Origin of the sequence: uncultured Alistipes sp., from assembly GCF_949296715.1 — a bacterium.
Taxonomy (GTDB): domain Bacteria; phylum Bacteroidota; class Bacteroidia; order Bacteroidales; family Rikenellaceae; genus Alistipes.
Map to the genome: position 1 here is coordinate 1 of NZ_CASFQD010000002.1, position 54,748 is coordinate 54,748.

General features: G+C 63.0%; 55 protein-coding genes, 3 tRNA genes and 1 other RNA gene. 34 read left to right on the forward strand and 25 right to left on the reverse strand.

Features of this window, described 5'->3' with window-relative positions; translation table 11 throughout:
- The 3 genes from Q1Y33_RS00035 to Q1Y33_RS00045 form a co-directional block, all read left to right on the forward strand.
- Positions 1-461 (forward strand): TolC family protein (locus tag Q1Y33_RS00035; RefSeq protein ID WP_300797099.1); only part of this gene is annotated, 461 nt, incomplete at its 5' end.
- A 230-nt stretch (positions 462-691) separates the two neighbouring features.
- Positions 692-3,667: a tetratricopeptide repeat protein gene (locus tag Q1Y33_RS00040; protein ID WP_300797100.1), complete on the forward strand. Its 2,976-nt coding sequence runs from the start codon at positions 692-694 to the stop codon at positions 3,665-3,667.
- Positions 3,668-3,669: 2 nt separating this feature from the next.
- Positions 3,670-5,499 (forward strand): hypothetical protein, encoded by a 1,830-nt coding sequence (locus tag Q1Y33_RS00045; protein ID WP_300797101.1) that lies wholly within the window; start codon positions 3,670-3,672, stop codon positions 5,497-5,499.
- Positions 5,500-5,564: 65 nt separating this feature from the next.
- On the opposite strand, the gene ffs is transcribed toward Q1Y33_RS00045, so the two are convergent.
- Positions 5,565-5,662, reverse strand: an RNA gene (gene ffs, locus Q1Y33_RS00050) — signal recognition particle sRNA small type.
- A gap of 50 nt (positions 5,663-5,712) precedes the next feature.
- Between ffs and mltG the strand changes: the two genes are divergently transcribed.
- The 5 genes from mltG (at position 5,713) to Q1Y33_RS00075 (ending at position 9,527) form a co-directional block, all read left to right on the forward strand.
- Positions 5,713-6,726 (forward strand): endolytic transglycosylase MltG, encoded by a 1,014-nt coding sequence (mltG, locus tag Q1Y33_RS00055; protein WP_300797102.1) that lies wholly within the window; start codon positions 5,713-5,715, stop codon positions 6,724-6,726.
- Positions 6,727-6,868: 142 nt separating this feature from the next.
- On the forward strand, positions 6,869-7,471 hold the full coding sequence (locus Q1Y33_RS00060; RefSeq protein ID WP_300797103.1) for an L-threonylcarbamoyladenylate synthase: 603 nt from the start codon (positions 6,869-6,871) through the stop codon (positions 7,469-7,471).
- A 43-nt stretch (positions 7,472-7,514) separates the two neighbouring features.
- On the forward strand, positions 7,515-8,096 hold the full coding sequence (locus tag Q1Y33_RS00065; RefSeq protein ID WP_300797104.1) for a DUF4199 domain-containing protein: 582 nt from the start codon (positions 7,515-7,517) through the stop codon (positions 8,094-8,096).
- Positions 8,097-8,099: 3 nt separating this feature from the next.
- The gene (locus tag Q1Y33_RS00070) at positions 8,100-9,056 is read left to right on the forward strand and encodes a glycosyltransferase family 2 protein (protein WP_300797105.1); all 957 of its coding nucleotides are present in this window, start codon (positions 8,100-8,102) and stop codon (positions 9,054-9,056) included.
- 6 nt (positions 9,057-9,062) lie between these two features.
- Complete coding sequence (locus Q1Y33_RS00075; RefSeq protein WP_300797106.1) at positions 9,063-9,527, forward strand: DUF4293 domain-containing protein; 465 nt, start codon at positions 9,063-9,065, stop codon at positions 9,525-9,527.
- A gap of 237 nt (positions 9,528-9,764) precedes the next feature.
- Here Q1Y33_RS00075 and Q1Y33_RS00080 read toward each other — a convergent pair whose 3' ends face one another.
- From Q1Y33_RS00080 to Q1Y33_RS00105, 6 genes are all read right to left on the reverse strand, one after another.
- On the reverse strand, positions 9,765-12,599 hold the full coding sequence (locus tag Q1Y33_RS00080; protein WP_300797108.1) for a M16 family metallopeptidase: 2,835 nt from the start codon (positions 12,597-12,599) through the stop codon (positions 9,765-9,767).
- Between the two features lie 27 nt (positions 12,600-12,626).
- Positions 12,627-12,848, reverse strand: a complete 222-nt coding sequence (locus tag Q1Y33_RS00085) for a helix-turn-helix transcriptional regulator (protein ID WP_300797109.1) — start codon at positions 12,846-12,848, stop codon at positions 12,627-12,629.
- Positions 12,849-12,897: 49 nt separating this feature from the next.
- Positions 12,898-13,611 carry a DUF2975 domain-containing protein gene (locus Q1Y33_RS00090; protein WP_300797110.1) on the reverse strand — a complete coding sequence of 238 codons (714 nt, stop codon included), beginning with the start codon at positions 13,609-13,611 and terminating at the stop codon, positions 12,898-12,900.
- Between the two features lie 143 nt (positions 13,612-13,754).
- Entirely contained in the window at positions 13,755-14,366 is a 612-nt protein-coding gene (locus tag Q1Y33_RS00095; protein ID WP_300797111.1) for a hypothetical protein, read from the reverse strand.
- 238 nt (positions 14,367-14,604) lie between these two features.
- Positions 14,605-15,840: a 6-phosphofructokinase gene (locus Q1Y33_RS00100; RefSeq protein ID WP_300797112.1), complete on the reverse strand. Its 1,236-nt coding sequence runs from the start codon at positions 15,838-15,840 to the stop codon at positions 14,605-14,607.
- A gap of 316 nt (positions 15,841-16,156) precedes the next feature.
- The gene (locus tag Q1Y33_RS00105) at positions 16,157-16,357 is read right to left on the reverse strand and encodes a cold-shock protein (protein WP_300797113.1); all 201 of its coding nucleotides are present in this window, start codon (positions 16,355-16,357) and stop codon (positions 16,157-16,159) included.
- 139 nt (positions 16,358-16,496) lie between these two features.
- Between Q1Y33_RS00105 and Q1Y33_RS00110 the strand changes: the two genes are divergently transcribed.
- The 4 genes from Q1Y33_RS00110 to Q1Y33_RS00125 all read left to right on the forward strand — a co-directional run bounded on the left by Q1Y33_RS00110 (position 16,497) and on the right by Q1Y33_RS00125 (position 18,344).
- A complete protein-coding gene (locus Q1Y33_RS00110; protein ID WP_300797114.1) occupies positions 16,497-16,790 on the forward strand; it encodes a hypothetical protein in 294 nt (97 codons plus the stop codon).
- Positions 16,791-16,796: 6 nt separating this feature from the next.
- Positions 16,797-17,870, forward strand: coding sequence for a TIGR04133 family radical SAM/SPASM protein (locus Q1Y33_RS00115; RefSeq protein ID WP_300797115.1), 1,074 nt, complete (start codon positions 16,797-16,799; stop codon positions 17,868-17,870).
- A gap of 247 nt (positions 17,871-18,117) precedes the next feature.
- Positions 18,118-18,192 (forward strand) — tRNA-Pro (locus Q1Y33_RS00120).
- Between the two features lie 77 nt (positions 18,193-18,269).
- A tRNA-Pro gene (locus tag Q1Y33_RS00125) sits at positions 18,270-18,344 on the forward strand.
- 74 nt (positions 18,345-18,418) lie between these two features.
- On the opposite strand, the gene Q1Y33_RS00130 is transcribed toward Q1Y33_RS00125, so the two are convergent.
- The 5 genes from Q1Y33_RS00130 to Q1Y33_RS00150 all read right to left on the reverse strand — a co-directional run bounded on the left by Q1Y33_RS00130 (position 18,419) and on the right by Q1Y33_RS00150 (position 23,733).
- Positions 18,419-19,039 (reverse strand): HAD family phosphatase, encoded by a 621-nt coding sequence (locus Q1Y33_RS00130; protein ID WP_300797116.1) that lies wholly within the window; start codon positions 19,037-19,039, stop codon positions 18,419-18,421.
- A gap of 12 nt (positions 19,040-19,051) precedes the next feature.
- Positions 19,052-19,870 (reverse strand): SDR family NAD(P)-dependent oxidoreductase, encoded by an 819-nt coding sequence (locus Q1Y33_RS00135; protein WP_300797194.1) that lies wholly within the window; start codon positions 19,868-19,870, stop codon positions 19,052-19,054.
- A gap of 190 nt (positions 19,871-20,060) precedes the next feature.
- Positions 20,061-21,275, reverse strand: coding sequence for an NADH:flavin oxidoreductase (locus tag Q1Y33_RS00140; protein ID WP_300797117.1), 1,215 nt, complete (start codon positions 21,273-21,275; stop codon positions 20,061-20,063).
- A gap of 19 nt (positions 21,276-21,294) precedes the next feature.
- The gene (locus Q1Y33_RS00145) at positions 21,295-22,056 is read right to left on the reverse strand and encodes a DUF1295 domain-containing protein (RefSeq protein WP_300797118.1); all 762 of its coding nucleotides are present in this window, start codon (positions 22,054-22,056) and stop codon (positions 21,295-21,297) included.
- A gap of 261 nt (positions 22,057-22,317) precedes the next feature.
- On the reverse strand, positions 22,318-23,733 hold the full coding sequence (locus Q1Y33_RS00150; RefSeq protein ID WP_300797119.1) for a glutamate decarboxylase: 1,416 nt from the start codon (positions 23,731-23,733) through the stop codon (positions 22,318-22,320).
- Positions 23,734-24,075: 342 nt separating this feature from the next.
- Between Q1Y33_RS00150 and Q1Y33_RS00155 the strand changes: the two genes are divergently transcribed.
- The 5 genes from Q1Y33_RS00155 to Q1Y33_RS00175 all read left to right on the forward strand — a co-directional run bounded on the left by Q1Y33_RS00155 (position 24,076) and on the right by Q1Y33_RS00175 (position 26,821).
- Complete coding sequence (locus tag Q1Y33_RS00155) at positions 24,076-25,035, forward strand: SPFH domain-containing protein (RefSeq protein ID WP_300797120.1); 960 nt, start codon at positions 24,076-24,078, stop codon at positions 25,033-25,035.
- 6 nt (positions 25,036-25,041) lie between these two features.
- Positions 25,042-25,245 carry a DNA-binding protein gene (locus tag Q1Y33_RS00160; protein WP_300797121.1) on the forward strand — a complete coding sequence of 68 codons (204 nt, stop codon included), beginning with the start codon at positions 25,042-25,044 and terminating at the stop codon, positions 25,243-25,245.
- 128 nt (positions 25,246-25,373) lie between these two features.
- Positions 25,374-25,676 carry a hypothetical protein gene (locus tag Q1Y33_RS00165; RefSeq protein WP_300797123.1) on the forward strand — a complete coding sequence of 101 codons (303 nt, stop codon included), beginning with the start codon at positions 25,374-25,376 and terminating at the stop codon, positions 25,674-25,676.
- 41 nt (positions 25,677-25,717) lie between these two features.
- Entirely contained in the window at positions 25,718-26,317 is a 600-nt protein-coding gene (locus Q1Y33_RS00170) for a hypothetical protein (protein WP_300797125.1), read from the forward strand.
- A gap of 123 nt (positions 26,318-26,440) precedes the next feature.
- A complete protein-coding gene (locus Q1Y33_RS00175) occupies positions 26,441-26,821 on the forward strand; it encodes a thioesterase family protein (protein ID WP_295906488.1) in 381 nt (126 codons plus the stop codon).
- 90 nt (positions 26,822-26,911) lie between these two features.
- Here the strand turns inward: Q1Y33_RS00175 and nhaD are convergent, their stop codons facing one another.
- The gene (gene nhaD / locus Q1Y33_RS00180; RefSeq protein ID WP_300797127.1) at positions 26,912-28,273 is read right to left on the reverse strand and encodes a sodium:proton antiporter NhaD; all 1,362 of its coding nucleotides are present in this window, start codon (positions 28,271-28,273) and stop codon (positions 26,912-26,914) included.
- 187 nt (positions 28,274-28,460) lie between these two features.
- Between nhaD and Q1Y33_RS00185 the strand changes: the two genes are divergently transcribed.
- Positions 28,461-28,531: transfer RNA gene (locus Q1Y33_RS00185), tRNA-Gln, on the forward strand.
- A gap of 62 nt (positions 28,532-28,593) precedes the next feature.
- Here Q1Y33_RS00185 and Q1Y33_RS00190 read toward each other — a convergent pair.
- Entirely contained in the window at positions 28,594-28,845 is a 252-nt protein-coding gene (locus tag Q1Y33_RS00190; protein ID WP_300797128.1) for a GlsB/YeaQ/YmgE family stress response membrane protein, read from the reverse strand.
- Between the two features lie 244 nt (positions 28,846-29,089).
- On the opposite strand from Q1Y33_RS00190, the gene Q1Y33_RS00195 reads away from it, so the two are divergent.
- Positions 29,090-30,517: a hypothetical protein gene (locus Q1Y33_RS00195; protein WP_300797130.1), complete on the forward strand. Its 1,428-nt coding sequence runs from the start codon at positions 29,090-29,092 to the stop codon at positions 30,515-30,517.
- 82 nt (positions 30,518-30,599) lie between these two features.
- Here the strand turns inward: Q1Y33_RS00195 and Q1Y33_RS00200 are convergent, their stop codons facing one another.
- The 4 genes from Q1Y33_RS00200 to Q1Y33_RS00215 all read right to left on the reverse strand — a co-directional run bounded on the left by Q1Y33_RS00200 (position 30,600) and on the right by Q1Y33_RS00215 (position 32,902).
- Positions 30,600-30,848, reverse strand: a complete 249-nt coding sequence (locus Q1Y33_RS00200) for a TIGR03905 family TSCPD domain-containing protein (RefSeq protein WP_300797131.1) — start codon at positions 30,846-30,848, stop codon at positions 30,600-30,602.
- Positions 30,849-31,092: 244 nt separating this feature from the next.
- The gene (yajC, locus tag Q1Y33_RS00205; protein ID WP_300797133.1) at positions 31,093-31,413 is read right to left on the reverse strand and encodes a preprotein translocase subunit YajC; all 321 of its coding nucleotides are present in this window, start codon (positions 31,411-31,413) and stop codon (positions 31,093-31,095) included.
- 76 nt (positions 31,414-31,489) lie between these two features.
- Positions 31,490-31,963 carry a DUF1573 domain-containing protein gene (locus tag Q1Y33_RS00210; protein WP_300797135.1) on the reverse strand — a complete coding sequence of 158 codons (474 nt, stop codon included), beginning with the start codon at positions 31,961-31,963 and terminating at the stop codon, positions 31,490-31,492.
- 3 nt (positions 31,964-31,966) lie between these two features.
- Positions 31,967-32,902, reverse strand: a complete 936-nt coding sequence (locus tag Q1Y33_RS00215) for a transcription antitermination factor NusB (protein ID WP_300797137.1) — start codon at positions 32,900-32,902, stop codon at positions 31,967-31,969.
- Between the two features lie 84 nt (positions 32,903-32,986).
- On the opposite strand from Q1Y33_RS00215, the gene Q1Y33_RS00220 reads away from it, so the two are divergent.
- The 11 genes from Q1Y33_RS00220 to Q1Y33_RS00270 all read left to right on the forward strand — a co-directional run bounded on the left by Q1Y33_RS00220 (position 32,987) and on the right by Q1Y33_RS00270 (position 44,271).
- Positions 32,987-34,258, forward strand: a complete 1,272-nt coding sequence (locus Q1Y33_RS00220) for an NAD(P)/FAD-dependent oxidoreductase (protein ID WP_300797138.1) — start codon at positions 32,987-32,989, stop codon at positions 34,256-34,258.
- Between the two features lie 6 nt (positions 34,259-34,264).
- Positions 34,265-34,777 carry a hypothetical protein gene (locus Q1Y33_RS00225; RefSeq protein WP_300797140.1) on the forward strand — a complete coding sequence of 171 codons (513 nt, stop codon included), beginning with the start codon at positions 34,265-34,267 and terminating at the stop codon, positions 34,775-34,777.
- The gene (locus tag Q1Y33_RS00230; RefSeq protein ID WP_300797141.1) at positions 34,774-35,325 is read left to right on the forward strand and encodes a cob(I)yrinic acid a,c-diamide adenosyltransferase; all 552 of its coding nucleotides are present in this window, start codon (positions 34,774-34,776) and stop codon (positions 35,323-35,325) included. The genes Q1Y33_RS00225 and Q1Y33_RS00230 overlap by 4 nt, the downstream gene beginning before the upstream one ends.
- 162 nt (positions 35,326-35,487) lie before the next feature.
- Positions 35,488-35,709 carry a DUF2795 domain-containing protein gene (locus Q1Y33_RS00235; protein ID WP_295906499.1) on the forward strand — a complete coding sequence of 74 codons (222 nt, stop codon included), beginning with the start codon at positions 35,488-35,490 and terminating at the stop codon, positions 35,707-35,709.
- Positions 35,710-35,991: 282 nt separating this feature from the next.
- Positions 35,992-36,747, forward strand: a complete 756-nt coding sequence (locus Q1Y33_RS00240) for an endonuclease (protein WP_300797143.1) — start codon at positions 35,992-35,994, stop codon at positions 36,745-36,747.
- Positions 36,748-36,949: 202 nt separating this feature from the next.
- Positions 36,950-37,435 (forward strand): sigma-70 family RNA polymerase sigma factor, encoded by a 486-nt coding sequence (locus Q1Y33_RS00245; protein WP_300797195.1) that lies wholly within the window; start codon positions 36,950-36,952, stop codon positions 37,433-37,435.
- Positions 37,436-37,467: 32 nt separating this feature from the next.
- The gene (locus Q1Y33_RS00250) at positions 37,468-38,040 is read left to right on the forward strand and encodes a hypothetical protein (protein WP_300797145.1); all 573 of its coding nucleotides are present in this window, start codon (positions 37,468-37,470) and stop codon (positions 38,038-38,040) included.
- A 247-nt stretch (positions 38,041-38,287) separates the two neighbouring features.
- A complete protein-coding gene (locus Q1Y33_RS00255) occupies positions 38,288-39,736 on the forward strand; it encodes a sodium:solute symporter (RefSeq protein ID WP_300797146.1) in 1,449 nt (482 codons plus the stop codon).
- Positions 39,726-42,713: a xanthan lyase gene (locus tag Q1Y33_RS00260; protein WP_300797148.1), complete on the forward strand. Its 2,988-nt coding sequence runs from the start codon at positions 39,726-39,728 to the stop codon at positions 42,711-42,713. Before Q1Y33_RS00255 ends, Q1Y33_RS00260 begins: the two co-directional genes overlap by 11 nt.
- 30 nt (positions 42,714-42,743) lie before the next feature.
- On the forward strand, positions 42,744-43,193 hold the full coding sequence (locus tag Q1Y33_RS00265; RefSeq protein ID WP_300797149.1) for a GatB/YqeY domain-containing protein: 450 nt from the start codon (positions 42,744-42,746) through the stop codon (positions 43,191-43,193).
- 163 nt (positions 43,194-43,356) lie between these two features.
- Positions 43,357-44,271 (forward strand): transporter, encoded by a 915-nt coding sequence (locus tag Q1Y33_RS00270; RefSeq protein ID WP_300797151.1) that lies wholly within the window; start codon positions 43,357-43,359, stop codon positions 44,269-44,271.
- 41 nt (positions 44,272-44,312) lie between these two features.
- Here Q1Y33_RS00270 and Q1Y33_RS00275 read toward each other — a convergent pair whose 3' ends face one another.
- Entirely contained in the window at positions 44,313-44,927 is a 615-nt protein-coding gene (locus Q1Y33_RS00275) for a methylated-DNA--[protein]-cysteine S-methyltransferase (protein WP_300797152.1), read from the reverse strand.
- A 10-nt stretch (positions 44,928-44,937) separates the two neighbouring features.
- Positions 44,938-45,303 (reverse strand): DMT family protein, encoded by a 366-nt coding sequence (locus Q1Y33_RS00280; protein ID WP_300797153.1) that lies wholly within the window; start codon positions 45,301-45,303, stop codon positions 44,938-44,940.
- Between the two features lie 201 nt (positions 45,304-45,504).
- Here Q1Y33_RS00280 and Q1Y33_RS00285 point away from each other — a divergent pair, with 201 nt between their 5' ends.
- Positions 45,505-46,320 carry an SDR family NAD(P)-dependent oxidoreductase gene (locus Q1Y33_RS00285; protein ID WP_300797155.1) on the forward strand — a complete coding sequence of 272 codons (816 nt, stop codon included), beginning with the start codon at positions 45,505-45,507 and terminating at the stop codon, positions 46,318-46,320.
- Between the two features lie 103 nt (positions 46,321-46,423).
- Here Q1Y33_RS00285 and Q1Y33_RS00290 read toward each other — a convergent pair whose 3' ends face one another.
- Both Q1Y33_RS00290 and Q1Y33_RS00295 read right to left on the reverse strand, forming a co-directional pair.
- Entirely contained in the window at positions 46,424-47,086 is a 663-nt protein-coding gene (locus Q1Y33_RS00290) for an HAD family phosphatase (protein WP_300797157.1), read from the reverse strand.
- Between the two features lie 79 nt (positions 47,087-47,165).
- On the reverse strand, positions 47,166-48,617 hold the full coding sequence (locus tag Q1Y33_RS00295; protein WP_300797158.1) for an aminoacyl-histidine dipeptidase: 1,452 nt from the start codon (positions 48,615-48,617) through the stop codon (positions 47,166-47,168).
- Positions 48,618-48,683: 66 nt separating this feature from the next.
- On the opposite strand from Q1Y33_RS00295, the gene ispF reads away from it, so the two are divergent.
- The 3 genes from ispF (at position 48,684) to Q1Y33_RS00310 (ending at position 50,229) form a co-directional block, all read left to right on the forward strand.
- On the forward strand, positions 48,684-49,163 hold the full coding sequence (ispF, locus tag Q1Y33_RS00300; RefSeq protein WP_295906522.1) for a 2-C-methyl-D-erythritol 2,4-cyclodiphosphate synthase: 480 nt from the start codon (positions 48,684-48,686) through the stop codon (positions 49,161-49,163).
- 184 nt (positions 49,164-49,347) lie between these two features.
- Positions 49,348-49,743, forward strand: coding sequence for a hypothetical protein (locus Q1Y33_RS09660; protein ID WP_363322782.1), 396 nt, complete (start codon positions 49,348-49,350; stop codon positions 49,741-49,743).
- A 96-nt stretch (positions 49,744-49,839) separates the two neighbouring features.
- Positions 49,840-50,229: a hypothetical protein gene (locus Q1Y33_RS00310; RefSeq protein ID WP_300797160.1), complete on the forward strand. Its 390-nt coding sequence runs from the start codon at positions 49,840-49,842 to the stop codon at positions 50,227-50,229.
- A 90-nt stretch (positions 50,230-50,319) separates the two neighbouring features.
- Here Q1Y33_RS00310 and Q1Y33_RS00315 read toward each other — a convergent pair whose 3' ends face one another.
- The 3 genes from Q1Y33_RS00315 to Q1Y33_RS00325 all read right to left on the reverse strand — a co-directional run bounded on the left by Q1Y33_RS00315 (position 50,320) and on the right by Q1Y33_RS00325 (position 54,732).
- Entirely contained in the window at positions 50,320-50,865 is a 546-nt protein-coding gene (locus Q1Y33_RS00315) for a DUF4251 domain-containing protein (RefSeq protein WP_300797162.1), read from the reverse strand.
- A 51-nt stretch (positions 50,866-50,916) separates the two neighbouring features.
- On the reverse strand, positions 50,917-53,739 hold the full coding sequence (uvrA, locus tag Q1Y33_RS00320; protein ID WP_300797164.1) for an excinuclease ABC subunit UvrA: 2,823 nt from the start codon (positions 53,737-53,739) through the stop codon (positions 50,917-50,919).
- A 99-nt stretch (positions 53,740-53,838) separates the two neighbouring features.
- Positions 53,839-54,732: a nitrilase-related carbon-nitrogen hydrolase gene (locus tag Q1Y33_RS00325; RefSeq protein WP_300797166.1), complete on the reverse strand. Its 894-nt coding sequence runs from the start codon at positions 54,730-54,732 to the stop codon at positions 53,839-53,841.
- Between the last annotated feature and the right edge of the window lie 16 nt (positions 54,733-54,748).

The following is a 54,748-nucleotide window of genomic DNA, read 5'->3' on the forward strand; positions in this document are numbered from 1 at the left end:
CCTACAACCCGCAGTTGAGCGTCGGCGCGGGCGGCTCGTGGCAGCCCGACACGCCCAACCGCACGGGCCGCACGTCGCTCGACGCCTCGGCCTTCGTGAAGCTCTCCGTGCCGATCTTCCACTGGGGTGAACGCCGCCGGGCCGTGGGTGCGGCGCAGTCCGGGCAGCGGCAGGCCGAGTGGCGCGCGGCACAGCTCTACGACGAGATCGTCCTCGAGGAGATGAACGGCTGGACGGCCCTCGTGCAGAGCCGCGCCCAGGTCGACGCCACGGAGGAGAGTCTGCGCATCGCGGGCGAGAACCTCTCGATCAGCACCTACTCCTACGGCGAGGGGTTGGCCACGGTGCTCGACGTCCTGCAGGCGCAGTTGAGCTGGATACAGCTCTACACGAACGCCATCCGCGCCCACTACAACTACGCCGTGGCGGTCTCGGACTACGCCCGCATCACGGCGCGGTGAGACGACGGGCGGCAGCGGCTCCTTGCCGCCTTCCTGCTGCCCTGCATGCCGTCTTGCACCGTCTGCCGGAGTCTGGGGCTCCCTGTCGGGGCGGTTTCCGATACTCTCCTTTCGTCCGCCGCATCCGGGTGGGACGCTTCTGCAATATCCGCATGGCAATTTCCGTTCTTTCGTTTGTGAAGGGATGGGTAAAAATTCGTATCTTTGCCCGTCATCAAGAAAATGTCTCTATGCGGAAAACGAAAATCTTGTTGCTGACCCTCGCCCTGGCGCTCTGCACCCTCGCAGCGCAGGCGGCGGAGCGGCCCGCGGCGCTCGACCGGGGGCGCGACCTCTTCGACTGCGGCCGGTGGAGCGATGCCCGGCACGAGTTCCTCCGTGCGCGGCAGGCGCTGGCACCCGAAGAGATGCTGCTTCGGCAGGAAATCGATTTCTATCTGGCGGCCTGCGCCGTGGAGCTGGGCTCGGCCGATGCCGAGGCGTCGCTCCGGGAGTTCGAGGAGCGCTATCCCGACTCGGTCTACGGCAACGACGTGCGCTTCTCGCTGGCGTCGTTCTACTGTACGATCGGCGACATGCGGCGTGCCCGGGAGTATTTTGAAAAGACCGACTACCGGGCGTTGAGCCGCTCGCGCCGCGAGCAGTACGACATCCGCATGGGCTATGTCGAGTTCGCACAGGGGGACTACGACCGGGCCTACAGCCATTTCGACCGCATCGGCGACCGCAGCGAATATGCCGACCATGCGCTCTACTACCGCTCCTATATCGACTACGCGAAGGGCCGCTACGGCCGTGCGCGGCAGGGATTCTCGGCGTTGCAGCAGAGTGACGCCTACCGCTCCGTTGTGCCCTACTACCTGCTCCAGATCGAGTTCCTCGAGGGCAACTACCGCTACGTCGCCGACCACGGCGACGAGCTGGTCCGCCGTGCGGTGCCCGAGCGTCGTGCGGAGCTCGAACGGGTCATCGCCGAGGCGTGGTTCCATCTGGACGACTACAACCGCACGCTCGAACACCTCGATGCCTTTGCCGAGACGGGCGGCGAGACGGACCGCGACGGCTGCTACCTCAAGGGCTTCTCGCTCTACCGCACGGCCCGCTATGCCGAGGCGGCCGAATGGCTGCGCAAGGCGTGCGGTGCGAAGGACGAGGTGACGCAGAACGCCTCCTACCACCTGGCCGACTGCTACCTGCGCGCAGGCGACAAGCAGGGTGCGATGCAGGCCTTCGCCATGGCGGCCGACGAGACGCTCGACGCCGCGATCGCCGAGGATGCCCTCTTCAACTATGCCAAGCTGCAATACGAACTGGGCGGCGGGGCCTTCAACGGGGCGATCAACCTGCTCACGCGCTACCTGGAGCGCTATCCCTCTTCGTCGCGGGCTCCGGAGGCGCGCACGCTGCTCATTGCCGCCTACTACAATTCGCACGACTACGACGCCGCCTACCGCGCCATCAAGGCGATGCCCACGCAGGATGCCGACATCCGGGCGGCGCTGCAGAAAATATCCTATTTCCGCGGACTGGAGGCCTACGGCGAGGGCGACCTGGCCGCCGCACAGCGCTACCTGACCGAGTCGGCCGCCGTGAACGTCAGCCCCAAGTATACGGCGCTCAACACCTTCTGGCAGGGTGAGATCGCCTTTGCGCAGGGTGACCATACGGTCGCCGCGGCCAAATACAACGCCTACCTCAAGCGGGCGCCCCGCACCGAGCGCGAATATGCGCTGGCGTGGTACAACCTCGGCTACTGCTCCTTCGTGCGCGGCGACATGCCGCAGGCCGGGGCGGCCTTCGACAAGTTCCTCGCGGCCTACTCCGCGCGCGACCGCTACCGGGCCGATGCCTGCAACCGCCGCGGCGACGTCTTCTATTCCGACCGTGCGTTCGACCGCGCCGTGAAGGAGTACGACCGTGCGATCGCCCTGGCCACGCCCGAAATGCACTACGCCCGCTACAAGCGGGCTGTGACGCTCGGCATTCTGGGCCGCACGTCGGAGAAGCAGCAGGCGCTGCGCCAGATTCTGGCGGACGGACACGGCGACTACGTCGATGCCGCCTCCTACGAGCTGGGGCGCAGCTACATCGCCGAACAGCGCTATGCCGACGGGGCGAAGCAGCTCGAACGCTTCATCGCCGACTATCCCTCCTCGCCGCGCCGGGCGCAGGCCCTTTCGGACCTGGGCCTTGCCTACCTGAATCTGGGCGACAAGCAGAAGTCGCTGAAATACTACGACATGGTCGTCGCCTCGTCGCCGCAGTCCTCCGAGGCGAAAGCCGCCATGCAGGGCATCCGCGAGATTTACGTCTCGGACGGCAACGTCGACGCCTACTTCGATTATGCCGCCCGGGCCGGCATGGAGAGCGACCTCACGGCGCTTTCGCGCGACTCGCTGACCTTTGCCGCGGCCCGCACGCTCTATCTCGACGGGGCGGAGGAGCCGGCGGTCCGCTCGTTGCGCGGCTACGTGGAGAACTATCCCAAGGGGTACTACGTGACCGATGCGCTCTATTATTTGAGCGACTGCTACCTGCGGCAGAACCGGCGTGACGAGGCCATCGGCACGCTCACGACGCTCGCCGCGCAGGGCACGAACCAGTATACGGTGCAGGTGCTCGAGCAGCTCTCCTCGCTGACCTTCGAGGCGGGCCGCTACGACGAGGCCGCCGCGGCCTACCGCCGCCTCTACGACGTGGCGCCGACGGCTTCGGGCCGCGAGGCCGCCATGACGGGCTACGTCCGTGCGACGGTGGCCGGGGGCGATGCCGCGCGGATTGAGACGATGGCCGCGGATGTCTGCGCGCACGACGATGCCGGCGCGACGGCGCTGCGCGAGGCCAAATACGCCTGGGCCGGGGTGCTGCGCAAGGCCGGCCGGCGCGCCGAGGCCGGGAAGCTCTACCGCGAGCTCTCCGCGGAGGTCCGCACGCCGCAGGGCTCCGAGGCCGCCTACTACGTGATCGAGGAGCTCTTCGAGCGGGGTGATCTGGATGCCACCGAGAAGGCCGTCTTCGACTACTCCGAGCGCGGGCCGCAGGCCTACTGGCTGGCCAGGGCCTACCTGCTGCTGGGTGACGTCTACGTCCGCAAGGGCGACAATTTCCAGGCCCGCGCGACCTACCAGAGCGTGGCGGACGGCTACTCGCCCGCCGACGACGGCATCGTGGACGAGGCCAAAGAGCGTATCCGAAAACTGAACTGACGATGAAGAAGATCATCCTTGCCGCCCTGCTGTTGGCGGCGCTGCCGTGGGGAGCCGCGGCCCAGGTCGAGAAACAGGTCGAGGTCACGAAGGCCTACGTCCCGAGTGTCGGGAGCGCCGAGAAGCTGCGCATCGAACCCGACATGACCGATACGGTGAAGCTGCGTCCCGAGATCGACTATACGATAACGCCGCTGTCGCTGCGCACGACCCTCGCCACGCGGCCCTTCCGCCCGGCGACGGTGACCTACTGGGAGTTCAACCGTCCGCTGCCCTGTTACCTGAAGGTCGGGGCGGGCTATCCGCTCAACTCGGTGCTTGACTTCTACGCCTCGTCGCAGAACCCCTCGACGGGCTATGTCATGGGCTATGTCAACCACGAAGGGCGCTATGCCGACGTGCGCAACGACTTCGGCGTGCGCAACGATTCGTGGTGGATGACCAACCGCGTCGGTGCGGCCGCGGGCAAGTACCTGGGACGGCATACGCTGGAGGGTGACCTCTTCTACGACCACCGGATATACCACCGTTACGGACTTTATGCCGATCCGGCGCTCGTCCCGGCCCTCAAGCCCGGGGCGCGGGTGATGTACGGCGATGCGGCCGTCAACCTCCGCTTCGGCGACGACTTCGAGGATTTGAGCCGCCTGAACTTCGAAATCGCCCTGCACGGCGACCTCTACTCCGGGGCGCCCGACATGTATGAGGTCGGATTCGAGCAGACACCCGACGGCTTCGATGCCTCCTACCGCAGCGTCGGAAAGTCGATGCGGCAGACGGTGTTGGGCGGTTCGGCCCGTCTGGCCCGCGGCTTCGGGCGCCATCGCATCGAGCTGCGCGGCGGATACGACTACTATGCGGGGCAGAAGCTCCTCTCCGGCATCCGGCAGCAGCAGCTGCGCGTCGGGCTCCGCTACGGACTGGGCGGGGACGTGACCCGTTTCGAGATCGGCGCCGACTTCTTCCACGACCGGGTGGCGGCGGCCGATGTCGCGACCGGCGACTACCTGATTCCCTGGCTCCGGCTCGGTTTCAACCTCGGGACCGCGGGGCTGAAACCCTTTCTGGAACTTGACGGCGATGTCCGCTCCAACGATTTCCGCTCGCTCTCGCAGCTGAATCCCTACCTGGCCGACGCCCTGTGGCTCGACCGCAGCGCGGTCGACTACAACGGCCGCTTCGGAATCGGCGGCAGCCTGTGGCGCGACCGCTTCTCCTACCGGATCTATGCCGCGGTGTCGGTGCGCGACAACCATCCCTACTGGTATTCGCTGACCGAGGTGTGGGGCACGGCCGAAGAACCGATGGCCGGCGGCGGCCCCTTCGTGGCCGAACTGGCGCGTCAGACCGTCACGTCGCTCAACCTCGAGGCCGTTTACCGTCCCGTCAGCCAGTTGAGCTTCCTGCTCGGCGTGCACGCCCGCGCCTACAACGACGAATCGAAGGGCCTCCGGTTCTTCTCGCCCGACCCCCGGCTGAAGCTCGAGAACGGCGAACCCCGCTTCGAGGGGAACATCGGCTTCCGCTACGAGGGCCGCAAGGTCTCGTTCGGCATCGAGGCGCTGATGCAGAGCGAGCGCAGCTGGACCAGCGTGGCGATCTGCCGCAATCCCTTCCCCGCAGCGGGCGGGGAGGAGGCCTTCACCTCCTCCGTGACGAGTTTCACGGCCCCCTTCGCCGTCGACCTGCGCGTGACCTTCGATTGGAAAATCTCGCACCGCGTCACCTTCTTTGCCGAGGGGCGCAACCTCATCAACCAGTCGCTCTACCGCTTTGCGTGGTATCCCGAGTACGGGATCAACTGCACGGCGGGCGTGAAGATCAACTTCTGATCCCCGCGGAAATACTCCGACAAAAAACGCCGGGGGACCTTCGGGTCTCCCGGCGTTGTAACAAAAAGGGTGAGCTATTTATATCGCACCGCTACGACCACATACCCTTGCTCGATTCCTCGCCTGGGGGATTCTGTGGGAGCTGGTCGTATAAGACTCACCCGGGATGCAAAAGTAGGAAATTTTTGTATCTTTGCAAAAAAAATTGCCGCAATGCGTAAAAAAACATGGATTTGGCTGCTGCTGACGGCCGTGACGGTTGTGCTTGTGGTGGGTGTGACGGGCTTCGTGCAGTTCAAGGGGCGCGCCGTGACCGAGCAGGCGGAGCTCTTCGTCGGCTCGCACGCCACCTATGAGGAGGTGGTCGATTCGCTCATGCCCCGCATGCGGCACCGTGCCGCCTTCCACCGCTATGCCCGGCGGATCGACCTGCCCGAGACCTTCAAGGCGGGCCATTATGTGCTCAAGCCCGGCATGAGCGTCATCGAGGTGGCCCGCATGCTCAAGCTGGGGTTGCAGACCCCCGTGCGGGTGACGATCAACAACGTGCGCACGCCTGCGCAGCTGGCCGAAAAACTCGCGCGGCAGCTCGATGCCGATTCGGCGGCGCTCCTGCGCGTGGTGACCTCGGACCGCGTGGCCCGCGAGCTGGGCTTCGACAGCGTGACGCTCTTTTCGATGTTCATCCCCGATACCTACGAACTGTGGTGGACGACGACGCCCGAGGAGCTCGTGCGGCGCATGAAGCAGGAGTACGACCGTTTCTGGACCCCCGTGCGGGACGCCAAGCGCAAGCGCAGCGGGTTGAGCCGCCTGGAGGTGATGACTCTGGCGTCGATCGTCTACGAGGAGACGCGCAAGACGGACGAGATGCCCCGCATCGCCGGGGTCTACATCAACCGCCTGCGCCGCGGCATCCCCCTGCAGGCCGATCCCACGGTCAAGTATGCCATGCAGGACTTCACGCTGCGCCGCATCCTGCACCGCCACCTGAAGACGCAGTCGCCCTACAACACCTATATCCACCGCGGACTGCCGCCCTCGCCGATCTGCATGCCCGGCAAGAACGCCATCGACGCGGTGCTCGACTTCGAGCAGCACGACTACATCTTCTTCTGCGCGCGGCCGACATTCGACGGCTACCACAACTTTGCGCGGACGCTGCGCGAGCACAACGCCAACGCCCGGGCCTACGCCGCGGAGCTCAACCGCCGCAAAATCCGGTAGGGGAGCGGCGGGTGTTGCCCGGAGGGACCCGGGGCCTTTGCCGGTGCGCGCCGGAGGGCCGGATGTGCCGAATTGTGTTCCGGACGGCCGAATGGGGGCCGGAGCGTGCCGAAGTCTTGCAATTTTTTGTATCTTTGTCCTCATGCTGACGAAAATCTATGAACAGAACCCCTCGGAGAGGGAGTTGCGGCGCGTGGTCGACGTGCTCGAGCACGATGGAATCATCATCTATCCCACCGACAGCGTCTATGCCTTCGGCTGTTCGATCCGCTCGCCCAAGGCCATCGAGCGCCTGCGCCGCATGCGGGGCAAGCAGCCCGGCGACTTTGCCGTGGCCTTTGCCGACATCGCGCAGGTCGCCGAGTACTGCCGGGTGGACAATGCGGCGTTCCGCATTCTGAAGCGCAACCTCCCCGGGCCGTTCACCTTCGTGCTCACGGCCTCGTCGCGCGTGCCCGACAAGGCGTTGGAGAAGCGGCGGACGATCGGCGTGCGCATCCCGGCCCACGGCGTGGCCCGGGCGATCGTCGGGGCGCTGGGCGCTCCGCTCATCACCACGTCGGTCAAGGACGACGACGAGGTGGTCGAGTACACGACCGACCCGGAGCTGATCCACGAACGCTACGGACAGGAGGTCGATCTGGTGATCGACGGCGGCGCGGGGGACAACGTCCCGACGACGGTCGTGGACCTCACGCAGGGCGAAGCGGAGGTGCTGCGCGAGGGCAAGGGCATGTTGCAGTGATGCCCGCCCGAAACACGGTTTGGAAAAACGAATGAACGACAATATGGAAAAGAACAACTTTTGGAACAATGCGGCCCGGCAGGGGGCGATCCTCGGAGCCGTACTCGCGGTGTCGTCCGTATTAGAGAACATGATGATGCTCTCGGGCCGGCTGACCCTCTATGCGTTGCTGACCGTGGAGACGATCGCCGTCATCGTGCTGCACTACTACCTGCTGCACCGCTACACGCGGCAGCGCGCGGCGCTCTATACGGCCGAGGAGGGCTTCACCTTCGGGCAGGGCTACGGCTATCTGCTCGCCGTGTCGGGCTTTGCGGGCGTGATCGTCGGCATCGTGCAGTACCTCTACCTGCACGTGATCGTGGGTTACGGCAACTATGTCGACCGCATGGTGGAGACGATGACCCAGATGCTTGCGGCGAGCGGCGGTATGACGGCCGCGATGGAGCCGCTGATGAGCCAGACGCTCGCACAGCTGCAGTCGGCGCCCGAACCGACGGTGCTGGCCACGGTCTGGAGCGGGATCTTCTCGAGCCTGCTGTTCGGCGCCTTCTTCGGACTGATTATCGCCGGGGTGCAGACCCGCTCGCCGCGGCCGTTCGACAACGGACAAACCGAAGCCTGACGCATGGCACGGCTGGACATATCGGTCGTCGTACCCCTCTACAACGAGGCGGAGTCGCTGCCCGAGCTGGTGGCGTGGATCGACCGCGTGGCGCGCGGCAATGCGCTCACGTATGAGGTGATTCTGGTCGACGACGGTTCGTCGGACGGTTCGTGGGAGGTGGTCGAACGCCTCAAGGGCGAGTATCCCGCCGTGCGGGGCATCTCGTTCCTGCGCAACTACGGCAAGTCGGCGGCTCTCTACTGCGGCTTTGCGGCCGCCGAGGGCGAGGTGGTCTTCACGATGGATGCCGACCTGCAGGATTCGCCCGACGAGATTCCCGCCCTGCGGCGCATGATCCTCGAGGAGGGCTACGACCTTGTCTCGGGCTGGAAGAAGAAGCGCCACGACCCCGTCGGCAAGCGCTGGCCCAGCAAGTTTTTCAACTGGACGGCCCGGCGCGCTTCGGGCATCCGGCTCCACGACTTCAACTGCGGCCTGAAGGCCTACCGGAAGAAGGTCGTCAAGTCAATCGAGGTCTACGGCGAGATGCACCGCTTCATCCCGATTCTGGCGCGGCAGGCCGGCTTCCACCGCATCGGCGAGAAGGTTGTCGAGCACCATGCCCGCAAGTACGGCCATTCGAAATTCGGCATCGAACGCATGGTCAAGGGGTATCTGGACCTTATTTCGGTGCTCTTCATGTCGCACTTCGGCCGCTCGCCCATGTACTTCTTCGGCAGTCTCGGCACGCTGATGTTCCTCTTCGGCGGCGGCACGACCGTGTGGGTCATCGCCAGCAAGCTGTGGAAGCAGGCCCACGACCTGCCGCTGCGTCCCGTGACCGACCAGCCGCTCTTCTACCTGGCGATTCTGGCCGTCATCCTCGGTGTGCAGCTCTTCCTGGCGGGCTTCCTCGGCGAACTCATCAACCGCGGCTCGTCCGACCGCAACAACTACCGCATCGACAAAACATTGTAACGAGTTATGATACAGCGAATCCAAACCATTTATCTGTTGATCGCCGTCATCCTGATGGCACTGACGCTCTTCCTGCCGCTGGCGTGGTTTGCCTGCGATGCCGGGGAGTTTACCCTGCGGGCATTCGGCCTTGAAACCGCTGCCGGCGAGGTCGTGCAGTCGACGGCCTACCTGGGCATTCTCCTCGTGCTGGCCGGCCTGCTGCCGCTGGTGGTGATCTTCCTCTACAAACGGCGTCTGCTGCAGATCCGGCTCTGCGTGGCCGAAGCCGTCCTGCTGGTAGGCTCCGTCGTCATGGAGGGCATCTACTATTTCCTCGGATGGCGCGTCTTCTCCGACCTTGCGTTCCATACGCAGGGCTTCAAGCCGGCCATCGCCCTGCCGCTGGTCTCCCTGCTCTTCGTCTATCTGGCCGCGCGGGCGATCTTCCACGACGAACTGATGGTCCGTGCCGCGGACCGCATCCGCTGACCGGGCGGCAGGCTCCGCCTGCGCTCCACCGGCAGCGGAAGCCTGACAGCCGAAACAACAGACGGACGCATCCCGGAAACGGGGTGCGTCCGCTTTTTTTGTGCGGCAGCTGTCGGAGTGTGCGGCGGACGGTCGGGCCGTGCCGACCCGTGCCGACCCTTTTCCCGAAACGGCATCCGCACGAAAAAGGGCAGCCGCATGTGCGGCTGCCCTTTTTCATACAGCGGGTATGGCGGGTTACTTCGCCTCCTCGGCGGCGGGACGCATGACGACCTTCACCTCGTTGCCGTCCGCAAGCACCTTCTTGGCCATGGCCTGCACGTCGGCATTGGTCAGCGTCTGGAGCGTCTGCTCGTAGTCCTTCACGTAGTCGAGGCCCGAACCGTACTTCGCACCGATGTAGTTGAGCCAGCCGGCGTTCTGCTCGAGGCTGTTCTTCCACTCCTTGAGCATGTATTCGCGCGTCTTCTCGATATCCTCGCTCTTCGGGCCGTTGGCGGCAATCTCCTCGATCTCCTTCATGATGATTTCGCAAAGCTCGTCGGCCATCTCCTCGTTCGTGTCGAAGGCAATCTCCATCGTGTAGGTCTCCTTCGGGAGGTACTCCGTCGCGCCCCATACCTGCACGCCGTAGGTGCCGCCCTTCTCCTCGCGGATCGAAACGAGGTAGCGCGAGAAGAGCGCCTGCGTCAGGAAGGTCAGCGAAGCCTTGTCCTTCAACGTGTAGGGCATCTCACCCGAGAAGAGGTAGTGTACCGAAACCTTCGGCTGCTGCATCGGCGTGGTAAAGTCCTTCACGACGCCGCCCTTTGCGGGGTAACAGTTGTCCTCGACGACATTCATCTGCTTCTTCGAGACGGGCAGCGAGCCGATGTACTTCTCGACCAGCGGACGCAGCGTCTCGAGGTCCACGTTGCCCACGATCGTGAAGAGGAAGCTGTTGGCATCGGGGTAGAGCTTGCGGTAGATGCCCGGCAGGGCCTCGAAGCTGAACTGGTCGAGGTGCTCGAGCGAGATCATCTGACGGCGCGGGTTGTGGCCGTAGGCCTCGTCGGTGAAGACCTCCATCATCGTGTAGTCGGGGTTCGTCTTGGCATTCTCCAGCTGCGTGCGGAGCATGTTCATCAGCGTGTTGTAGTCGTTCTCGTCGAAGCGCGGCTGCGTGAAGTTGAGCCACAGCAGCTGGAACATCGTCTCGAGGTCCCTGGGCGAGCAGACGCCGTTCATGACGCTGGCGTAGTTCTCGACCGAGGGCTGTACCGAAGCCGACTTGCCCGAGAGCTGCTTCTTGAGCTCCGTGGCGGAGAACTTGCCGACACCCGACATCGAGTTGACGGCCGGCATCATCTCACCCATGTAGAACTCCTCGTCCGGGAGGATCGACAGACCGCCCTTGGCCAGCGCACGCAGGCGCACCTCGTCGGCCTTGTAGGTCGTGGGCTTCACAACCACCTTCACACCGTTCTTGAGCGTCCACTCCGTCGTGCCGAGTGCGGCGTCCTCGACCGTCTTCTTCACGGGCGAGCCCTTCAGTACGGTGCCCTCAGGGATGAGCGGCTCCTTGACCACGTTGTCCTCGTAGGCCTCGATCTCCGACGACATCACCTTCTCGCGGATGGCCAGCAGTTCGGCCTCCGTCGGAACGGCGAGACCCTCCTTCTCGGGCGCCGTGACGACGATCACCTGGTTCGTCGGCGTGAGCTGCTGCTGCACGAAGGCGTTGACCGTCTCGACGTCGAGCGAACGGATCAGCAGGCTGTCGAGCTGCCACTCGGTCTGTGCGTCGGGAATCGGGCTGTTCTTGCGGTAGTTCTCCAGATAGCGCTGCACGTACTCGTTGTTTCGGCGGTCGTTGCGGTTGGCGTACTGACGCTCGACCTGACGCATCAGGTTCTCCTGTGCACGCTCGAACTCGCCCTGCGTGTAGCCGTATCGGCGCACCTTCTCCATCTCGGTGTAGAGGGCCTCGAAGCCACGGTTCAGCTCGCCGTCCTTGGTCATGGCGGCGTAGGAGGTCATCTCCAGCGTCGGGATTACGCCGAAAACGTCGCCCGTGCCCATGCCGGCACCGAGGAACGGCGCGTCGGGCTGCATGGCAATCTCCTGCAGGCGGGCATTCTCCATCGTCATGGCATAGCTCTGGAGGATGTTGATCAGCTCACCGTAGATGAGGTTGTTGTACTGGGCGGGCGTAGCCGGGCGCTTGATGAAGAGCTGCACCTTCGTTCCCTGCATCTCGGGATCGGTGTAGATGCTGACGATCGGCTCCTCGTTGTCGGGCACCGTGTAGGCCTCCTTCTGCGGGGCGTCGGCGGCCGGGGCGGGAATGTCGCTCATCAGCGTCTTGATCTTCGACTCCACGGCATCGACGTCCACGTCACCCACGACGATGACGGCCTGGTAGTCGGGACGATACCAGCGGTGGTAGAAGTCCACCAGCTCCTGGTGCTGAAAACTCTTCAGCCCGTCGAGGTAGCCGATCAGGTTGCGGTGCTCGTACTTCGAGCCCTTGCCGACGGCCTGGAGCATCTTCATCGTCGAACGCCACGAGGCGCCGTCGCGCGTGCGCAGCTCCTCCATGATGACGCCGCGCTCGGAGTCGATCTCATCGGGCTCCAGGGCGATGAAGTGCGACCAGTCGTGCAGGATCAGCAGCGCCGAGTCGATGATGCCTTCGCGCGAGGTCGGCACGTCGCAGATGTTGTAGACCGTCTGGTCCCAGCTCGTGCCGGCGTTGAGGTTGGCGCCGAACTTCACGCCGACCGTCTCCAGATACTCGGTCAGCATCTTGCCCGGGAGGTTCTTCGTGCCGTTGAAGGCCATGTGCTCGAGGAAGTGGGCCAGGCCCTGCTGCGTGTCGTCCTCCTGGATGGCACCGACGTCGTGCAGGATGTAGAAGTCGGCCTGCCCCTTGGGCTTTTCGTTGTGGCGGATGTAGTAGGTCATTCCGTTCTCCAGCTTGCCCGTGCGGACCTGGTCGTCCACCGGGATCGGAGACATCGGATTGAGCTGCGCCATGGCGCTGCTGCCTGCGAACGCAAAGGCCGCGAGCAGCATGAGTGCTTTTTTCATAGGCTTTTTCATATTAAATAGGTTTGTTTACTGTTCGGTCTTCTCCTCCGGGCGGTATTCGATGATGTCGCCCGGCTGGCAGTCGAGCTCGCGGCAGATCGCCTCGAGTGTCGAGAAACGGATCGCCTTGGCCTTGCCGTTCTTGAGGATCGAGAGGTTCGCGGGCGTGATGTCGACGCGCTCGGCCAGCTCGCCCAGCGACATTTTGCGCTTGGCCATCATGACGTCGATGTTGATGATTATTGCCATCTCTTCCCCCCCCCGTTTATCGTTAAGTATCTCATGTCGTGTCGTTTTTTCAGATGGTGAGACGCTGCTCCTCGCTCAGGTTGCGCCCGATGGCGAAGACCTCGGCGGCGAAGAGGATCAGGATGCCCATGATGATGTTCGTGTAGGAGACGTGGAACATCGTGTCGACGGCATAGCCGCTGTCCGCCAGCAGCTCGGCCGCACGGTGCGCCATGCGCCAGTTGACGATATCCTGGAACAGTTCGGCGAGGATCGTCAGGGCGCCGATCGTGCGCAGCAGCCAGACGTTGCGCTGCTCGAGCGTGCGCTCCTCGCGGATCGAGCGCCGCAGCGAGTGGATGATGAGGAACATCAGCACGACGATCGCGATGAACGACAGGCCGCTCAACATGAGCAGCGCATACATCCACGGATGCCCGCCCACCGAACTGAAGGCCAGCCGCATGACCGAATCCGTCGGCGCCTCCTCGACGACGAACAGCTGCAGATGCTCCGCGTGCACCTCGGCCGAGAGCACCTCCGGCAGGGCGGGGGCGACCGTCTGCGAGGGGCGGTCGCGCAGCGGGATGTTGTTCAGCACGTAGAACAGGCGGGGCGTGCCCGATTCCCAGTTGTCGACGATCTCGCTGCCCATCTGCGATCCGGCCGTGAAGCCCCGGAAGAAGTCGGGCAGGATATTGTGCGCGATGCTGATCACGAGCACGATGAAGAACGTGACGTAGAGGACCAGCAGCCGCTGCAGAAGCGATTTTTTGTTTTGCATTGCCGTATCTTTGGTTGTTTCTGCTTGCAAAGATAAAATTAAATTCCCGAAAAACAAATAATATTTATCGTTTTTCGATAAAAAATATTCCTGCGACAAAAAATATCCCCGAAATCACCCTTGAGTGCGGGATGGCGTCGTCGTCAATGCACGTTGTCGCGCAGCTGTTTCCAGACGGCGGCGTCGAGCGCCGTGACGACCGACAGCACGAGGACGACGAAGGCGAAGAGGACGATCGTCGAGACGAGACTTACACCGATGGCCCGGCAGATCGTATGCAGGGCCAGCCCCACGACGACGGCGCAGAAAACGACGGCGAAGAAGATGAAGAAGAGCCGCCACTTGCTGCCGTAGGTGGCGTCGGCCGACGCGCGGATCGCCTCGAGGGGGTTCATGCCGTGTTCGGTGAGGCACCAGTAGGCGAGCTTCCACGAAAAGGCGAGGACGAGGCCCGGCACGACGAGCATCGCCGTGCCCAGCGCGATGGCCGCCTGCTTGAGGGCGGCCGTGAGCAGGAAGTCGCCCATGCGGCGCCGGTATTCGCTGCGGAAGATGCTCAACGGTTCGATGTGCTCGTCGCGGGCGAGCCGCACGGGCAGCAGCGTCAGGGCGATCAGCGTCCCCATATTGATATAGGGTATCCAGACGGTCAGCAGAAAGAGGATGACCGCCGCGATGATCGACGGGGCGTGTTTCGTGCCGATCTCCCAGGCATCGGTCAGCACCGTCGCGAAGTCGAGTCTTTTCGGTTCCATAGGCAGGCTGTTATTGGGGTGTTGCGTGTACAACAAATATACGAAATTGCAGCCACAGCGGCAAGTGTAACCGCCGTTTTTCACTCCCGGGGCCGTCCGGTTCCTTGCAAGGTCCCGGAAAGGCGGCGCTTTGCTCCCGGATGGCCCGCCCGGCGCACCGCACTCCTTCGGCGGATGCAAAAGACAACCCCCGTTCCTTTGGCGGGGACGGGGGCTGCGGATGTTGTCCGGCGAGCGGTTACTCCCAGTTGAGAATCTTGTGGAAGTCGTACTCCTCGGGGTTGGCCACGTAAGCCTTGGCAGCTTCGTAGTCGGCCGGCGTGATGGCGTTGAGGATGTTCTCCACTACCGACGAGAACTTGTCCGAGTGGATGTTCACCAGACGCGGCGGAATCTTGCCCGTCGTGGGGTCCTGCAGGTCCTTGAGGTAGAGCGGCGAGACGTTGCCCTCCGAGTCGACGTAGACCATGCAGCCGGTCTTGCCCTCGGTGAAGAGCTTGTAGACGCCGATACCCAGCTCCGAGCAGTAGGTCAGGTCGTAGGCGATCGGGGTCTGGCAGCGGATCTCGTAGCCCAGCTCGACCGGACGGCTCTTGACCTTCATGCCGATCTCCTTGAGCTTCTTCTCGATCATCTCGTTGAAGATGTGGGCCTTCGATACCTTGCCCAGCTCGGGGTGTCCGTGCTCGTCGTAGGTGAAGTGGATGCCGCTCTTGCGGATCTCCTCGTCCGAGAGCGAGTGGAAGACGCCCTCCGAAATGACGGCGGCGCCGTAGTCCATGCCCATGATCTTGCGCTTGATGATCGACGAGATCACCAGGTTGACGATCTTCTCGACGGTGATTTCGGTCTTGTCGAACATCTCCGGGATGACGATCATCGGGTAGTGGCAGGCCTCGCCGATACCGAATGCGAGGTGGCCGGCCGAACGGCCCATGGCCGCCAGGACGAACCAGTTGCCGCTCGTGCGGGCGTCGACATAGACGGCGCGGCCGATGACGGCACCCTTGTCCTTGGCCGACTCGTAGCCGAACGTCGGCGTGCCGGCGGGCAGGGGCAGGTCGTTGTCGATGGTCTTCGGAACGTGGATGTTCGCGATGGGGTATTTCTTGGCCTCAAGGAACTTGGCGATGCGGTTCGCGGTCGATGCCGTGTCGTCGCCGCCCACCGTGACGAGCAGCTTGATGTTGTTCTCGGTGAAGAGCTTGAGGTTGAAGTTGTTTTCGAAGTCCGAATCCGTGGGCTTGAAACGGCTCATCTGCAGGAACGATCCGCCCTGGTTGAAGATGCCGTCGGCCATGGGGTAGTCGATGTCCACGGTGCGGGGCGAGGGGTTGAAAAGACCCGTGTAACCCTCGTGAAGGCCGATTACGCGATAGCCGTTGCGCAGGAATGCTTTGGCGACGCTGCCCACTACGGTGTTCATGCCGGGAGCCGGTCCGCCGCCGGTCAGAATTGCGATTGCTTCTTTCATGGTTTTGATCGGTTTATTTGTGTTTTGAACCTTGTATTGCCGTTTTTTGACGCCCAAAAGTACGATTTATTTTTCAAACGGGCAAGAAAAAAGGCGTCCCGGCATTGCAGCCTCCGGAACGGAGGTCGGCGACGCGCCCTGCGTTCCGGTTTGCGCCTTTCGCGTTCCGGTCTGCGTCCTCTGCGCTCTCTGCGTTCGGTCTGTGCCGGCGGCGCGGAGGAAGGGTGCGGACGCCCCGTGTCTGCGGCGGGGTGGCGCAGGGACAAAAAAAAGAAGGAACCTTTCTCGGCTCCTTCCGTGAATCGGGTATTTATGTTTACCCAACGACCGTGACGTTCACCGCCTGTTCGCCCTTGGCGCCGTTGGCAACCTCGAACTCGACGGTCTGACCTTCGTTGAGCGACTTAAAACCATTCGCGACGATGCCCGAGAAATGCACGAAAATTTCCTTGCCGTTCTCTGCCGTAATGAATCCGTAGCCTTTCTTGCTGTCGAACCATTTTACCTGACCTTTCATATAGATGCGATTAATGTATTAATGTCCGGCAAAGTAACGTAAAAATCATTGGCTTTCAAAACTTTTTGGGCATTTTTTTTGCGTGCCGCGGATTTTTCCTATCTTTGTCTGTGAGATGAACGATTAAAACGTGAGGTTTATGTTGAGAAAACTGAAATTCGCCGTGGCGGCCCTTCTGGGATTTTCCGCTGCCTGCTCTTCGGTCCGGAGCGTTCCCCGGGAGAATGCGCCGACACCGCAGGATGCTCCCGAGATGAAGTCCGACACGACGCAGGAGCTGCGTGTCAAGGTTATGTACGGCGTGCCGACGCCGCGTCTGACGCCCGAACAGGTCGAGCAGCTGCGCATGGAGCAGGATTCGCCGGCTCCGGTGCTCGAGCAGCCCGCCGACGACATGCCCGCGAGCAGCGCACAGCCCGCAAAAACGGAGTGATGCTCCATGTCCGGGCGTAAACTGGGGCTGCGCAGGCGGCTGGCCCTCGATATCTTTTCGAATCTCTACAAGTCGAAGGTGGCGGCGCACCGGCTCGATACGCTCTTCTGGGAGTGTACGCTGCGCTGCAACCTGGCGTGCCGCCACTGCGGCAGCGACTGCCGGGTCGACCCCGGTGTGCCGGACATGCCGCTGGAGGACTTCCTCCGGGTGCTCGACGAACAGGTCACGCCGCATGTCGATCCGCGCGGCGTGCTCATCATCTTTTCGGGCGGCGAGGTGCTCGTGCGCGAGGACCTCGAGCAGGCGGGCCGCGAGGTCATGCGCCGCGGCTATCCGTGGGGCATGGTGACCAATGGCCTGGCACTGACGCCCGAACGCTTCCGGCGGCTGCGGGCCGCCGGGCTGCGGTCGATGTCCGTGAGCCTCGACGGGTTCGAGGAGCAGCACAACTACATCCGCCGCAACCCGCACAGCTACGAACGGGCACTCGGGGCCGTGCGCATGGCCGTGCGCGACGAGGGGCTGGCCTTCGACGTGGTGACCTGCGTGACGGGGGCGATGGTGCCGCACCTGGCGGAGTTCCGCGACCTGCTCATTGCCGAAGGGGTGAAGTCGTGGCGTCTGTTCTCGATTTTCCCGATGGGGCGGGCCAAACACGACGAGAGCCTGCGCATGACCGATGCGCAGTTCCGCGAGATGCTGGAGTTCATCCGCCGGACACGCCGCGAGGGGCGCATCGACGCCAGCTATGCCTGCGAGGGTTTCCTCGGCGGTTACGAAGCCGAGGTCCGCGACCAGTTCTACCAGTGTGCCGCGGGGGTGTCGGTCGCCTCGATCCGCGTCGACGGCTCGATTTCGGGCTGCACGTCGATTCGCGCCAACTTCCACCAGGGCAACATCTACCGCGACGACTTCTGGGAGGTGTGGCAAAACCGCTTCGAACCCTTCCGCAACCGCGAGTGGGCGCGGCGGGGTGCGTGCGCCGACTGCCGGATGTTCCGCTACTGCCTGGGCGGCGGCATGCACCTGCGCGACGACAACGGTGAACTGCTCTACTGTCACTACAAGCGGCTTTGAAACGCTCATCGGAGCGGGGGCTGCAGGGCGTTTGCTGTCCGGTACGTTCCCGTTGCGGGTAGTGCGGCAGGCCGTGACGGACGCCGGTCGGCATTGCGGACGATATGGCGGCGGGTGGCGCGGAGGTGAGGATGTTGCCGGGAGACGGTCTCGGGGTGGAACGATTTTTTTTGAAAATAATTTTGTCTTTTCGGAAATTCGGCTTATCTTTGTGCGCTCTTAAGATGATAAGGGCACCAAAATAGTTCGGGGTGTAGCGCAGTCCGGTTAGCGCGCCAGCTTCGGGAGTTGGAGGTCGCTGGTTCGAATCCAGTCTCCCCGACAAAACGGCAGACTGCCCGAAAGGTAGTCTGCTTTTCTTTTATTATATTTGTATCGATGCCGGTCCGGCCGGCGATTCGGGGTGTAGCGCAGTCCGGTTAGCGTATCTGCTTTGGGAGCAGAGGGTCGCAGGTTCGAATCCTGTCTCCCCGACGATTCAGTGCGAAGCGCCTGTCACGTATGTGGCAGGCGCTTCGCGCTTCCCGTGTCTTGTTCGGCGGAAGGGGTCACAGCCGGTCGAGCAGCGGCGAGAAGTCCTCGCCCGGGGCGGGCTGGTAGACCTCGAACCCGAGCCGGCGCGCCGTGTCGATGTTCTTCGCGCCGTCGTCAATGAAGAGCGTCTCCGCCGGGAGCAGCCCGCTGTCGTCGATCATCTGCCGGAAGATTGTCTCCGAGGGTTTCAGGTCGTGCATCTCGTGGGAGAGGTATATCCTGTCGAAGTACTCCTCCATCGTGCGGCCGTCGGCGCGGAACATCTCCCGGATGAAGCGCATCGAGGCGGGGTTGTTGTTCGAGAGGACGTAGGTGCGGATGCCGCGGCTGCGCAGCCGCCCGACCGCGCGGAGCTTCGCGACGGGCACGTCGACGAGAAACTGTCCGTAGGCCCACGCGATGCGTTCGTCGGAGATGTCGGGCCGTCCGGCCATGCGGCGCATCTCCTCGCAGGCCTCGTGGAAGGAGATTTCACCCCCTTCGAGCCGTCCGATCACCTCCACGGGGTAGTAGGGCTGGATCACCTCCGCCACGGCGTCCATGCCCAGGTCGCGGAAGGCGCGGCGGCAGCGTTCGATGTCGAGGTCCACGAGGACCCCTCCGAGGTCGAAAACGACGTTTTTGATCGTATTCATCTGTTTTGTCTTCTATTTTTGGAATTGCATCGTAAAGCGGCGCAGCGGCCGGATGAGCCACATCGGCAGCAGCTTGCACAGCGGAATGAACGCGCGGTTCCACCAGTCTGGCACGACCGTGCGGCGGCCCCGCCACAGCGCCCGCAGTCCGCGCCGTGCGCACGAGTCCGCCGAAATGAGCACGCCGAGCCGCAGCCCGATCCGCTGCCAGCGGGGCGTCAGTCCGTAGAGGTCGGTCGCCACGCCCGCCGGGCAGACGGCCGTCACGCGCACGCCCCGTTCGGCCATCTCCTTGGCGAAGGCCACGGAGAAGGTCCTCACGTAGGCCTTCGTTGCCGTGTAGAGAGCCATGCCCGGGAAGGGCATCCAGATCGAGTACGACGACATGTTCAGAATCCAGCCGCGGCCCCGGGCGGCCATGTCGCGGCCGAAGGCGAGGCAGTTTTTCGAGAGGGTCATGTCGTGCAGCAGGATCATCCGCTCGATGCGCTCGGGCGGCGTTTGGAGAATGTCGCGGAACGAGAAGATGCCGGCGTTGTTGACAAGTACGTCGACGTCGATGCCCATTTCGCGCACCGTGGCGTAGAGTTCGTCCGACGCCTCCGTGCGGGCGAGGTCCATTGTCAGGATGCGCACCTGCCGGCGGGCCGAGATGTCAGCCGCGGCAATCTCGTCGCGGACCCGTGCGAGCGTCGCGGCGGTCTGCCCGACCAGCACCAGGTCATACCCGGCGGCGGCCAGGCGCAGGGCGAAGCTGCGTCCGATGCCCGTCCCGGCGCCCGTGACAAGGGCCCATGCCCGGCCCGAGACGACACGTCCCCGGCGGTCGATCGTCGCCGCGGCGGCCTCACCCGGAGTTTCGGCCGCCCGTGCCGGGGTTTCAGCCGGCTCTGCCACTCCTGCCGGTTCTGCCGGGGCTCCGGCTGTCGGCGTCGCGGTCCTTTCCTCCGGCGTCGCGGCCTCTTCTGTCGGCGGGGTCGGTGCCGTCGCGTGGAGCGCAGCGTTTTTCGTGCGGCTCATGCTACGGCAGTTTGGCTAGTTCGTCGACGATCTTGCGCGGCAGGTCGGGGCAGTGCTTGCAGCACTTCATGTCCACGGAGTACATCCGCGCGATGCAGTAGTTGCGGTGGTCGCATGCGCTGCGCGTCTGCCCGTCGCCTTCGCGCAGCTTGTTGACGAAAGCCGGGTCGTTGACCAGCGCGCGGGCCATCTGCACCAGTTCGAAACCCGCGTCGAGCGCCCGGTCGATGCCTTCGCGGCTGACGAGCCCCCCGACGTAGATGAGCGGGCATTTCAGCTCGGCGCGGAACTTTTTGGCATCCTCCAGGAAGTAGCACTCCTCGAAGGGGAACTGCTTGATCATGAAGGGACCGCACCAGCGGATGAAGTAGCGCAGCCACAGCGGCGAGTAGTAGCTCATCGTGTAGATGGGGATCAGTCCCCGCATGACGGCCATCGGGGCCTTCGAGACGAAGCCGCCCGAGAGGACGATGGCGTTGACGCCGAAGCGTTCGATCTCGCGCGCGATTTCGAGGCTCTCGGGAATCTCGATGCCCCCCTTGAAGCCGTCGTACATGTTGTGCTTCACGGTGACGGCCATGCCGGTCTGTGCCGCGGCCTCCATCACCTCGCCGAGGCACATGCGCATGAAGCGCATGCGATTGTCGAGCGAGCCGCCGTATTCGTCGCGGCGGTGGTTCGTGTAGGGCGAGAGGAACTGCGAGATGAGGTAGCCGTGCCCGGCGTGCACCTCCACCGAGTCGAAGCCCGCCTCGCGGGCCGTGTGGACGGCGCGTCCGAAGTCGCGGGCCACCTCCTCGATCTCCTTGCGGCGCATGCCCCGCACGGGGGTGTAGGCGTAGAGGTTGAATCCCCACGAGGCGCCGATGGGTATCTGTCCGGCGGTGGTCAGGTGGGTCATGTTGCCGCAGTGGCCGATCTGGATGGCGGCGGCAGCCCCTTCGCGGTGGATGGCGTCGGTGATGTCGCGCAGCCCCGGCACGATGGCCGGGCGCAGCCACAGCTGCTTGTTGAACGACAGGCCGCTGCGCGAGACGGCGGCGTAGGCCAGCGTCGTCATGCCGATGCCGCCGCGCGCCACGGCGACGTGGTACTGCTTGAGCTGCTCCGTGGGGCCGAAATCCTTGCCCATCGATTCGAAGGCTGCCGAGCGAATCGTGCGGTTGCGCAGCGTCACGGGGCCCAGCTTGTAGGGGGTGAAGAGTTTGGAATCCATCTTCAGGAATGTGTTGGTGTCAGTAGATGAAAGGGATGATGCGCTTGCGCCCGAGGCGTGTGAACTCCTCGCCGAACTCCTCGGCATAGCGGCGGCGCAGCGATGCGGCGCGCGGCGCAAGGTTGGCGAAGGTCCACCAGGCGAAGACCGCCCCGGCCCACGACCACGACGCGATGGCGAAGCCCACCCATTCGAGCAGCTCGCCGAAGTAGTTGGCCGAGGAGACGTAGCGGAACATGCCGCCGCGCGGGATGTAGTGGCGCGTGTCGCCCGGTTTGCGCAGGTGGCGGATGATGTAGTCCGAGTGGAGGTTGATGGCCATGCCCGTGAGGAAGACGATGCCGCCGATCCAGATGTACGGACGCGCGAACCAGCCGTCGTAGTAGCCGGCGGGCGAGACGTAGAAGATCCAGCCGCCCTGCATCAGGGCGTTGAGCGTATTGAAGAGCATGCCCATGAGGACGATGCCGAGGGGCATCTTCGACTTGCCGCGCATGAGCAGCGGAAAGACGAACGAGCGCTGGAAGTAGTGCGCCTGGAAGAGGAGGAAGAGTGCCAGCGGCCCGGCTTCCCACATGCGGTCGGAGGCGGCCCACAGCACGCACATGAGGATGAAGACCGGGGATTCCATCAGTATCCAGCCGACCTTGTTCGGTACGGGGGGGCCGTAGCGGCGGTTGAACAGGTAGCCGTATCCGGCCTCCAGATAGTGCAGGGCGATGAAGACAGCCAGGGCGATGACGGCCATGACGATCAGGAAAATGTCGAAAGTCTCTCGCATGGGCGGTGCATGGTTGAAAAACGGCATAAAGATAGGAAAAACTTTCGGAAGCCTGCGCTGCCCGCCGGGTGAAAAATTGTCTCGGAGGGCGCAACGGTTGTACTGTCGGTCGGAGCGTCGGGCGGTGCCGGCATGAAAACAGCCTCCCGGTGTTGCGGAAGGCTGTCTTGATAAGTCGGTCCGGTGGGCGGCTCCGCTGCTGGGGCAGGGCCGGATGCGGCCGATACCGGGGCGGCTGCTCGCCGGATGCGGGGTGGCGCGTCAGTGGGTGTAGACCTTGCCCTTCTGCCTCTCCTGCCGTTCGTACTTGAGGCGCGAGGTGGTCGGGTAGGCCAGCTGCTCGAACTCGGCCACGGCGTTGCGGATGTCGCCCAGCAGCATGTCGGCCATGTCGCGCGACATGCCCTGCCGCGCCACGATGCGCATGACGACGACCTGCTCGATGTTTCTGGGCATCGTGTAGGCCGGGACCATCCAGCCGCTCTGTTGCAACTTGGCCTGCAGGTCGAAGAGCGTCCACTTGGCCGTCTTGTCGTACTCGGGGTCCATCATCCAGATGAAGAGCGGGTTGACGACCTTCGGAGCGTAGTTTTTGAAGCACTTCATCTTGCCGATTTGTTCGTGGCAGTAGGCCGCCACGTCCATCGAGTTCTGCTGAATCTCCCTGTAGCCCTCGAATCCCAGCCGGATGAAGTTGTAGTACTGGCCCAGAATCTGCGCCGCCGGGCGCGAGAAGTTCAGCCCGACCTGCGTGATGCTGGCGCCGAGGTAGTTGACCGAGAAGGCCATCTCGTCGGGCAGGTACTTGCGCTCCTTCCAGACGACCCACCCCAGACCCGGGTAGACGAGGCCGAACTTGTGGCCCGAGGTCGAAATCGACAGCACCCACTTGAGGCGGAAGTCCCACTTGCAGCTCGGGTCGAGGAACGGCAGGATGAAGCCGCCCGATGCCGCGTCGACATGAATCGGGATTTCGTAGCCCGTCCGGCGGTTGTACTCGTCGAGCTGGCGGTCGAGCTCCTCGATGTCGTCGTTCAGGCCCGTCCACGTCACGCCGGCGATCGGCACGATGCAGATCGTGTTCTCGTCGCAGAGCGCGAGCGCCTGCTTCGCGTCGAGCGTCGTGCTGTCGAGCGTCAGGGGCACGGTGCGCAGCTCGATTTGCCAGAGCTGGCAGAACTTCTCCCACACGACCTGATAGGCGGCGCTCATCACCAGGTTGGGCTTGTCGCAGGGCTTGCCCGCAGCCTTGCGGCGTGCGCGCCAGCGCAGCCATGCGGCCACGCCGCCCAGCATGCAGGCTTCGGACGAGCCGATGGCCGGGGCGCCGGCCTTCCACTCGGCCTTCTCGGGCGTGTTCCACAGGTTGGCCAGGATGTTGAGGCAGCGGCCGCACATCACGGCGACGCGCGGATACTCCGTCTCGTCGATGTAGTTGACGTTGATTGCTTCGTTCATCAGGCGCGTGGCGTAGTCGTCCATGTAGGTCGTCACGAACGTGGCCAGGTTCAGCCGCGGCTGTGTCTGCGGGTAGGTCTCGTCCTTGACGAGCTGGTAGGCCGCCTCGGGCGAGGTCTTGTCGTGGGGAATGAACTGCGTGGGTGCGGGCGAGCGCATCTCTTTCGAGCCGTAGATATCCGTGAGGGTATCCTCGGCGGGGTGTCGTTTCTCGAACATGGTGTTTAGTTTTAATGGTTACCCCCTGCCGACTGCACGAACTGTGCCAGAGCACCTCGCACCCCTTCGTTGCGTCTTCACGTTCTTCCGTAGCCCCGTTCTCTGCGGTTTTCCCTCTCCCTGCTCTCCCGTTCCCTGCGTCGGGCTTCTGCGCGCCGCTCCTCCCCCGAATGGCCCTGTGCTGCCCCGCAGCCCGCTTTTTGGCCCCTGTCGGGTTCAGCCTGCTTTTTGGCCCCTGTCGGGTTCAGCCCGCTTCCCGCCTCATAAAAAAGTGCGGCGAAAATTTGCTTTTTTGAAAAACATGAAATAGCTTTGTGATATCAAAACAATATCACTTTGACTATGGAAAACAAAAACTTTGTCTACAAGGGTTGGAGGACCAGCGGATTCCTCATGCTGGCGGTCGATCTGCTTCTGCTGGCGGGCTCCGTTGCCGGGATCGTATTCGGTGCCATGCGTCTCGATGCCGCGCTGCCGGGCGGCGGGTGGCTGCTCGCGGCCGGAATCGTCGGCGTGCTGTTGTCGCTGCTGCTGATGGGCGGCTTCATGCTGCTCGAACCCAACGAGGCGCGCGTGATGGTCTTCTTCGGCAACTACCGCGGCACCTTCTACGAGACGGGATACTGGTGGGTCAACCCCTTTATGTCGGCCAAGCCGATCTCGATGCGTGCCCGCAACCTGAATGTCGATCCGATCAAGGTCAACGACAAGACCGGCAACCCGATCCTGATCGGTCTGGTGCTCGTGTGGCGCATCAAGCGCGACGATATCTACAAGGCGGTCTTCGAGATCGACGCCGCCTCGGCGACGCCCGAGCAGGGGGTGAACGCCACGGAGCGCATGAACATCCTGCAGAACTTCGTCAACGTGCAGAGCGACGCGGCGCTGCGACAGGTCGCCGGCTGCTATGCCTACGATGACAACGGCACCAGGCAGGAGACGCTGACGCTGCGCTCGAACAGCGAGGAGATCAACCAGCAGCTCGAGACGAAGCTCAACGAACGGCTGGCGATGGCCGGCATCGAGGTGATGGAGGCGCGGATCAACTACCTGGCCTATGCACCCGAAATCGCAGCCGTCATGCTGCGCCGCCAGCAGGCCGATGCCGTGATTGCGGCCCGCGAGAAGATCGTCGAGGGGGCCGTGTCGATGGTCCACATGGCACTCGAACGCCTCACGGACGAAGAGGTCGTCGAGCTGGACGAGGAGCGCAAGGCCGCGATGGTCTCGAACCTGCTCGTGGTGCTCTGTGCCGACGAAGCCGCGCAGCCCGTCGTCAACACCGGAACGCTTCACCACTGATAACGGATGGCCAAAGAGACCAATACCCGCAGTTTCGTCCTGCGCGTGGATGCGGCGACGATGGATGCCCTGGAGGCATGGGCCGAGGACGAGTTCCGCTCGATCAACGGCCAGCTTCAGTGGATCATCGCCGACGCCCTGCGGCGCAGCGGACGGCTCAAGCGCCCGCGTGCGGCGGCCGTGGCCGGAGCTTCCGACCCGGCCGGGTAGACCGCCGCGCCGTCGGAGGCCGATGCTCCCGCGCGTCCCGCGGGCGGAAAGGGAAAGTCGGGCCGTGCCGCCGCTGCGGAGGATGAGTCCGGCACGCGGGCAGCCATCGAACCAAAGAGCGAAGTGCAATGAAACCGGAAAAGCAAATCGGCAAAGGTGGCACCGGCCGCCTCTTCACGGCCGACGCCATGCGGCCGCAGGATGGGCATCCCGCGTGTGAATCCTCCAGGGAGCGGGCGCACGGTCGCCGGCGGTTGTCGGGCCTCGGCGGACGGCGCTGGCTGTGGGTCGCGTCCGCGGTACTCTTCTCGGTGCTGCTCTGCTCCCTGCTCGGATGGATCGATCAGGGTGCCGCGCAGTCGCCCGTTCCGGGTGGCCTCGTTTCGGGGATTGCGGCCCTCGGCTGGACGGTTGGCCGCTGGGGCTGGTGACTCCGCTGTACGGGCAATCGAAAATCGAACAGTAAAACAGGATGAAACTGAAAAAACAGATAGGTAAATGGAGCGTCGGCCAGTTGTTCACGCCCGGCGGCGTGCTGCAGTGGGGCGGGCATCTCATGCAGAAGGCTGCGGAGGAGCGGGAGCGTGACCGCCGGCAGGTTCGGCGCCTGCGCGAGCGGATGCGGCTCTTTGTGCGGAGCCGGCTGTGGCTGGGGGTCGTGCCGGTGGCGGTTCTTTCGTTCGTCATCTTTTTCCTGCTCCGCCTGATCGACCTGCGGGCCATGCAGGCGCTCGGCTGGGGCGGCATCGCGGCCGGTGTTGCGGCCGCCTGCTGGGCGATCGGCATCTGGGCTTCGACGACCTCCGACGAAGAGGTCATGAAGCAGGCCGAGGAGGATGCCGTGTCGCGCTGGATCACCCGCACGGGGCGCCGCAGCCGTGTCGGACACCTGGTCATGAAGGCCCTCGGGATCGTCCTCGCGCTGGGGGCGCTGGCGCTGCTCGTCTCGCCGCAGATCGAGCAGCTCGTCTCGGAGCCGGGACAGGTCGTGCGGGCCCTGACGGGCATCCTGCTGAAGGTGCAGGCGATCGTGCTGGTCTTCGTGCCCCTCTTCCTGACGCGCGGCCGGTAGCGCCGGTGCGGCCGGTGAAAGCATGAAAAAACCGCCCTCGGGCGGTTTTTTCATGCCCGGCGGCTTGCGGCGGGTGCGGATTGGGGAAAAGTGCGTATCTTTGGGCAGCAAAACACGCATGTTATGTTGGAAAAAGGACTTTCAGCCCAGAGCCGCACGCAGGTGACGGCCGAAAATACGGCAGCCCGGATGGGATCGGGCGACATGGAGGTATTCGCCACACCCGCCCTGGTGGCGCTGCTCGAAAATGCGGCGATGAAGGCCGTGGCCCCGGCGTTGGCCGAAGGGCAGACGACCGTCGGCGCCGAGATGAACTGCACGCACATCAAGCCCTCGGGACTCGGTGCCGAGATCACGGCAACGGCCGTGCTGACCGCGGTCGAGGGGCGCAAGCTGACCTTCAACGTCGGGGCCCGCGACGAGGGGGGGCTCATCGGCGAGGGGGTGCACATCCGCTACGTTGTCGACCGCGAGCGCTTTATGGCCAAGGTCGGCGGCCGGTAGGCGCTTCAGAGCGGCTCGCCCGAACCCCAACGAGAAAAGGGACCCCCGCATCGTGCGGAGGTCCTTTTTTTTGCGCGCTGACGGATCGCGTCAGAGACCGATCAGGAGGTGTTCGAGCAGGATGACCAGCATGCCGGCCAGGTATCCGGCCAGAGCCAGCCACGTGATGCGCTTCACATACCACGCGAAGGTGATATTCTCGAGCCCCATGGCCACGACGCCCGCCGCCGAACCGATGATGAGCAGGCTGCCGCCCACGCCGGCGCAGTAGGTCAGCAGGTGCCAGAAGAGTCCGTCGGCCACGAAGTTCTGCAGGTAGGCCGGATCGACCGCTGCGGCCACCGTCGCCGGATCGGCCAGCGGGTACATGCCCATGCAGGCGGCGACGAGCGGCACGTTGTCGATGACCGACGAGAGGATGCCGATCACGCCCGTGATGGTGAAGACCTCGTGCACCTCGCGGTCGAGCCAGTCGGCCACGTCGGTCAGCACACCGGCGCTCTGCAGGGCGGCGACCGACATCAGGATGCCGAGGAAGAAGAGGATCGTCGGCATGTCGATATGCTTGAGAATCTTCGAGACGCGGTTCTGGATCGACTCCTCCATGTTGCGCTTCAGGTCGTAGAGGATCTCCGTGAGGGTCCACATCACGCCCAGCGCCACCATCATGCCCATGTAGGGCGGCAGGTGCGTCACGGACTTGAAGATCGGGACGAAGAGTAGGCTCAGAACGCCCGTTACGAGGATGAAGCGGCTCATGCGCGGCCCCACGCCGGCAGGCAGACCCACGGAGGCACCCTGTGCGGCGACCTGCGCGGCGATGCTTGCGGAGACGGGGGTTGCCGACGTGTCGGCGATGTAGCGCGTGGCGATGGCCGTGGGGATGACAACCGAGACCAGACACGGCAGGATCTGTGTGGCGATGAGTGCTCCGGCCGTGACGTTGCCGCGCATCCAGAGCATGATGGTCGTCACGTCGCCGATGGGCGACCAGGCGCCGCCGCTGTTGGCCGCGATGACGATCACGCTGGCGAAGACCCAGCGCTCCTTGCTGTCGTCGATCAGCCGCCGCATGACCATGATCATGATGATCGTCGTGGTCATGTTGTCGAGCGCCGCCGACATGAAGAAGGTAATCAGGGAGAGCAGCCACAGCAGCTTGCGTTTGCGGCGCGTGGTGATGTGTTCGGTGATGACGTTGAAGCCTCCGTGCATGTCGATGAGCTCGACGATCGTCATGGCACCGATCAGGAAGATCAGAATCTCGCACGTGTCGCCCAGGTGGTCGATCAGTTCGTGCGCAATGTTGGTGTCGTGGCCCCAGATGCTGAAGATCGTCCAGATGGCGCCGCACATCAGCAGGGCGATGGCCGCTTTGTTGATTTTTACCTTGTGCTCCAGTGCGATGAAGACGTAGCCCACCACGAAGAGCAGAATCATTGACAGAATCATCTTGCAGAATTTTGATGTACCTTGTTCATTCCCCGACGGACGGCTCCGTGGAGGCTCTCCCGCCGGAGTGAACGCGCAAAATTACGAAAAAACCCGACACGGTTTTCTCCCCTTTCGGCATTTTTCGGGTGTGGAATTGCTTTTTGGATTTTTTTGCCTATCTTTGTGGCGCTTTCGAGCAACTGTTTGAGCTGTGGTGTAATGGTAACACAGCAGATTTTGGTTCTGTCGTTCTGGGTTCGAATCCCGGCAGCTCAACACGAAAGGAGAGGTCTCGCATGCGGAACTTCTCCTTTTGCGTATGTGCGGATGCCCGGGGGTCACCGCATCTTGCGGTGCGAGAGCAGGGCGGCGATCCACAGCAGCACGATCGACCCGATGACGGCCGTCACGAGGCTGCCCAGCGTGCCCACGGGCACCAGCCCGATGAGCGAGAAGAGCCAGCCGCCCAGCACGCCGCCCACCAGTCCGACGAGCAGGTTGACCAGCAGCCCCGAACTGCCGCCCTTGACGATGAGGTTGGCGATCCATCCGGCCGCCAGCCCCAGAAGCAGATACCACAGAAAGTACATAGTCTACGGATTTTGTTGGTTACGCGGGCATCCGCTGCAAAATCCGTTCCCGAACCGTACCGGCAGGGCTGTCGCCCGCACCCGGCCTTCCGTGCGGACCCCGAGACGGCGGATTGCTCCGCGCGGGCCGGTCCGAAGGGAGGGTGCGGCACGTCCGAAGGGGCTGCGGCGGGAACTTTTTATTTGCGGGAGTTTTGGAAAATGGTTAGTTTTGTGTCCGTATCGAACAATAGCTCCCGACACCATGAAAAAGACACTTTTTGCATCGATTCTTCTGCTCCTTGCCGTCACCTGCGTCCGGGCCCAGCGGCTCGAAACACGCGACGAACGGCTCGACCGGGTCTTCGGCATCGCCGTGCGGACGCTCTGCGGCAACGTCGAGGACGGCATCATCAAGGCCGGCGGCGCCTACGGCGGCGAGTGGACGCGCGACGTGGCCATCAACGTGTGGAATGCGGCGAACCTGCTGCTGCCCGAGGAGGCCGAACGTTCGCTGTGGCACGTGACGACCGACAACCGCACGATGATCGGACACCAGTACTGGGATCAGATCATCTGGGTGACAGGCGCCTACGACCATTATCTGGCCACGCAGGATACGCTCTTCCTGCGGCAGGCGTACATCGCTTCGGCCAATACCATGCGGCGGCTCGAGAAGGAGGCCTTCGATGCGGAGTACGGGCTTTTTACCGGCCCTTCGGTCTTCAACGACGGAATCGCGGGGTATGAGGAGCCGGTCTTCGATCCGGCGGTCGGATCGAGCTATGTGCTCGACTATCCCGAGGCGGCTCATGTCAAGTGCTTGAGCACGAACTGCATCTATTACAATGCCTACCTCCTGCTGGCGCGGATGTCCGACAAACTGGGCTTTGCGGATGAGGCCGCGGCGTACCGGCAGAAGGCCGCGACGCTGAAGCAGGCCATCCGGAAGCATCTGTACGATTCCGAGACGGCGACCTTCGCCTACCTGATCGACGGCCACGGCACGGTCCATCACTTCCAGGAGGGGCTGGGCCTTTCGTTCGCCATCCTCTTCGGCGTGGTCGACCGCGGGGAGGCCGCCCGGATCGTCGACGGGGCCTATGTGGCGCCGTATGGCCTGCCGTCGGTCTATCCTGCCTTCAAGCGCTTCTCGAAGGAGCGGCCCGGCCGCCACAACGTCCTGGTCTGGCCCTTCGTCAATGCGTTCTGGGCCGATGCGGCCCTGCATGCGGGGCGCGAGGAGCGCTTCGCCTTCGAACTGGAGAACCTCTGCCGCCTCGTGACGGCGAGCGACGGCTGTTTCTATGAGATTTACGACCCCTACACGGGCAAGGTCTGCGGCGGCTGGCAGGTCGGGGGCGGGCCCGGTCCCGACGGCGTGTGGGATTCGATCCACGACCAGACCTGGTCGGCCACGGGATTCCTCCGCATGGTGCTGCGCGGCATGCTGGGGCTGGAGTTTACCGAACATGGGCTGCGTATCGCGCCGAATCCCCGGCTGATGGCCCGCTTCGGCTTCGAAAGGCTGACCGACCTGCGCTATCAGCAGGGTACGGTCGATCTTGTGCGGCGGGGCGACGGCGACGTCATCCGCGAAATCCTGCTCGATGGCAAGCCGGCAGGCGGACAGTCGGTCCTGCTGCCGGCGCCGCATACGGGCCGGGCCGTGGTCGAGATCGTGACGGAGTGATGTGTGAAATCGCGCTCGGGCGGCGGGGCCCGGTAATGGATCGGAGGAGCCGACGGCTCCTCCGTTTTTTTTGTTGCGGCCGTCAGAGCGCCTGCCGCAGGGCCCGGGCCAGCTGGTCGGGGCACGAGGTGCCGCGGCCCCGGCAGTCGATGCCTTCGAGGCGGGCGATGGCCTCCCCGACCTTCATGCCGCGTACCAGCGCGGCGACGCCCTGCGTATTGCCGTGGCAGCCGCCCGTGAAGACGACGCTGCGGATGGTGTCGTCATCGACGACGATGTCGATCTGCCGGGAGCAGGTCCCGACGCAGGTGTGGGTTATCTGTCGTGTCATGCCGTTTTCGTTTTTGAACGGCGCAAAGATACGCTTTTTGCCCGGATGCCGCTCCTGCGGGCGCAAAAAGATGCATTGCCGGACGGACCGGGCATCCCAAGAGGCGCTTGGAATGACTCTCCTTTCCGGCAATGCGGGTATTCTTAACAGGGTGGATGAATACTACACAAATGTAGTGATTTTTCCGCTGAAAACAAAAAAACAGCAAAGATTTTTTGCTGTTTTTTCGGACCCCACGGGCGGTTTACTGGCGCTGGAGCTCGGAATTGTCGGCAACGACCATGTTCTTGTCGATGCGCAGCGTGACGTTGCTGTCCACCTCGATGAGCAGCGTCGTCTCCTTGATCTCCTTGACCGTACCGTAGATGCCGCCGGCGGTGATGATCTTGTCACCCTTCTTGAGCCCGTCGCGGAAGGCCTGCATCTGCTTGCGGCGCTTGGCCTCGGGACGCCACATGAAGAGCCACAACACGAGGACCATCAGGGCGATCATGATGATGAAGCTGTACTGCTGCATGAAACCCGGCTGGGGTTCTACGGGCGCAGCCTGAAGAAAATTGATCATATTCTATTCGTTTTAAGTGTTTGTTTTCCGTTGTATTCCGCGCAAAGATACGAATTATTGTCGAAATCGCAAGCCCTTATTCGATTTCCGCTTCGACGAAAATCCGCAGGGGCCGCGCCGCGCCGGCCAGATGCAGGTCGACGGTCTTGAGCTGCCAGCCGTGTTCGCCGCGCGAGTCGAAGCGCAGGCGCAGGCGGCGTGCGGCGCCCGGTGCAACGGGCTCGCGGTCAAACTCGAGCGTCGTGCATCCGCAGCTGCGGCCGTAGGAGGCGACGGCCACGGTCCGCGAGGCGTCGTTGACGAGCCACAGGCGCAGCTCGGCGATCTCGCCCGAGTGCAGGCGTCCGAAACGGACGGTATCGCTCCCGCCCTTTTCGAGAATTGCGTCCGTAAGCGTGATTTTCGGGCCCGTGCGTTGTGCCGGGTCGCTCTCTGCCTCTTTTGGTGCGGCGTTAGGACGTCCCGCGCGGGCTCCGCACGAGACGGCAAGCGCGAGTGCGAGCGCCGCGGCCAGCAGCCGGAGCGGGGCGTATGCGGGGCGGGCGCGCATGGCTCAGATCAGGCCGCGGCCCGACTTGCGGATGCGGCCCTCCTCGGTCAGCGAGGCCACGATCTTGTCCAGCACGCCGTTGATGAAGGTGCTGCTGCCCGGCGTCGAGTAGTATTTCGAGATTTCGATCCACTCGTCGAGCGTCACCTTGACGGGAATCGACGGGAAGGAGATCAGCTCGGTCATGGCCGTGCCGATGATGAGGTTGTCCATGAAGACGATGCGCTCGACGTCCCAGTTGGCCGTGAACTTCTCGATGTACTCCTGGCAGGAGTTGTAGTTGACCAGCGACTTCTCGAAGAGCGTCTTCACGAACTCCGGATCGTCGGGGCTCTTGAACTTCGGGGCGACCTTCAGCTCCGTGTGCGAGGCGCGCAGCGAGGAGAGCGTGCGCAGCACCATGACGAGGATGTAGGGCAGGTCGTCGCTCCAGAGCAGCGACATCTCCTCCAGCGCCTCGTCCAGCGCGTCGCACTGCTGCAATTCGTTGAGGAAGGTCTCGACGAGGCGGCGGTCGTCGTCCAGCGAGCGTTCGTCGCGCTGCATGTACTCCTTGTAGTAGTCGCTCTCGGTGAGCTGCGTGTAGAGCGTGCGGATCAGCTCGGGGTACTGCGCCCAGCCCAGCTTGCGCGCGGCTACGCGGTCGTTGACCGAATCGCTGTTGGCGATGATGCGGATGACGGCGTTGTCGACGAATTTTGTGTTCGGGTGGAGGTCTTCGTATGTCGGCAGTTTCTTCTGCTTGGCCAGCTCCTGCCGCTGCTCCGCATAGCGTGCCACCTCGACGGGGAGGATCAGCAGCTGGAAGTAGAGGTCGTAGGCCTTGTCGACGGAGGCCATCAGCGTCTTTTCCGAGGCCATCATGTTGTCGGCGCCCGACTTCAGGTGGGCGAACAGGGCCTTGATGACCTTTATGCGGAGTAATCTTCTGCTCAACATAACTTTTAGAACGTATTTTTGACGGCCGCAAAGATAGGAATTTTTTCCGGAATGAAAGAAATTATTGCGTATCTTTGCAGCCGTATGGAACAGATCGCAGAAAAACAGCCTTACGACGTGATTGTCGTTGGGGCGGGTGCCGCGGGCATGATGGCCGCGGGCACGGCGGCGCGCAACGGCCGGCGGGTGCTGCTCATCGAGAAGATGGAGAAGTCGGGCCGCAAGGTCCGCATCACGGGCAAGGGACGCTGCAACGTGACGAATGCCCGGCCGCCCGAGGAGTTTGCCGCGCAGGTGCGCACGAATGCCGCCTTCTTCGCCCCGGCCTTCGCCGAGTTCAACAACCGGGCGACGATCCGCTTCTTCGAGCGGCAGGGCGTGAAGCTCGACATCGAGCGCGGCGAGCGGGTCTTCCCGCGCAGCGGCAAGGCCTGGGACATTGCCAACGCGCTGCTGGACTACTGCGTCGACAACGGCGTGAAGATCCTCTACGACACGCGCGTGGTGCGCATCCTGACGCTCGGCGACCGCGTCTACGGCGTGGAGTACGTCAACAAGCGCGGCTTTGAGCGCCGGGAGGAGGCTCCGCAGGTGATCCTTGCGACGGGCGGCGTCTCCTATCCGGCTACCGGCTCGACCGGCGACGGATACGCCTTTGCGGCCGATCTGGGCCATACGATCGAGCCGCTGCGCCCCTCGCTCACACCGCTGGTCACGTCGCACCCGCAGGCGCGCCACCTCGACGGGCTGCTGCTGCGCAACGTGCGGGCCGTGCTCCACATCGACGGGGAGCCCGTGCGCGAGGAGTTCGGCGAGATCGGCTTCTCGGAGCGCGGCATCGAGGGGGCCGTGGCGCTGCGCATGAGCCGTGACGCCGTGGATGCGCTCATCGACGGGCGGCGCGTGAAGATCGTCCTCGACCTCAAGCCGGCGCTCGACGAAGAGACCCTGCGCGACCGCATCGCCCGCGAACTGGCCGACATGCAGCCCACGGAGTTCTTTGCCGAACTGCTGCGCAAGCTGGTTCCCAAGCAGCTGGTCTTCCCGCTGGCCCACGAACTGGACATCCACTCGAAGAGCTACGTCTCGAAGCTCACGGAGGAGCAAATCACGCGCCTGATCCGCACGTTGAAGGGGCTGACGTTCCCCATTGCGGACTACGCCCCCTTCGAGTACGCCGTGACGACGGCCGGCGGCGTGCGCTGCGACGAGGTGAACCCCCATACGATGGAGTCGCTCAAGGTCCGCGGCCTCTATTTTGCCGGTGAGGTGCTCGACTTGGATGCCAATACGGGCGGTTACAACCTCCAGATCGCCTTCTCCACGGGCCGGCTGGCCGGCATGCTCAAAAAGTAGGCGGCGATGCGTATCGGCGGTCATCATATCGGTTTTCGCCTCTCGGGCCGGCTTTCCGAGCTGCGCAACCGCCTCGCGCGTGCCCGCTACTTCCGCGGCCACGGCGTCCATTCGCCCTTTGTCTACGACATCGTCCGCGAGGTCTTCATGCGGCGGGAGCTGCTGCCGGGCGACCGCGCGCTCTACCGGGCTCTGTGTGGGGCGGGTGTCGCGCCGCGCCGCGCCGTGCAGCTGCAGAACCTGGCGATCCACTGCGGCTATGCGACCTTCGGCATGAATCGTGCGGAGGGGGAGCTCTGCATCGCGCTGCCCGACCTGCCGCGTGCCGCAACCCTCGCCCTGGTGGCCGAGGCGGCTGCCGGACGCCGGACCGTGGCGCTGATCGCCCCCTATGCCGGGCGCGAGCGGCAGGCGCTCTGCCGGCAGATCATTGCGGCGCACCGTTCGACGACGGTGGACAACCGGGGCTATCTGCTTGTGTTCAACAACCATTTGCCGAAACAACATTTTCAACTATGAAAGTATACACCAAAACCGGAGACAAGGGAATGACGTCGCTCATCGGCGGCGAGCGGGTATTCAAGTGCGACGAGCGGGTCGAGGCCTACGGCTCGGTCGACGAACTGTCGGCCTTCGTGGCGCTGCTGACCGACCGGCTGCGTCCCGATGCGGCGCTGGCGTCGCACGTGGAGGAGCTCAACCGCATCCTCTCGCGGCTGATGACCGTCGAGGCGCTGCTGGCTGCGGGCGAAGGGGGGCGCGACAAGATGGCGCCGCTGGCTCCCGATTGCGTGGCGTGGCTCGAGGCGTGCATCGACACGATGCAGGCCGCGCTGCCGCCGATCGACAAGTTCACGATCCCGGGCGGACACGAAGCCGTGTCGCTGTGCCACGTCTGCCGCACGGTCTGCCGCCGGGCCGAACGGGCGGCGCTGCGGGCCGATCAGCGCTACGGCGTCGATGCCACGGCGCTCGTGTGGCTGAACCGCCTGTCGGACTATTTCTACCTGCTGGGACGCACGCTGACGGCGCACTATCGGGTGGAAGAGACGTTGTGGATACCCTAAAGGGTTCTTTTTCAGCAACGGAACGTTGTAACGGTGATGTTTTGACGTTTTTTCTTTGTATTTCTTGTTTTTTTTATACTTTTGCAATCCGGTCATGGCTACTGTCGTAGCCCGCGAGGACTGTAAGACGTTGATTGTAAGTAACTAAAAAAAACTACTATTATGTATTGGACGCTTGAACTGGCCTCGAAACTCGAGGATGCACCCTGGCCCGCGACGAAAGATGAACTGATAGATTATGCAATTCGTTCCGGTGCGCCGCTCGAAGTGCTTGAGAACCTGCAGGAAATAGAGGATGAGGGAGAGATCTACGAATCCATCGAAGATATCTGGCCCGACTATCCTTCAAAAGACGACTTCTTCTTCAACGAGGAGGAGTATTGACGCTCTTCGAATAGATTAAACAATTAAATATCAGCGCGATAAACAATGAAAATTTGTTTGTCGCGCTGGTGTTTTATGGCCTTGGGCGGTGCGGTTTTGGGGGCAATTTACATCTTTAGAGAGGAAAAATCGGGATTTGTTAGGACTAATTTCATTACCTTTACAAAGGTTTGTGAGTATTGCCGCAAGCTGTTGCGATGATGCTTTTAATAATCATGGAAAATCCATAGACCTTTTCATGGATCGGACAAATCTTTTGAAACAGTATCAATATTGGGTTATATGAGACAATTCAGTAAGAAAGTCGTTGAGGAACTCGGGTATTATGTCTATGCTTTGATAGATCCGAGAGATCACAAGATATTCTATATCGGCAAAGGTTGCGGCAACAGAGTGTTCCAACATTGTCTTGCGGCAATTCTGGAGGATGACGAAACCCTGAAGCTCGACACGATTCGTGCAATTCTCGATTCCGGATTGGAGGTAGGTCATTATATTCTTCGTCACAGGCTTTCGGAAGAGGTGGCACTTCAGATGGAGTCATTGCTGATAGATGTCCTGACTTATTCTGCATTCAATACGGAGCATGTGTTGGCAAATATCAAGGGCGGCTACCATCAGTGGAATGAGGGAATCAAGACGATAGAAGAGATAGGTGTTATCTATGAATGTGAAAAGATCAATATCGATGCAAACGATAATGGTCATATATTGTTAGTCAGTCTGAACAAAAGCTATGATTCAGTAAAAGATAAATATAAAAGAGTAGATATATATCAAAAGACCAGGAAATATTGGTCCATATCACCGTTCCGTGCCAAAGAAATACGTTACGTACTGGGGGTATATCATGGAATTGTCAGGGCTGTGCTTAAGGTGAGTGGGTATACGTGGTCAAAAGTTGACGATGAGCTCGGAAATGAATTTAAACGGGAAAGGTGTTGTTTTGAAGGAGTATTGGATGACAACTCACCTTATATGAACAAGGACGTAACTAAATACCCGTTTGGAAGTGGAGGGGCATTCCGTTATATTTAGCGGATTGAGACGTGCCGATAGTCTGTGGTACAAAAATATTTTAGGCCCGGAAACGCCCTTAATTCCCCGTCAATCAGCTGGATTGGCGGGGAATTATTTGTTTGGGTGCGGGGTGCGGGCGCTTCGATATGAGTAATATCAGCAAAATTTTATAGTTTTTCAGTCGCTCGGTTGTCTAATATGGTAGAAATCTGAAATCATGATGGAACTGAAGGAACAGGAATTCACCCGATTGGTGGAAAGGCACAAGACTGTCGTCTATACCGTCTGCTATATGTTTTCCGGAGGCAGAGAGGAGGCGGAAGACCTTTTTCAGGATGTGCTGGTCAGGCTCTGGAGAGGATATGACTCTTTCCGCGGAGAGTCGGATGTCCGGACCTGGATCTACCGCGTAAGTCTCAACACCTGCATTAACGGACAGAAGCGGAAGAAAAGAAGACAGAAGACCACGCGCGTTCCGTTAAGCGTCGATGTTGATCTCTTCGGAGGGATAAGCGACAGGGCGCTGCAGGTCAGACGGCTGTATGACAGGATAAACCGTCTCGGACTGGTTGACCGGGCGCTGATTCTCCTGTGGCTCGAAGGGTTGTCTTATGAGGAGATCGGGGCGGTCATAGGCATTTCCGTAAAGAATGTCTCCTTCCAGCTCTACAGGATCAAGGAGGAACTCAAGAAAATGAACATCTAAATCAATGGGCTATGCAGAATGACAATTTATCCATGCAGGATGAACTCCGGCAGATGAAGTCGGATTATGAACACCTCAAGGCGGGGGTGGACAGGCAGATGATAATCAACCGGCAGCTGATGGAAACGGTCTTCCGGAGCAAGGTCGGGGTGCTGGATTCAAACCGGAAAGCCACCATGGCAGGTGCGGGGGCCGCGGTACTTGTCACGCTGGTTGCCTCCCATATCAGGGGGCTTGACATGGGCCTTGCCGGTATGCTTGCGGCATTCTATGTCCTTATGCTGATCGGCTATGGATTTATGTACCGGAAGCTCGGAAAAATAGAATACGGCACGGACGATGTCGTCTCGACGACGGCCAGATTAAGGAAATTCAAACGTAACTACATGATCGTCAATGCGGTCTCATGGGTGCTGGTGGCCGGCCTTATGTGCTTCATGCTTCCCGAGATTCACCACTCGTTCCGCATTCCGGCGCGGGGTGTCGCCGCCATAGCCGTCATGTGCGTTGCCCTTCTGGCTGGCGTCTGTAGTCAGTATCTGATTGACAGGAAGGTGCTTAAGGCCTGCGATGAGATAATCGACCGCCTGAAAGACCGGTCGTGACGGCTTCATCCTACTGCTTCCCGGCGCTTCGGGTATAAACGATGCTGCATGCCGGCGGGACGGACAAAACGGTTTGTCTGTCCCGCCGGCTTCTGCGTGAAGGCCCGCGCCGCACGGGAGAGCCGGCGTAGAGTGGGGCGGATGGCCCGTCATCACGCCGGACTGCGGACAGCAGTCCGAGTGTGGCACGAAACCGCAACCGTTTCGTCTTTTTTTATATCTTTGCGTTCGTATTGACCTTGTACGCATGACACCTGCCGCCGTTATCGCCACCACCGTGGGCTACATAGCCGTGCTCTGCGCCGTTGCCTGGGTCTCGGGACGCCGTGCCGACAATGCCGGCTTCTTCACCGGGAACCGGCGCACGCCGTGGTTCATGGCGGCCTTTGCCATGATCGGCGCCGCGATGTCGGGCGTGACCTTCATCTCGGTGCCGGGCTCGGTGGCCGCCGACTCCTTCTCCTACATGCAGATGGTCGCCGGCTTCACCGTCGGGCAGCTCATCGTCGCCTTCCTGCTTATCCCGACCTTCTACCGGCTCCGCCTCGTCTCGCTCTACGAGTACCTCGACGGCCGTTTCGGTGCCCGCTCGCACGCCGCCGGGGCGTGGTGCTTCTTCTTCGCGAAGATGCTCGGCGCGGCGCTGCAGGTCTATGTCGTCTGCACCGTCATGCAGCTGCTTGTCTTCGACCACTACGGACTGCCCTTCTGGCTCAATGCGGTGGTGACAATGTCCCTCGTGTGGCTCTACACGCGGCAGGGCGGTGTCCGCTCGCTCATCCGCACCGATATCCTCAAGACGTGCTGCCTGATCGCAAGCCTTGTGCTGTCGATCGTCTTCATCTCCCGCACGCTGGGGCTCTCGTTCGGCGAGATGGCCCGCGAGGTGGCGGCATCGCCCCATTCGCGGATACTTTTCCTCGACGATCCCGCTTCGGACCGCTACTTCTGGAAGATGTTTGTCGCGGGTATCGTGACGCTCGTCGCCATGACGGGCCTCGGGCAGGACATGATGCAGCGCAACATGAGCTGCCCGACGCCGCGCGATGCGCAGAAGAACATCCTGCTCACGGCCGTGTGCCAGATCTTCGTGATCTTCCTCTTCCTGGTGCTCGGCGTGCTGCTCTACCTCTACGTCGACCATGCCGGGCTCGCGCTGCCCGGGAAGAGCGACCAGGTCTTCCCGCTCGTTGCCGTGAACGGGGGGCTACCGACCGTCGTCGGCGTGATGTTTGTCGTCGGGCTTCTGTCGAGCACCTACTCGGCGGCGGGCGGTTCGCTCACGGCGCTGACGACCTCCTTCACGGTCGATATCCTGAAGGCGCCGCAGCGTTGTGACGACAACGCCCTGACGCGCATCCGGCGCCGGGTCCATGTGGCGATGGCCGCAGGCATGGCCCTCGTGATCCTCGCCTTCGGGTACGGAGCCGACGACAGCAGCATCAACCTCGTCTTCCGGGTCGTCAGCTACACCTACGGCCCGATTCTGGGCATGTTCCTCTTCGGCTTCTTCACGCGGCTGCAGGTCCGCGACCGCTGGATGCCGCTCGTTGCCGTGGCGGCACCCGTGTTGAGCGCCCTTCTGCAATGGGGCGTGCGCGAGGTGTGGGACTACCGAATCGGGTTCGAGCTGCTGGTCTACAATGCCGCCTTTACCATAATCGGTATGTTGCTGTTGAAACGTCATGAAAAGTAAGATATTATACCTCATCATCTCACTCTTTGCCACAGCTTCGGTCTCGGCCGCCGGGATCGGTGTGCATACGCGGCAGGAGGTAGGGCGCACCCTTACGCGCATCGTGGCGCGCGAGGTGGCGGGCGGTTACGTCAAGGTGCAGGCCGTGAAGGCGTCGCGCAGCCGCGTGCGCATCTACACCTCGATCGGGCTGTCGTACTATCCCTTCCGCGAGCAGAACGTGCTGGCGATGTACGACTCGGTGCGGGCCGTCCTGCCTGCCGAGTACCGCAAGGCACGGATCGAGCTCTACACCGACCGGCATGAGGTCTCGGAGCTCATCCCGATGGCCTGCCGCAACCATGCGGAGCTGGAGAAGCTCCGGAAAAAACGGCGCATCATCCCCTTTGTCAACCCTTCGGAGCGGCCCCTCGTGACGCCGCTCGACCGCCCGGCCGTGCCGACGCGCGGGCTGGCGGGACGCCATATCGCGCTGTGGCAGAGCCACGGCCGCTATTTCGACCAGACGCGCAACTGCTGGCGCTGGCAGCGCTCGCGACTGTGGATGACCTGCGAGGACCTCTATACGCAGAGTTACGTGTTGCCTTATCTGGTGCCGATGCTCGAGAATGCCGGGGCCAATGTGCTGCTGCCGCGCGAGCGCGACGTGCAGAAGCACGAAGTGCTGGCCGACAACGACGGCGGGGAGGCGCAGTACCGCGAACAGGCGGGCCGCGAGGCGTGGACGACGGGCGGTGCGGGCTTTGCGCACCGGCGCGAGGTCTACCGTTCGGGCGAAAACCCCTTCCGCGAGGGAACGACGCGCCGCACGCGCACGGTGACCGACCCGGCGGCGGAGAGCCGCGCCGTATGGAGCGCCGACATTCCCGAACGGGGCGAATATGCCGTCTATGTCAGCTATGAATCCACACCGGAAAGCACTGATGATGCAGTGTATACGGTCAGTCACCTCGGGGGACGGTCGAGCTATGCCGTCAACCAGACGATGGGCGGCGGCACGTGGGTCTACCTCGGGCGCTTTCACTTCGCGGCGGGGGAGCAGGAGGTTGTGACGCTCACGAACCGCTCGCGCCGCGCCGGACGCACCGTCTCGGCCGATGCCGTGAAGATCGGCGGCGGCTTCGGCAACATCGCCCGCACGGTGTGCGACTCGCTGCGGCGCCCCGGTGTGGAGTACACCGAGGAGACGAGCGGTTTCCCGCGCTTCTGCGAGGGGGCGCGCTACTGGTTGCAGTGGGCGGGCTTCGAGCCGGAGGTCTACACCCCGAAGCGGGGCACGGACGACTACAAGGACGACTACATGTCGCGTGCCCACTGGGTCAATGCCCTGATGGGCGGTTCGCCGCGCCTGCCCGACTCCGCGGGGCTGCGCATTCCGGTCGACATGGCGCTGGCATTCCATTCGGACGCCGGGGTTCGTGACGGCGACGGTATCGTCGGCACGCTCGGCATCTTCTATACGCGCGACACGAAGGGCCGCTTCGACGGCGGGGCCGACCGCTACCGCTCGCGCGACCTGACCGACCTGGTCATGACGCAGATTGTCTCGGACATCCGCCGCACGTGGGAGCCCGAGTGGAGTCGTCGCGGGCTCTGGAACCGTTCCTACTACGAAGCCCGCGTGCCGGGGGCCCCGACGATGCTGCTCGAGCTGCTCTCGCATCAGAACTTCGCCGACATGCGCTACGGCAGCGACCCGCGCTTCAAGTTCCTCGTCAGCCGCGCCGTCTACAAGGGCATCCTGCGCTACCTCGCGTCGCAGTACGACGTGCCCTATGTCGTGCAGCCGCTGCCGGTCGAGGCCGTGGCGACGGAGTTTGTCGGCGAGAGCCGCGTCTGCGTGTCGTGGACGCCCGTTGCGGACTCGCTCGAGGCGACGGCCGCGCCCGACGGATACATCGTCTACACGCGCATCGATGACGGCGCCTTCGACCGGGGCGTCTACACCGAAAAGCCCTTCCTCATCACCGAGCAGGAGCCCGGGCGTCTCTATTCCTACCGCGTGACGGCCGTGAATGCCGGCGGCGAGAGCTTCCCGAGCGAGACGCTCTCGGCGTGCCGCATGCCCGACGAAAAGGGCTGCGTGCTCGTCGTCAACGGCTTCGACCGCACGAGTGCTCCCTTCAGCATGCGGAGCGACTCGCTGGCGGGCTTCTATGCCGACGTGGACGGCGGCGTGCCCGACCGCCGCGACATCTCGTTCATCGGCAACCAGCGCATCTACGACCTCGGCATGGCCCGCTGCGAGGATGACAGCCGCGCGCTGGGCGCCTGCACGTGGGACTATGAGACGGACGTGCTCGGCGGCAACAGCTTCGACTACCCGGCGCTGCACGGGCGTGCGATCATGGCGGCGGGGTACTCCTTCTGCTCGGCGTCGGTCCGCGCCGTGGAGCGGGGCACCTGCACGCTGGGCGCCTGTCCCGCCGTGGACCTCATCCTCGGCAAGCAGCGCACGACGACGATGGGCCGCGGCGTGCGCGAGGCTGTCTTCCGCACCTTCCCGCCCGATCTGCAGCGCGAGCTGGAGGAGTACCTCGCGCAGGGCGGGGCGCTCTTCGCCTCGGGCTGCTACGTGGCGTCGGACCTCTGGAACGGGGCGCTGTCCGACGCTTCGGACCGGGCCTTTGCCGAGCGGGTGCTCCGCGTGGCCTGGGACGGCGGGGCGGCACACCGCGGCCGGGTGCGCGTCGTGACGGGGCACGGCGGCTTCACGCGCGGCGAATACCGCTACCGCGACCGGCTGTCGCAGGACGGCTATGCCGTCGAGGCGGCCGATGTGCTCCGTCCTGCAGGCGAGGGAGCCTTTACGGTGCTGCGCTACATCGAGAGCGGCCGCACGGCGGGCGTGGCCTGCGATGCGGGTGCCCGCACGGTCGTCACGGGATTCCCGTTCGAGGCGCTGACCGATGCGGCACAGCGCGAGCGGCTGATGCGCGACGTGCTGGACTTCCTGTTCATGCAAAATGACAAATAACCGTTGCAATACACTAAAAACCAAAATATCATGTCACTCGAACAACGGATTTCAAAGGGAATCATGGAGGCCATGAAGGCCAAGGACACGGTGCGTTTGAGCGCACTGCGCAATGCCAAGAAGTACATCATCGAGGCCAAGACGGCCGGTCCGGAGATCGCCGAACTGCCCGATGCCGACGTGCTGAAGATTATCTCGAAACTGGCCAAGCAGGGCACGGACTCCGCGGCAATCTTCGCCCAGCAGAACCGGCAGGACCTCGCCGACGAGGAACTGGCGCAGGTGGCCGTCTATCAGGAGTTTCTGCCCAAACAGCTCACGGCCGGGGAGCTGACGGCCGAGGTGAAGGCCATCATCGCCGAGGTGGGTGCCACGTCGATGAAAGAGATGGGCAAGGTGATGGGCGTTGCGTCGAAGCGGCTGGCCGGCCGCGCCGAAGGCAAGGACATTTCGGCCAAGGTCAAGGAGTTGCTGTCGTAATCTGCGGCAGAACGGGAGGTGAATCCCGGCCTTGTGGCGGGAGGCTTTCCGGCGGGTGACGCTCCGGCCCGGCGTTCCGTGCTCCGTCCGGTGCATCCCGGGGGCATGGAGCGGCTGCGGCCCGGCCCGGCGCTTGCGAATCGTTGAAGAGAAACCGAAAAACATGCATATACTCGAACACCTGCACCGCAACGTCAGAACCGTTGCCATGCCGACGGCCATGGTGATCGGCGCCCTGCTGTGCCGTCCGTTCACGGCGCTGGAGGCCTGGTCGGGACAGATGATTACCCCGACGCTTATCTTCCTGATGCTATTCGTGACCTTCTGCCGCGTGAAGCCGAGCCAGATGCACCCCTCGATGATGCACCTGTGGCTGCTGCTCTTCCAGATCGCGGCGTGTGTCGGCGTCTATCTGCTGCTCTATCCGCTGAACGAAGTCGTGGCGCAGGGGGCGATGATCTGCGTACTGGCACCCGTGGCGATGGCCGCCGTCGTCATCGCTGGCATGCTCGGGGCCAACGTTGCGACGATGGCCACCTACAGCCTGCTGTGCAACATGGTTGTGGCCCTCGTGGCACCCGTCATCCTCTCCTTTACCGGAACGGGCGAGTGCAGCTTCACGGAGATTCTGGCCCGCATCGCCCCGCTGCTCATCATGCCCTTCGCCGCGGCGCAGTTCCTGCGTTTCGTCATGCCGAAGACCGCAAAGTGGATCGGCGACCACAGCCAGATTTCGTTCTACATGTGGCTGCTGTCGCTTGCGGTCATCATCGGCCGCACGACGGCCTTCATCATCGATCTGCACGGGGCCGACCTTTCGACCGAACTGTGGCTCGCCTTCGCGGCGCTGGTGATCTGCCTCGTGCAGTTCAAGGTCGGGCGCGCGCTGGGACGCCGCTACGGCGATCCGCCGGCCGGCGGTCAGTCGCTCGGGCAGAAGAATACGGTGCTGGCCGTGTGGATGGCGCAGTCGTTCCTCGATCCGATCTCGTCGATTGCCCCGACGGCCTACATCGTCTGGCAGAATATCGTGAACTCCTACCAGATTTACCGCAAGGACCACGAAAGAGGGTGGTAGATGGGGTGGAAATGATGCGATGGCGGGGCGGGGTCTCTCCGTCAGCGGAGGAGCGCCGCCTGCTCCAGCCCGAGCAGCAGCCGTTTGGCTGCAAGGCCGCCGGCGTAGCCCGTGAGTGAACCGTCGCTGCCGATGACGCGGTGGCAGGGGATGAAGATCGAGAGGGCGTTGGCGCGGTTGGCCGCGGCGACGGCCCGCACCGCGCGGGGGTGTCCCAGCCGGGCCGCCAGCCACGCATAGGAGCGGGTCTCCCCGGCGGGAATCTCCGCCAGCAGCTTCCAGACCGACTGCTGGAACGGCGTGCCGACGGTCAGCAGCGGAATGTCGAACGTGCGGCGCTGCGCGGCGAAGTATTCGTCGAGCTGCCGTGCGGCCCGGTTGAGCATGCAGCGGGTCGCTGCTTCGGCCGGGCGGTCCGGCTCACTGAAATCGGGCAGGGGAGAGGCGTCGCGGCACTCCGCAAGGCGGGCGTGCAGCCCCCGTTCGAGGCGCCGAGCAACGAAGTCGCGCGACGGGGCGTCGGCCCAGTCGCAGAGGCAGAGCCGGCTGTCGAAAGCCCCGAGACGCACCGCTCCGCAGGGCGTCGCATGGCGCCGCCACAGGATGAAGCGTCCGGTTGCAGCTTCGGGTGTGTCGTCGTGTCGTTCGCGGGTCACGCGGCGGCGTTTATTTGCGGAAGATGAAGTAGACGGCCAGAATCAGGCAGAGGAATCCGGCGAGGTGGTTCCAGCGCAGGGTGTCCGAGCGCATGAAGACCAGCGCGAAGACGGTGAAGACCGAGAGCGAGACGACCTCCTGGATCACCTTGAGCTCCCAGATCGAGAAGGGACCGCCGAATTCGGTGCTGCCGATGCGGTTGGCCGGGACCTGGAAGCAGTATTCGAACAGGGCGATGGCCCAGCTCAACAGCACGATGGCCATGAGGCCGAAGCGTTCGAGCCGCGACTTGAAGGCGATGTGCCCGTACCATGCCAGCGTCATGAAGGCGTTGGAGATGACGAGCAGAACGATGGTGGAGAGACCGCGTAACATGGTGACTGTATCAGCGTTTGAATGTTTGTTTCCGTTAAAGAGCGGTGCAAAAATAGACAAATTTTCAATACGTTGGCCATTGCTCCGCGAATTTTGCGGCCGCACGGACGTCCGGCGCTGCGAAACGTAGAGGCCGGAGGGCGCCGGTGCCGGGCCGTGCGGTCCGCTTGCCGGGCACTGGACAACGAAAGGAAGGTAAATATGCAACGGAGAGCGAAAAAAGGAGAATATGCGCTGGTGACGGGGGCCTCGTCGGGAATCGGCCGGGCCTATGCCGCACAGCTGGCCGCACTGGGTTACGGCGTGGTGCTGGTGAGCAATCGCGAGGAGGAGAACCGCACGGCCGCCGGGGAGATTGCCCGGCAGTACGGGGTCCGGACGCTGCCCCTCTGCCTGGACCTTGCCCGGGAGGATGCCGCGCAGCGGCTCCATGACGAGACCGCACGCCGCGGACTGGATATCGCCGTACTGGTCTGCAACGCCGGGATGCTGCTCTTCGGACTGACCGAGACGACGCCGCCCGAGCGCCTGCGCACGATCGTCGCGCTGCACTGCACGACCCCTGCGCTGCTGTGCCGCCTCTACGCCCCCGAGCTGGTGCGGCGCGGCGGCGGGGCGATCCTGCTCATGTCGTCGGCCACGGCCTGGATGCCCTATCCGACGATTGCGGCCTATGCCGCGACGAAGAGTTTTCTGCGCAGTTTCGCCCGTTCGCTCGACAGCGAGCTCCGCGGCCGGGGCGTGCATGTCACGGCGGTCTATCCCGGGGCTGTCGATACGCCGCTCTACGACCTGCCCGATACGTGGCGCCGCCGCCTGCGCCGCTGGGACGTGATGCTCCCGCCCGACACGGTGGCCCGCAAGGGGTTGAAGGCGCTCTTCCGCGGGCGGCACCGCTGCATCCCGGGTCTTTGCACGAAACTGTGCGTCGCCCTCTGCCGGATCATCCCGGCGGCGGCGATCCGTCCCGCCCTGCGCATCCCGGCCGTCCGCCGGCTGCTGCAATGGACCGAATGACCGCTGCCGGGGCGTTCCTCGCCGGTCGCTTCTACGGAATATGCACAGGGCCGCCCTCGCAAGGGCGGCCCTGCCGTTTGCAGCGGCGCAGCAACACAGTGAATCAGTCGGCGAGCAGGAGGTCGAGCCCCGGCAGGTCGGCGAACGTCGCACCGATCACGTCGGCATCCGTCTCGCGCTCGAGCACCTCGTGCGGCAGTGTCGTCGCAAGTGCCACGACCCGTCCGGCTCCGGCCCGCCGTGCCGATTCGATGCCCGCCTTGGCATCCTCGAAGACGACGCAGTCGGCCGGGGACATGCCGAGTGCCGCGGCGGCCGTGAGGTAGATCTCCGGATCGGGCTTGCAGCGCGTCACCCGGTCGCCCGAGATGCGGGCGTCGAAAAATTCCCCGATGCGGCACTTCTCCAGCACGAAATCGACATTCGCGCGGCAGCCCGACGACCCCACGGCGCAGCGCACACCCGCCGCGCGCAGCGACTCGAGCAGCGCGACGAGTCCCTCGACGGGGTGGATTTCCGGGGCGTAGATTTCGCGGTAGATCGCCTCCTTCTCCTCGGCCAGCGACGCCAGGCCCCGCTCGCGGAGCACCTCCGCGGGCATGATCAGGCGCATGATGTCGTCGTTGCCCATGCCGAAGGCCTGCGAGAGCTTCTCCTTCCAGCCCGTGACGCCGTAGCGCGCGCAGAAGATTTCAAAGGCGCGGATATGCGCCTGCGTATTGTCGACGAGCGTGCCGTCCATATCGAAAAGCGCAGCTCTCTTCATGATCGTTTCATTTCCATTTTATCAGTCGCAAAGAATCGACGGAAGGCCTTGCGGCCCTCCGTCGGTAATCGGGATATTCCTACAGGGTTTTGAGCACCTCGAGCAGCAGCGCCCAGAACTTGGGTACCGTGGCGATCTCGAGCCGTTCGTCGGGCGAGTGCACGCCGCGCAGCGTCGGGCCGAACGAGACCATCTCCAGGTCGGGGTACTTCTCGAGGAAGAGCCCGCACTCCAGTCCCGCGTGGATGGCCCGCACCTTGGGTTCCGCGGCGAAGAGGCGCTCGTAGGCGCTGACGGTCACCTTCAGCAGCTCCGAGTCGGGATTGGGCGCCCAGCCCGGGTAGCCGTCCGAATGGGCGACGTCGGCCCCGGCCAGCGCGAAGACCGACTCGACCATCTGCATGACGTAGGTCTTGGCGCTCTCGACCGACGAACGCTGCGACGAGGTGACGACAATGCGGTTGTCCGACTCGAACTTCACCGACGCGAGGTTTGTCGAGGTCTCGACGAGGCCCGGCACGGCGAACGACATGGCGATGACGCCGTTGGGCACGCCGACGAGCGAGTAGACCAGCCCGAACTGCGTCTTGCGGTCGAGCACCTCGTCCACCTCGGGCATCTCGTTGAGCGTGATGCGGAAATTGGGCTCGCGGTGCTTGAACTCGGCCTCCATGTCGGCGGCGAAGAGGCGGTAGCGCTTGATGAAGTCCTCCTTGTAGCGTGTCGGCACGCCGAAGATGGCGTAGGCCTCGCGCGGGATGGCGTTGCGCAGGTTGCCGCCGCAGAAGTAGCTCAGGCGCAGCTCGCAGCTCTGCATGCCGTCCCACAGCAGGCGTGCGACGGTCTTGTTCGAGTTGACGCGCCCCTTGTCGATGTCGTCGCCCGAGTGTCCGCCCAGCAGGTCGGAGACGTCGACGCGGAAGAACGAGTAGTTCTTCGGCGCGGGCTCCATCGTGTAGCGGAACGTGGCGATCGTGTCGATGCCGCCCGCGCAGCCGATGAAGATCTCGCCCTCGTCCTCCGAGTCGAGGTTGATGAGGTATTTGCCCGAGAGCATCCCCTCGCCCAGCTCGAAGGCACCCGTCAGGCCCGTCTCCTCGTCGACGGTGAAGAGCGCCTCGACGGGTCCGTGCTCGACCGCGGGGTCGATCAGCGCGGCCAGCGCCGCGGCCATGCCGATGCCGCAGTCGGCACCGAGCGTCGTCCCTTCGGCCTTGACCCACCCGTCCTCGATGCGCGTGCGGATGGCGTCGTGCTCGAAGTCGAACTCCACGTCGGAGTTCTTCTCGCAGACCATGTCCATGTGGGCCTGGAGAATGACCGTCGGGCGATCCTCGTAGCCCGGCGTGGCGGGCTTGCGCATCACGACGTTGCCGATGGCGTCCTTGCGGTAGTCGATGTGGTGCTGTTTGGCGAAGTCGACCAGAAAGTCGATGATCCGGCCCTCCTTCTTCGAGGGACGCGGCACGCGCGTGATGGCATCGAACTGTTCCCAGACGATGCGGGGTTCCAGTGAGGTGATTTCCGACATAGCGAATACAGGTTTTTCGCAAAAATAAAAAATTTTCCTAACTTTGACAAAAGTAATGACACGATTATGGAGTTCAGAATAGGACACGGATACGACGTGCACGCCCTCTCCGACGGCCTGCGGCTGGTGCTCGGGGGCGTGGAGATTCCCCACACGCAGGGGTTTGTCGCCCACTCGGACGGCGACGTGGCGATCCACGCCGTGTGCGACGCGCTGCTGGGTGCCGCGGCGCTGGGCGACATCGGGCTGCACTTTCCCGATACGTCGGACGACTACGCCGGCATCGACTCGAAAGTGCTGCTGGGCCGCGTGGCGGCGATGCTGCGCGAACGGGGCTACGAGATCGGCAATGTCGACTGCACGATCCGCATGCAGCGGCCCAAACTGCGGCCCTACATCGACGCCATGCGCGCGGCAATGGCCGGGGCGATGGGGATCGACACGGAGCGCGTGTCGGTCAAGGCGACGACGACCGAACACCTCGGTTTCGAAGGGCGCGAGGAGGGGGTCTCGGTCTCGGCCGTGGCGCTGATATTCAGACCCTGACGCAAAGACCTCCACAATATGATTATTCATCGACACCAAATAGACACAATTACAAACAAAAGCACATGAGAGAATAAAAGCATTACGCTAACGCCTGGCAGGCGAAACATACATAGATACGCATCGGCTTTTCTACTTGCATCAGAAAATTGGACACTTTCTAACAAGTAAGGAACTAAAGTTGATGCTCGTGCTGTTTTTCAGCGCGGGCATTTCTTCTGTCTTACTTGTGGGTCGTCCAATACCTCTGATGCAGACAAAAGATATTGTCCGCGTTTCTCTTTTGTATTTCTTTCAGACACAGGAAACAGCACGTGACCCCCATATTATTATGATCCATATCGGACAACTCATTGAAGCGGAACTTCGCCGTCAGGAAAGGACCATTACGTGGTTTGCAAAAAAGCTTTTTTGCGATCGAACCAACGTGTATAATATCTTCAAACGCCAAAGTATCGATACGGAAACCTTATTAAGAATATCCCAAATTCTGCATCATGATTTTTTTGTCCATTATAGGGAAGAAATAGAAAATCATATCGAGGACCCACTTTCGGATCCACAGAATGGCAAACCGTGAAAAAATTACCACACTCCTGTGTATGAATACACAACACAAGCCACTCGCACAAAATTTCAAATCTGGTTACTTTTGTGATGATAAAATACTTATACTATGAAAAAACTAAACTATCTTCTAATGATGTTTGTGGCTGCATTTGTCATGTGCTCTTTCTCTGCATGCAGTGATGATAAAGATGACGCCCCATCAACTTATTCTGCAATTGTCGGCAGCTGGCAGCAAACCAACACGGCAGGAACTCTTATCACGGTTAAATTCAACTCAAACAAAACCGGATCCATCAAATATGTTTATCCTAACGGGTCGGGAGATTCAACTGAAAATTTTGAATACGATTACCGAGAGGCCGAAAGATATTTAACCATCATCGGTTCGCAGTTGGAGGGATATTACGATGTCACAATAACAGCCAACAAACTGCAACTGCATTATGTTGATGCAAGCAATGATGAGTTATATTACGAATTTACAAGAGTCAATTAATTAAATTAAATAATAAAGACAAAGGCTGATCTCGTGAGCGGGGTCAGCCTTTGTGCTTGTTTTCCGGCAGCGCATGCCGCGGTGCGGGTGTCAGTAGACTTTCGAGATCGTGCCGGTGTACTGCACGGGGTTGTACCACGGGTTGGTGATCGTGAGGTTCGCACCGCCCGTGCGGGAGAAAATCTCGAAGGTGAAGGTGTAGGTCGAGGCCGAGAAGAGCGACGTCGAGAAGGTCACCATCCTCCCCTCGTGGGTCTGCTCGGAGGTGTAGCCCGTCAGGTTGGAGACCGTGTAGTTGATGACCGTCGAGTAGTAGGGCGGCACGTACCCCTTGACATAGGGCAGGCAGATGTCCGCCGTGCCGTCCCAGATCTGGACGCTGAAGGCCGGGTTCATGATCTGGCGCATGGGACCTGCGGGCTGCTGCTGCATGGTCTGGGGGTTGAACTGGAAGTTGCGCGACAGCACGAGCGAGTCGGTGAACTTCTCGTACTCGGCGATGCGGTCCGCACGGCGTTTCTCACGCACCTCGCGGCGCTCCTGCTTGGGCGACAGAACCTGCTTCTGTCCGATCACGGTGAAGGCCGCGACACACAGCAGCAGGCCCGTGACAACGATAAAGACTGTTTTTTTCATAGCACATAGGGTGTTGGTACGGCTATGAAATGCAAAATCAGTGCCTGACTGCTAAAGTCCCAGTTTTTTCAGGAATTGTCCCGTGTAGCTGCGTGCGCACTGCGCCACCTCGTGGGGCGTTCCCGCGGCGATGATCTCGCCGCCGGCGGCGCCTCCCTCGGGGCCGATGTCGATCAGGTGGTCGGCCACCTTGATGACGTCGAGGTTGTGTTCGATGACGATCACCGTGTTGCCGCGGTCGACGAGCTTGTTCAGCACCTCCAGCAGCAGGCGGATGTCCTCGAAGTGGAGCCCCGTCGTCGGCTCGTCCAGAATGTAGAGCGTGCGCCCCGTGTCGCGCTTCGAGAGCTCGGCCGAGAGCTTGATGCGCTGGCTCTCGCCGCCCGAGAGGGTCGTGCAGGGCTGCCCGAGGGTCAGGTAGCCGAGGCCCACCTCCTGAATGGCCCGCAGTTTCTGGTGGATGTTCGGGATGTTCTCGAAGAACTCCACGGCCATGTTGACCGTCATGTTCAGCACGTCGTCGATGTTCTTGCCCTTGTAGCGTACTTCGAGCGTCTCGCGGTTGTAGCGGTGGCCGCCGCAGGCGCGGCAGCGCACGTAGACGTCCGGCAGGAAGTTCATCTCGATGGTCTGCACGCCCGCGCCGCGGCACTCCTCGCACCGCCCGCCCTTGACGTTGAACGAGAAGCGCCCCGCCTTGAAGCCGCGCACCTGCGCGTCGGGCGTCATCTCGAAGAGCTTGCGGATGTCGGCGAAGACGTTGGAGTAGGTCGCGGGATTCGAACGCGGCGTGCGGCCGATGGGCGACTGGTCCACGACGACGAGCTTGTCGATGTGCTCGATTCCCTCGATCGAGTCGTATGCGAGCGGCTGGTCCAGCGAGCGGTAGAGCGCCCGGCTCAGAATGGGCCGCAGCGTCTCGTTGACGAGCGTCGACTTACCCGAGCCGCTCACGCCCGTCACGCAGATGAACTTGCCGAGCGGGAACTCCGCGTCGATGCCCTTGAGGTTGTTGCCGCGGGCGCCGCGGATGACGATCCGCTCGCCCGTGCCGGGGCGCAGCGTCGCGGGTATCTCGATGCGGCGGCGCCCGGTGAGGTAGTCCGCCGTGATGGTGTCGGTCTTGAGGATGTCGTCGAACGTCCCCGCGGCGACGATCTGCCCGCCGCGGCGCCCGGCCTTCGGGCCCACGTCGACGATGAAGTCCGCGGCGCGCATCATGTCCTCGTCGTGCTCGACGACGATCACCGAGTTGCCGGCGTCGCGCAGCTCCTCGAGGCTGCGGATCAGGCGCTGGTTGTCGCGCTGGTGCAGCCCGATCGAGGGCTCGTCGAGGATGTAGAGCACGTTGACGAGCTTCGAGCCGATCTGCGTGGCGAGGCGGATGCGCTGGCTCTCGCCGCCCGAGAGCGAACGCGACGAGCGTGCGAGCGACAGGTAGCCCAGCCCCACGTCCATCAGGAAGCGCAGCCGCTCGCGGATCTCCTTGACGATCTCCTGGGCGATCCGGCGCTCCTTTTCGGAAAGGTACTCCTCGATGTGGGACATCCAATGGGCGAACTCCTCGATCGAGAGGGCCGAGACCTCGGCGATGTTCTTTCCGCCGATGCGGAACTGCAGGGCCTCCTTGCGCAGGCGCGTGCCGCCGCAGACCGAACACTTGCGGTAGACGAGGAACTGCTCGCGCCACTTCTGCCCGCGTTTGGACTCCTCGTCCTCCGTGCGGCCGATGTACTCGGCGACGCCCTCCCACGAGAGGAACTGCCGCCCGCCGGCCGGGGAGCTGAACTCCGAGAGGTCGACCGTCAGCGGCTCCGAATCGCCGTAGAGCACGGCGTTGAGCGCCTCCTCGGAGAAGGTCTCGATCGGATCGTCCAGCGTGAAGTCGTAGCGGCGGCCCAGCATCTCCAGAATGGCGAAGAGCATGTTGTTGCGGTACTTGCCCAGCGGTTCGACGGCCCCGTCGCGCAGCGAGAGCCGCTGGTCGGGGATGATCTTGGCCAGGTCGAAAACGGCCTCCTCGCCCAAACCGTTGCAGTGCGGGCAGGCGCCCTTGGGCGAGTTGAACGAGAAGGTGTGCGGCGCCGGGTCCTCGAAGGCGATGCCCGTCGAGGGGCACATCAGGTGGCGCGAGTAGAAGCGCTGCTGCTCGGTGCCGTAGTCGTAGACGGCCATCGTCCCCTTGCCCTGGCGCATTGCCTCCTTGAGCGAGGTCATCAGCCGCTCGCGCGACGCCTCGACGACCTGCAGCCGGTCGACGACCAGGTCGATCGTGTGGATCTTGTAGCGGTCGAGGCGCATGCCGGCCGATATTTCGCGGATTTCGCCGTCGATGCGGGCGTAGATGTAGCCCTTCTTGGCGAGCGTCTCGAAAAGTTCGCGGTAGTGGCCCTTGCGTCCCTTGACGACGGGGGCCATCAGGGCGATGCGCCGCCCGGTGAAGTTCTCCAGAATGAGCTCCGCGATGCGGTCGTCGGTGTAGTGGACCATCTCCTCGCCCGTGACGGGCGAATAGGCGCGCGACGCCCGCGCGTAGAGCAGACGCAGGAAGTCGTTGATTTCGGTGACGGTGCCGACCGTCGAACGAGGGTTCTTGTTGGTGGTCTTCTGCTCGATGGCCACCACGGGGCTCAAGCCCGTGATTTTGTCCACGTCGGGACGTTCCATCGTGCCGACGAACTGCCGGGCGTAGGTCGACAGCGTCTCCATGTAGCGGCGCTGCCCCTCGGCGTAGATTGTGTCGAAGGCCAGCGACGACTTGCCCGAGCCGCTCAACCCCGTGATGACCACGAGCTTGTGGCGCGGAATCTCCAGATCGACGTTCTTCAGGTTGTGGACCCGGGCGCCGAGTATCTTGATCGTCTCTTCTTTCATTGCGCAACGGTGCGGCACCTCTCCGTTCCCGTTTGGGGCGGTTGGGAGGTGCCGGACCGCAAAGATACGACATCCGGGGCAAATCCGGAACCCCCGGGGCTAATTTTCGCCCTCGAAGAGGGTGAAATCGTCGGCGTCGCGCCATGCCGGGAACTTTTCGCGGAACGCCTCCCGGGCCGCGCGGTCGAACGTCGCCCGAAGGATGCACTCCCCGGCTCCGGCCTCGGCGAGCGGTTCGCCCCGGAAGTCGACAAGGGCCGAATCGCCCGAGTAGGGGAAAGAGGGGTCCGAACCCGCGCGGTTCGCGGCGACTACGTAGCACTGGTTCTCGATGGCCCGGGCGCGCAGGAGCGTGCGCCACACCCCGCGCCGGGCGGCGGGCCAGGCGGCGCAGCAGACGATGGCGTCGTAGTCGCCGCGGCAGCGGCTCCAGACCGGGAAGCGCAGGTCGTAGCAGACGAGCAGCAGCAGGCGCCACCCGGCATATTCGACCACGACGCGCCGGTGTCCCGGGCGGTAGTTGTCCGCCTCGCCGCCCGGACGGAACAGGTGCCGCTTGTCGTACCACGACACCTCGCCCGACGGCCGCACGAAGTACATCCGGTTGCGGAAGCCGTCCGCCGCGGCCACGGCGACGCTTCCCGTCACGGCACACTCCCAGCGTGCGGCCCAGCGGCGCATGGCCGCCAGTACGGGCGCCTGTTCTCCGGCGGGCTCCGCGGTCGTGTGCGCGGCATCGGCCCCGGCGGCATCAGCTCCGGCTGCCTTGCTCCCGGCATTTCGGTCGGCGTCCGCCTCCCCGGCGGCCCGTTCGGCAAAGGAGGCGGGGCGGGTGCTGAACCCCGTGGCGAAGAGTTCGGGCAGCACGACCAAATCGGCCCCGGCGGCCGCTTCCGCCACGAGCCCTTCGAGCCGCGAGAGGGTCTCGGCGGGCCGCTCCCAGACGGCATCCGTCTGACAGAGGGCGACTTTCAGTTTTCTCTTTTCATCCATGACGCACGGCCCGGAC

Bases quoted from the DNA above. Each gene is read 5' to 3' on its own strand.
- Q1Y33_RS00095 (WP_300797111.1), bottom strand. From the start codon at position 14,366: ATGGAACCGAAAAGACTCGACTTCGCGACGGTGCTGACCGATGCCTGG.
- Q1Y33_RS00325 (WP_300797166.1), bottom strand. From the start codon at position 54,732: ATGGATGAAAAGAGAAAACTGAAAGTCGCCCTCTGTCAGACGGATGCC.
- nhaD (WP_300797127.1), bottom strand. From the start codon at position 28,273: ATGATTCTGTCAATGATTCTGCTCTTCGTGGTGGGCTACGTCTTCATC.
- Q1Y33_RS00115 (WP_300797115.1), top strand. From the start codon at position 16,797: ATGTCCGGGCGTAAACTGGGGCTGCGCAGGCGGCTGGCCCTCGATATC.
- Q1Y33_RS00045 (WP_300797101.1), top strand. From the start codon at position 3,670: ATGAAGAAGATCATCCTTGCCGCCCTGCTGTTGGCGGCGCTGCCGTGG.
- Q1Y33_RS00130 (WP_300797116.1), bottom strand. From the start codon at position 19,039: ATGAATACGATCAAAAACGTCGTTTTCGACCTCGGAGGGGTCCTCGTG.
- Q1Y33_RS00075 (WP_300797106.1), top strand. From the start codon at position 9,063: ATGATACAGCGAATCCAAACCATTTATCTGTTGATCGCCGTCATCCTG.
- Q1Y33_RS00110 (WP_300797114.1), top strand. From the start codon at position 16,497: ATGTTGAGAAAACTGAAATTCGCCGTGGCGGCCCTTCTGGGATTTTCC.
- Q1Y33_RS00065 (WP_300797104.1), top strand. From the start codon at position 7,515: ATGGAAAAGAACAACTTTTGGAACAATGCGGCCCGGCAGGGGGCGATC.
- Q1Y33_RS00080 (WP_300797108.1), bottom strand. From the start codon at position 12,599: ATGAAAAAAGCACTCATGCTGCTCGCGGCCTTTGCGTTCGCAGGCAGC.
- Q1Y33_RS00155 (WP_300797120.1), top strand. From the start codon at position 24,076: ATGGAAAACAAAAACTTTGTCTACAAGGGTTGGAGGACCAGCGGATTC.
- Q1Y33_RS00085 (WP_300797109.1), bottom strand. From the start codon at position 12,848: ATGGCAATAATCATCAACATCGACGTCATGATGGCCAAGCGCAAAATG.
- Q1Y33_RS00100 (WP_300797112.1), bottom strand. From the start codon at position 15,840: ATGAAAGAAGCAATCGCAATTCTGACCGGCGGCGGACCGGCTCCCGGC.
- Q1Y33_RS00245 (WP_300797195.1), top strand. From the start codon at position 36,950: ATGGAACTGAAGGAACAGGAATTCACCCGATTGGTGGAAAGGCACAAG.
- Q1Y33_RS00215 (WP_300797137.1), bottom strand. From the start codon at position 32,902: ATGTTGAGCAGAAGATTACTCCGCATAAAGGTCATCAAGGCCCTGTTC.
- Q1Y33_RS00265 (WP_300797149.1), top strand. From the start codon at position 42,744: ATGTCACTCGAACAACGGATTTCAAAGGGAATCATGGAGGCCATGAAG.
- Q1Y33_RS00240 (WP_300797143.1), top strand. From the start codon at position 35,992: ATGAGACAATTCAGTAAGAAAGTCGTTGAGGAACTCGGGTATTATGTC.
- Q1Y33_RS09660 (WP_363322782.1), top strand. From the start codon at position 49,348: ATGCTCGTGCTGTTTTTCAGCGCGGGCATTTCTTCTGTCTTACTTGTG.
- Q1Y33_RS00040 (WP_300797100.1), top strand. From the start codon at position 692: ATGCGGAAAACGAAAATCTTGTTGCTGACCCTCGCCCTGGCGCTCTGC.
- Q1Y33_RS00090 (WP_300797110.1), bottom strand. From the start codon at position 13,611: ATGCAAAACAAAAAATCGCTTCTGCAGCGGCTGCTGGTCCTCTACGTC.
- Q1Y33_RS00165 (WP_300797123.1), top strand. From the start codon at position 25,374: ATGAAACCGGAAAAGCAAATCGGCAAAGGTGGCACCGGCCGCCTCTTC.
- Q1Y33_RS00175 (WP_295906488.1), top strand. From the start codon at position 26,441: ATGTTGGAAAAAGGACTTTCAGCCCAGAGCCGCACGCAGGTGACGGCC.
- Q1Y33_RS00060 (WP_300797103.1), top strand. From the start codon at position 6,869: ATGCTGACGAAAATCTATGAACAGAACCCCTCGGAGAGGGAGTTGCGG.
- Q1Y33_RS00290 (WP_300797157.1), bottom strand. From the start codon at position 47,086: ATGAAGAGAGCTGCGCTTTTCGATATGGACGGCACGCTCGTCGACAAT.
- Q1Y33_RS00105 (WP_300797113.1), bottom strand. From the start codon at position 16,357: ATGAAAGGTCAGGTAAAATGGTTCGACAGCAAGAAAGGCTACGGATTC.
- ispF (WP_295906522.1), top strand. From the start codon at position 48,684: ATGGAGTTCAGAATAGGACACGGATACGACGTGCACGCCCTCTCCGAC.
- Q1Y33_RS00270 (WP_300797151.1), top strand. From the start codon at position 43,357: ATGCATATACTCGAACACCTGCACCGCAACGTCAGAACCGTTGCCATG.
- uvrA (WP_300797164.1), bottom strand. From the start codon at position 53,739: ATGAAAGAAGAGACGATCAAGATACTCGGCGCCCGGGTCCACAACCTG.
- Q1Y33_RS00210 (WP_300797135.1), bottom strand. From the start codon at position 31,963: ATGCGCGCCCGCCCCGCATACGCCCCGCTCCGGCTGCTGGCCGCGGCG.
- Q1Y33_RS00200 (WP_300797131.1), bottom strand. From the start codon at position 30,848: ATGACACGACAGATAACCCACACCTGCGTCGGGACCTGCTCCCGGCAG.
- Q1Y33_RS00280 (WP_300797153.1), bottom strand. From the start codon at position 45,303: ATGTTACGCGGTCTCTCCACCATCGTTCTGCTCGTCATCTCCAACGCC.
- Q1Y33_RS00230 (WP_300797141.1), top strand. From the start codon at position 34,774: ATGAAAGTATACACCAAAACCGGAGACAAGGGAATGACGTCGCTCATC.
- Q1Y33_RS00295 (WP_300797158.1), bottom strand. From the start codon at position 48,617: ATGTCGGAAATCACCTCACTGGAACCCCGCATCGTCTGGGAACAGTTC.
- Q1Y33_RS00250 (WP_300797145.1), top strand. From the start codon at position 37,468: ATGCAGGATGAACTCCGGCAGATGAAGTCGGATTATGAACACCTCAAG.
- Q1Y33_RS00190 (WP_300797128.1), bottom strand. From the start codon at position 28,845: ATGTACTTTCTGTGGTATCTGCTTCTGGGGCTGGCGGCCGGATGGATC.
- mltG (WP_300797102.1), top strand. From the start codon at position 5,713: ATGCGTAAAAAAACATGGATTTGGCTGCTGCTGACGGCCGTGACGGTT.
- Q1Y33_RS00310 (WP_300797160.1), top strand. From the start codon at position 49,840: ATGAAAAAACTAAACTATCTTCTAATGATGTTTGTGGCTGCATTTGTC.
- Q1Y33_RS00220 (WP_300797138.1), top strand. From the start codon at position 32,987: ATGGAACAGATCGCAGAAAAACAGCCTTACGACGTGATTGTCGTTGGG.
- Q1Y33_RS00160 (WP_300797121.1), top strand. From the start codon at position 25,042: ATGGCCAAAGAGACCAATACCCGCAGTTTCGTCCTGCGCGTGGATGCG.
- Q1Y33_RS00195 (WP_300797130.1), top strand. From the start codon at position 29,090: ATGAAAAAGACACTTTTTGCATCGATTCTTCTGCTCCTTGCCGTCACC.
- Q1Y33_RS00235 (WP_295906499.1), top strand. From the start codon at position 35,488: ATGTATTGGACGCTTGAACTGGCCTCGAAACTCGAGGATGCACCCTGG.
- Q1Y33_RS00260 (WP_300797148.1), top strand. From the start codon at position 39,726: ATGAAAAGTAAGATATTATACCTCATCATCTCACTCTTTGCCACAGCT.
- Q1Y33_RS00285 (WP_300797155.1), top strand. From the start codon at position 45,505: ATGCAACGGAGAGCGAAAAAAGGAGAATATGCGCTGGTGACGGGGGCC.
- Q1Y33_RS00140 (WP_300797117.1), bottom strand. From the start codon at position 21,275: ATGGATTCCAAACTCTTCACCCCCTACAAGCTGGGCCCCGTGACGCTG.
- Q1Y33_RS00150 (WP_300797119.1), bottom strand. From the start codon at position 23,733: ATGTTCGAGAAACGACACCCCGCCGAGGATACCCTCACGGATATCTAC.
- Q1Y33_RS00225 (WP_300797140.1), top strand. From the start codon at position 34,265: ATGCGTATCGGCGGTCATCATATCGGTTTTCGCCTCTCGGGCCGGCTT.
- Q1Y33_RS00070 (WP_300797105.1), top strand. From the start codon at position 8,100: ATGGCACGGCTGGACATATCGGTCGTCGTACCCCTCTACAACGAGGCG.
- Q1Y33_RS00315 (WP_300797162.1), bottom strand. From the start codon at position 50,865: ATGAAAAAAACAGTCTTTATCGTTGTCACGGGCCTGCTGCTGTGTGTC.
- Q1Y33_RS00145 (WP_300797118.1), bottom strand. From the start codon at position 22,056: ATGCGAGAGACTTTCGACATTTTCCTGATCGTCATGGCCGTCATCGCC.
- Q1Y33_RS00255 (WP_300797146.1), top strand. From the start codon at position 38,288: ATGACACCTGCCGCCGTTATCGCCACCACCGTGGGCTACATAGCCGTG.
- Q1Y33_RS00170 (WP_300797125.1), top strand. From the start codon at position 25,718: ATGAAACTGAAAAAACAGATAGGTAAATGGAGCGTCGGCCAGTTGTTC.
- yajC (WP_300797133.1), bottom strand. From the start codon at position 31,413: ATGATCAATTTTCTTCAGGCTGCGCCCGTAGAACCCCAGCCGGGTTTC.